The organism is Flavobacterium magnum (assembly GCF_003055625.1).
GTDB lineage: Bacteria > Bacteroidota > Bacteroidia > Flavobacteriales > Flavobacteriaceae > Flavobacterium > Flavobacterium magnum.
In genome coordinates this window covers 3285080-3342750 of record NZ_CP028811.1, presented here as the reverse complement: position 1 = coordinate 3342750, position 57671 = coordinate 3285080, and the positions used below count along the sequence as shown (strand labels likewise).

Genomic DNA, 57671 nt, shown 5'->3' with positions numbered 1-57671 from the left:
CATCAGGAACCAATCCGGCAACGACGAAACCTTCATCGGGATCATCCTGATGGACTACAATTATTATACACAGAAAATGTAAATGGACCTTACCTTGTTTTACCTGCTGGACATCATCGGCACCATGGCGTTCGCAGTGTCAGGGGCATTGACGGCGATGAACAAAAAACTCGACCCGTTCGGCGTCTACATCATAGCATTCGTTACGGCTGTGGGCGGCGGCACTTTGCGCGATATCATGATCGGCCGCACACCGGTGGGCTGGATGCGCGACCCGAATTATGTCTACCTGATCAGCGCGGGATTTTTCCTCGCAATCCTCTTCAGGAAGAAACTGGATCGCCTGCGCGTTTCTTTGTTTTTATTTGACACGATCGGTTTGGGGGTCTTCACCCTGATCGGCCTCGAAAAGGGTATCAACATCGGGCTGCACCCTGTAATCTGCATCGCACTGGGCACCATGACCGCGAGTTTCGGCGGGGTCATCCGCGACATCTTATGCAATGAAATCCCCGTAATTTTCAGGCGCGAGATATACGCTACCATATGCATCGTCGGCGGCGTGGTCTTCTTTGCATTGCAGAAAACAGGTCTGGGAAAAGATGCGATTTACCTGATCACTTCCTGCATCATCATTGCCCTGAGACTCATGGCCGTGAAGTTCAGATGGTACCTGTCGCCTTTAGAGCGCGGTTGAGTATGCCAATTGCGGGGGCGTGCCCCTCGTACCTCGGGTCGGGCTGTGCGCTGTATCTTTTGCCCACCCTGCGGGATGGGCAAAAGGATGCCGCTGCCATCCCTCACGCGGTGCCGTGCGCTTACTTCTTCAGGTACACAAATCCCGCCAGGGGATTGGGGTAATCCGGATCGTTGAGTTCGAGTATGTAATAGTAAGTCCCGCCGGGAAGGTCCTTCCCGGACAGCCGGAATCCTTCCGATGCCGTGCCATCCCAGTCGTCCCTGCTGTTGTCGCCGGTCCAGACCAGCGCACCCCAACGGTTGTAAATCGACAACCGGAAATCCACAAAAATATCCCGAAGTCCGTCAATCAGGAAGGTGTCGTAGAAGTTATTCCCGAACGGCTCGACAAGGTTGTAAACCTTCGGTGGGCAGTTGCGTACCCGTAAGTTAAAAGACGTCACACTGTAGCAGTCCCCGTTGCTGATCCGCACAAAAACCGGCTGTGGGGCAATGGCAGAGAGGGCTTCCGGATTGTTAATCTGATTGACGTCCGCTGCAGCGTCCTCCGCTGAATTAAAAAACGCTACCATATCGCCCGGCCGCAACTTAATCAGGTCGGGGTAGCCTGAAAAGTCAAACGTGCCGCGCATTCCGCCTTCATTGCATGCCACGAGATCCGGTGGCGGGTTAAACTCAGGAGAGGCAATCAGCGAAAAAGCAATCGTGGCCGCATTGTTGCCCTCATTGATTTCCTTGACGCTGCCGGCACCCGCCGCATTGCTGTCGACCACGAGCCGCAGCGTAAAGTCGGCAGGAACGGAGGCCGGGATCTCGAGCGTGACAGTACCTGACTCGCTGCCACCAATCGGGATGATGGCAACGGTGAATCCGCCACCCAAATACTGGCTGTCTGCAAATGCGGCGACTTCGGTATTGGCGGGAAGCGGATCGGTGCTGTTTGGATTTGAGACGGTATAGTCGACGGTAATTGACCTGGAGTTGCATGATTTTTCGGTGCCGTCGATTGCAATCACCGCGTCGGGAAGCTGGCTGTTGAGTTTGGTCACTATCGCGTTGACCATGACGAAATCGCGCGTCGATTCCAGCCTGATGGTCGCCTCGACATCACCGATGCTGATGTTTCCCTGAATGTTGTAGACATCGAGGTCCATATTGTACAGCGTGTCGGAGTTGGTAAAACTGTTGGTGCCATTGAAGGCGTTTGTGGAAGGATTCAGTGCATTGCTGAGCAGGTGCTCGTTGATGAAAAGCTTTTCACCGTCTGAAATGTTCTTGTCGCCTTCCCAGGCCAGGAACCCGATCTTCGCCCCTTCATCGTCAATGACATTGAGGCTGTCCAGCGTGATGGTGATGTTGCCCGGAATCGCCTGCATACCATCGTAAACATTGAGTTGGTTCAATGGCAATGCGGCATTTTCATAGACGATAATAATCGCCCATCCGCCGAAATTGCCTCCGGTGGGGCAATAGGGAGGGATGGTGTCGCTAAGGTCCATTCCTGAGAAATTATAAGTCGTATTGCCATTGGCAACGATAAAGTCGGTGATATCTGCAAAAGCACTGAAGCATTCCAGACCCGCGCTATTGACAATACTGAAGGTACGCTGGGCGGAAATGGCTTCGTCATTCAGCATTACGTTAAAAACACCGGTACCCGAGCCGGCCCAATACAGGTACGCCTTGGTAATCACGTCGTCGGGAGCAAGCAGCAGGTCAGCGGAAGATTCGGTCAGGATGGAACAGGGCGGCGGCGGAATGCCCGGCAGGCTGTTGTTCTCCATTGCGTTAAGCGTATTGCCAATAAACACGAAATCGTAACGGCCGTTAAACTGCTGGTAAAGTGAAATCGCCTGCGAATGGACGCTGCAGCAGATTAATGCCGTAACCAGGCAATAAACAAGGCGTTTGATCAGTTTCACTTTTGCAATTTTAGGTTTAAAGATACAAATATTTTTATTGGACGCCTTTTTGCCGAAAGGCTGCGGCGGAAACTAAAAAATCAGTAATTTTCCAGAGTCAACCAACACGCTTGAAAAACTACACCGTCATACGATACCAAACCACTGATGCTGCCGTCTGGAATGATTTCCTGGATCAGGCAGACCAGGCAAGCTTCCTGTTTCACCGGAATTTCATGGACTATCACGCCGATAGGTTTTTAGATTTTTCGCTGATGATTTATGAAGGCAGCCGTCTTGTGGCTTTACTGCCTGCGAATGCTGCCGGAAATACGCTTTATTCCCATCAGGGGCTGACGTATGGCGGACTCGTTTACGGAAGCCTCAGATTGCACGAAGTGATCGCCGTCTTTAGGGCGGTTTTGTATTTCGCACAACAAAACGGGTTCACAATGTTGTCGTACAAATGTCTTCCGCCAGTATATTGCCTCAAGCCGCGGCAGGAATGCGACTACGCGCTGTTTTTAGCCAAAGCACGGCTCGTACGGCGTGATACATTGTCAGTCATTGAAAGCAACAGCCGTTATAAAATCTCCGCGCTGCGCAGACGCGGCATCAAAAAGGGTGTTGAAAACCAGCTGGCGGTTCGCGAAGAGCATTCATTCGAGGCGTTCTGGAACCAAATCCTGATTCCTAATTTAGGGTCTCGGCATCAGACAAGACCCGTGCATTCGCTCGAAGAAATCCAGCGGCTCGCGTCGCAGTTTCCACAAAGTATCCGTCATTTCAATGTGTATCACCAAGATACACTTGTGGCCGGCACTACGATATTTGAGACGCCGAATGTCGCCCACGCGCAGTATATTGCCGCGAATGAAACCCGCGCTGATTTGGGCAGCCTGGACTTTTTATTTGACACTTTGATACGCGGGACTTTTCGGGAAAAGAAGTTTTTCGATTTCGGGATATCGAATGAAAGTATGGGCCAAAAGCTCAACGCCGGGCTGTCATACTGGAAAGAGAGTTTTGGGGCCACGACCATGGTTCAGGATTTCTATGAGGTCGACACGGCCGGTTACGTACTACTCGACGACGTTTTGATATAAGCTGCCTATGATACCATTTTTGGATTTACATAAAATAAACGCGCCGTATGAAGCCGGCTTCCGCCAAAGACTGGACGATATCCTGCAAAAGGGTTGGTTCATCCTCGGCGACGAGGTAAAGGCATTCGAACAAAAATACGCTGCGTACTGCGGTACCAAACACTGCATCGGCGTGGCAAACGGACTGGACGCCCTGGTGCTGATCCTCAAGGCTTATGTACAGTTGGGCAGGCTACAACCGGGCGATGAAGTCATCGTGCCTGCCAATACGTTTATCGCTACGATGCTTTCGGTGCTCGAAGCAGGTTTGGTGCCTGTGGCTGCCGAACCCGATGTAAAGACTTTCAACCTTGATCCAACAGCGGCGACGGATAAGATCAGCACGAAAACCAAGGCCATTATTGCGGTGCATCTGTATGGGCAGCTTGCAGACATGGCGGCATTGTCGGCGCTTGCCGAAAAGCACGGACTGCTCCTGATTGAAGATGCCGCGCAGGCGCATGGCGCGATGACCGGCGCAGGCGTTCGTGCGGGAAACCTTTCAGATGCCGCCGCCTTCAGTTTCTATCCTGCAAAAAACCTGGGTGCTTTGGGCGATGCGGGTGCGATTACGACAAATGACGACGCGCTGGCTGCAACGGTCTATTCCCTGCACAATTATGGTAGTGAAGTCAAATACCGTCATGACATTGCAGGCACGAATTCACGCCTGGACGAAATCCAGGCGGCCTTCCTGAACGTCAAACTGGACGGACTGGATCCCGACAATGACCACCGCAGGAACATTGCAGCGATATATGGCGCCGGAATCTCCAATCCAAAGATCACATTGCCTTTCAACCCCGGAAACCACAGCCATGTGTTTCACCTGTATGTAATCCGGACGGCGGACAGGGAGGGGCTGCAACGGTTTTTATCCGATCACGGCATCAGCACGCAAATCCATTACCCGATTGCGCCGCACAGGCAAAAAGCGTTGACGGACTGGCATCATTTGTCTTTACCGATTACGGAGAAAATCCACGATGAAGTCCTGAGCCTCCCGATTTCGCCGGTCATGACCGAAACCGAGGCAGGCGTCGTTATTTCAGCCTTAAACTGTTATTAATTGGACAGCATCAGGGGCATATGGAAATCTTCGTTATTTAAAGCGGCATCCTTAAATTCGCTGAGTGTCGCCCTCAAAATCGCCATTGGCCTGGTCACGTCGAAAGTAATTGCGGTCTTTGTCGGACCATCAGGCATGGCCCTTGTCGGGAATCTCCGGAATTTCCTTTCTTCTTTGGAAACGGCCGGTACCCTGGGTTTCCAGAACGGACTTGTTAAATATACTGCTGAAAATAAGGGCAACCCGACCGAGTTGCGTCGCATCCTTTCGACCGTCTTCCTGTCATTGGCCGTCGTAGCGATGCTGCTGAGCCTGTCATTGTTTTTCCTGGCGGGGCTTTGGAGTGACCTGATTTTCGGGGAGGCGTACCCTTACCAATCAATTTTCCGCGTGCTGGCCGCTGCGATGCCCTGGTATGCCTGTTCTTTGCTGCTGATTTCGGTAATCAACGGGTTGGGAAAGTTCCGCGAAGTGGTGTACATCAACATGTGCGGAAATGTCATCGGGCTGGCGCTTTCGGTGATCCTGGTTTCGCAATACCATACTTTCGGTGCCTTGCTGGCCGTGATCGTGGCGCCCGCGCTGGTATTTTTTGCGGTCCTGTTTTTTATCCCAAAGGAAATCTCGTCGTTCGCCTATTTCAGCCGGTCGTATTTTTCGTTTGGAATCATCAAAAAAATGTCGTCTTACTCGCTGATGGCGGTAGTGTCAGCCGTCATCTCACCATTGGTTTTTGTGGCTGTCCGAAACTATATTATCGTTTCGGAAGGTATTGAAAATGCGGGCTATTGGGAAGCAATGAGCAGGATTTCAGGCTACTATATGATGTTTGTCAGTACCGTCGTGTCTGTGTACTTCCTGCCAAAACTAGTCACAGCGAAAACCAATGCTGAGACTCGTACTGTCATTTTCAGTTACTTCCGGAATATACTGCCGGTTTTTGCGCTCGCGCTGCTGGCCTTATATGTGATGCGGGGGTTCGTCGTGCGGCTCTTGTTTACCAAAGCCTTCGTCCCAGTCGATGCCTTGTTTTTCTGGCAGCTGTCAGGCGATCTGCTCAAGGCATTGTCGATGATCCTGGGATACTATCTGGTAGCGAAAAAACACACGGCCGCCTTCATTGTCACAGAATTTGCGTCTATGGGTGTGATGTTTTTCTGCAGCCGCTACCTGGTTGGCAGCTACGGCATTGAAGGCGTTGTTATGGCGCATTTCGTAACCTATTCAATATACAACCTGCTGCTGTTCCTGCATCTGCGCAATGTGATTTTCACGAAAGGACGCTAGAGGGTTTTCCGGATTTCATCGGTTTGGTATACCAGAAAATGCCGTGTTTGCATTATGGGACGGCATTTATGGTAAATAACCCACGCGAATTGACTGAAATCTTTCCGATTTTGGTCTGAAGCGATAAACGGTTCCCCGTCAAGGAATGATTTTTCAAGGAACATATATGCCTTTTTCCGGGAAGCCGCTTCCAGCAATCCGGACACCTTGCCGTTGATTTCAAAATTCGTCAGCCACCCGGCGGGCATTGGATTTTGTGTGCCAAAAAGATAATGGGATAAGGGAAGCGATGGTGCCGTGAAATAACCGGGACCGAAACGCTGCGCGAGTTTTTTCAGCTCCAGGTGCTTTTCGAGCGTCGCTTTGTCGCTTCGGATGAATGCCAGTTTTGGAGAAACAGCTTCCATCCCACAATCTAATGTTGTGATGGGTTGGCTGCGGTACGGATGGATATTCAACAAAAGCATGAATGCGCAAACGGCAAGCCCCGCCGACGTATAATATCGCCTCAGCCCGAGCGCGGCAAAATCCTCATGCATCAGCCACAGGTAACTGACGATCAATCCGCCTGAGAAAAGTACCGGCGTCTTGTAGCCCAGGCTTAGCGAAGCGCACCAGCCGATCATCATTAAAGCGATTACAGGCAGGAACGGTTTCAGCGTTTTTTCCTTCACAATACGATAAAGCAGTCCCGCCGCAACGGCATTGAAAAAAATTACCGGGACATCTTTGAAGCGTATGAACGGTACCGCGAGAAACGCCGAAATAAAAATGACCATAGCAAGCCATTTGAGATAGTCCTGAAGCGTGGGCCGTTTGCGGCACATGAACCATGAGATCAACAAAGGCAGGGCCATTACCATGCCAAAAATAATTTTGTTATGATAAATATGGAGGTAATTCATGAAGCCGGTATCGTACAGATTTCCGGCATTGGCCACCCCTGCGACCTGGCCCAGGAAAAGGCTCCAGGACGTGAAAGACAGCAGCCACGCCACGAAAATTCCCAGAAGCATTGCCGAGAAAAATCCAAAAAAGGCAGCCTTTCGGAAACCTTCCTTCAGAAGAATCCACAAACCGAAACCGATCGGGATCGGATAAAAAGACTGCTTGACGAGTGCCGACAGCACACAGCACAGCGATACTGCGAACAATTGCGCGAGCGAAAGGTTACGGCTGCGGCACACCAAATAGAACGCTACCGAGGCGAATAAGATACCGTCAACGGTAAACCACGGATCTGCAAAGAAATTGTGTACCGATGCCATGAAACAAAGCGTCATGACCGCCCATTTGTCGAGTTGGAGTTGTCGCAGCCGGTATACTTTGTCAAATCCGGAAACGACACACCAGCTGATCAATGCAAACGACAGGTAGCCGGCAATCCGGATGCAATAAATCTGCCCGGTCTCAGGTAAAACCCGGAGCAGTATGGCGTGCAGATAAATCGAGAACGGCGGCCTGATGTAGATGAAATCGCGGTATGGCATCTCGCCCTGCAAGAGCCGCCAGCTGAACCCGTTTATGAATCCCGAATCCCAGTTTTCAAACCCAAAGCGCGCCAGGACAAGGCAGTAAAACGCAACGACCAGGGCGAAAAGGTATGGGTAAAGTCGGGCGTGGCGCATCATCTCGTAAATTTTCCTCCCAAATATAGCAGAATAAAGATTTGTTTTCGACAATTTAATGTAGTTTTGGGCAGCTAACAATTGAGCGGATTGAAATCAAAAAAAGCCATCATTATCGGGGGAGGTCCTGCAGGATTAACCGCAGCGTATGAATTCCTGAAACAGACTGACATCCAGCCGGTGGTCATTGAAATGAGTGATTACTGGGGCGGGATTTCGCGTACGGTCGATTACAAAGGCAATAAGATCGACATTGGCGGACATCGTTTCTTTTCGAAGTCGGATGTCGTGATGAATTGGTGGAATGACATCCTGCCCATCCAATCGGACAGCGAGGAAATCAGGATTTCTTACCAGAATAAGTCGGCCGTCATAAAAAACATTCCCCACGCAGCAGACCATGATAAAGTGATGCTTGTGCGCCGGCGGAAGTCGCGTATTTTCTTCAATAAACAGTTTTTTGACTACCCGATCTCGCTCACGCCCGAAACGGTCCGTAAAATCGGTTTATTCAATACCTTCCTGATCGGGATGAGTTACATTAAGGCGAGCCTGTTTCCGATAAAGGAAGTGCAGACGCTGGACCAGTTCTTCATCAACCGTTTCGGTAAACGGCTTTACAGGCTGTTTTTCAGGGATTATACCGAAAAGGTCTGGGGCATACCGTGTTCTGAGATCAGTGCCGAATGGGGCGCGCAGCGCATCAAGGGATTGTCGGTTACCACGACGCTCATCCATTACTTTAAGCGTCTTTTCGGCAAAAAAAATAATAGCATAGGACAGAAGGACACTGAAACGTCGCTCATCGAATATTTCCTTTACCCCAAGTACGGTCCAGGCCAGATGTGGGAAGAGGTTGCTGATAGGATCTCGGCGGGCGGCGGCATCCTCAAATTAAACACCAAAGTGACAGCGATTCATTTTGCGGAAGGAAAAATATCAGGCGTCACCGTTACCGATGCTTTGGGTGTGTCGGAAGAGGTTCATGGCGATTACTTTTTATCGACGATGCCCGTCAGCGAGTTGATCTCGGCGCTGCAGACGGATATTCCCGCGAACGTCTCAGAAGTGGCTCAAGGCTTGAAATACCGTGACTTCATTACCGTTGGCCTGCTCCTGAAAAAAATGAATCACACCCCTGACGACAATTGGATTTACATACAGGAACCTTACGTCAAGGTAGGCCGCATCCAGGTTTTCAATAACTGGAGCCCGTTTTTGGTGAAAGACGCCGGGACATTCTGGGTTGGACTGGAGTATTTCTGTAATGAAGGCGACAACATATGGGATCAGTCGCCCGAGGCAATGGGTGAGATGGCGATGCGCGAGATGCAGCAACTCGGTTTCATTGACGCTGCCGCAGACGTGCTTGATTTTACCGTAATCAAGATGCCAAAGACATATCCTGCCTATTTCGGAACCTACGCGCGGTTTGATGAGATCAGGGAATTCACCGATGCAATCGAAAACCTATACCTGGTAGGCCGCAACGGGATGCACAAATACAACAACCAGGACCATTCGATGCTTACGGCAATCCAGGCGGTGGAGAATATAAAGAATGGTTCGGTTTCAAAGGAAAACATCTGGTCCATCAACACGGAGCAGGAATACCATGAGGAAAAGTAACGGTCGTTAACGGGCGCCCTGCTTGCGGTACACCTTGATACGCAATTTCGCTTCATCCAGGTTTTTCCTCGCCCAGATATCATAAGCTTCAAACTGATACGGCTTGAAATTCAGGCAGCTTTCGCCGGAAAAGAGCAACCTTTCGTCCGCGTCGGGCAGGTATTGATGGTAGTTTTCGATATCGTTGAAAGGATAAATATCGGTGACATTGACAAATACAAGTCCAGGTGCATTTTCGCGGGGAAACTTCTTCTTCACGATGCTGAAATTCGGCATGTCCGGCCGGGCTCTGCTGTATTCCGAAACCGTTGCAGCACTTTTAAAGCGGTATTTATTGTAGTATTCCCAGGCAACATCCTTAGGGTACGTGTATTGCCGGTAGGCATTCAACTGAAGTGCGAATGCCACCGCCAATGTCGCACTTACCGCGAATACGATGCAGGTCGTTACTATGGGCCTTGCGCGAAAACTTCCTGCTATGGCGGCTATCGCAAAGATGGTGAAAATGACCAGGAATGGCAAAAACTGTTTGAGCAGCCTCGCATACCAGACGACCTTGTGCCCGTAAAAGCCCGCGGCGGAATAGGCTACAAACAACAACAGCAATACAGCAAAAGTAAGGTACATGGGCTCAGATGCCACGCTGCGGATGTTCCTGACGAATAAGACGGAAAACAGGCACAGCCCGATAATCAGGAATACGCCGTTAATACCTTCGGCTTCGCAAAGGTACCTGAACACGAACGAGAAGCATTCCTCAAACGAGCCCTGTACGATAGTCCCTGACAACAAAAGGGAGTTTTTGATGAACGAGGTGCCGCCGATCTGTGCAAGTGCCTCAAACACCACCAGGCAAACACTGCTTCCTGCCGCAAAAGCCAATACGCGACTGAATGCTTTGGCGGACCCTGATGTGCTTATTTTCCTTATCAGGTAAACCAATGGGATGGCCAGGAAAAGCAGAACGTAACCCGGATAGCACAAATACCCGAAAAACGCCAGACCGCCGTAAACAAACATTTTTCGGGTGGTTACGCCGTTCGTCGAAACCAGTTTATAAAATACGTAATAAAGGATCAACAGACTCGCATCGTATGGGTCGGCGTGGCGTAGGGAAATATATGAGACCACCAAAGTCGCAAAAACCAAAACGCTGAACAGCGCCAGGAACCTGTCCTTAAGGAAGTGCCGCGACACACGGTAATGCAACAGCAGCAGCAGGGCATGGATGGCCAGGTTGTATGCAAATACCGGCCACGAATTTGCCGGTTCGTATATTTCAAGCCCGAACAGCGAGGCGTTGCCATATTGCAGTACCGTCGGAACAATTTTAAGGGTGGTGTCGCCGGGCCTTCCTTTGGTGGAAAACAGGAATTCGATTGCTGCATGCCAATCCGCGTTTGCGAGGCTTTTCAATATCTGCCCTGCCGCGCGGTAGCGGCCTTCGTCAGGGAACGCAAGGAAACCCTTGTTGATGAGGACAATTTTGGCCACCGATACCAGCAGGATCAGCAACAGCATCAGGCGTATGTTAAGAGGCTGTTGCGTTTTCATTTTATTTTGTAGATGTTGTAGTACGGGGTTTTAAAAAATACGGTGCGGCGGGCCGTTTTGTCCATGTCCCTGCGAACGAAAGCATAATCATACCCGGACAGCGTATCGGTATTGAGCGGGAAGGGCTCGCAATCCGTAATCTTATATTTTTTATATCCTTCGGTGATGAGGTGGAATTCCAGGTTGGTACACAGGATGACGCCGTCGAAAAAGTAACGCTTCTCGCCAATGATTTCAGGAATGATGCGATCGGCAGTAAGATTGATGGCCAGGTCCTTTTCCTCAAATTGGAGTACCGCACGGCTGAAATTCAGCAAAAGCAATGATTGTATCCCAATCAGTATGGGCAGCAAGACTTTTAATCGCAGCCTGCCAATCTGATTTGTATAAGGCAGCAATATGATCAGCACAAAGATGGCGCTGTAATAATTGAAAACCCGCACAAACGGCACCAGGTGGTGTATCGGCAGGATGACTGCCGGTAAGACGAGCATCGTTGCCGCGAACGTGAGATCATTGCGGTCACGGGTTTTCAGCAACCTGAAGCATGACCATCCGAGGAGTATTAAAAACAATATCCAATGGACTCCCGAAATCTGCCGGAACATATCGAGGTAATGCCCCGGCATCGATTTGGCCGCCTGATAAAACGTCATTCCCATCTTATGGGAAATTTTCGTCAGCGCCCCGATCCCGTCGTACCACACCACAGGCAGGTACAACAGTGCGGTGCCCAGCACGATGCTGTAACCCGATATAATCTGTGCACGCGTTAATTTTCTTAGCGAAACGACAACAAAAACATGAAGGATGACCACAGCATAAACGAAAGTAGGCACCGTACAAAGCCCGAGGATACAACATACACTGAGCAGGATCCAATTGCGCCGCACCCGAAGGTTCTTTATGATATTAAAGGCAGCAAACAGCGCGCTGATGAAAAACAAATTGTACAACGCGTAACCGCGCGACATATAACTGTAATACACATTCATGAAAAGCATTGATGAGACCGCTACTACGGCGAGCGCCAGCCTCGTGTTGTAATGTGCTGATACCAGGCGGTAGAGCACGATCAACGAAACGAAATTGGCCACGATACTCGATACGCGCAGTTTCAGCAGGTCTGTCCAAAGCGGGATGTATTTCGTGATATTCGTTAGCACCGAGTGCAGGATGTGGTTGTTCGGTGCAGGATAATGCGTTACCGAGGTGATAAACCCTTTGTGGGTGAAGTGGATGTATGTCCACGCCTCATCGTAGGAAACCGGCATCACCACGGCATAATACACTGACACGGCCAGCGGGATGAGATACGCCGGCCAGCCCGAACGGCAAAAATGACGTAACGATTCGGTTATTCCCATATCGACACGTATTTTCGGGCGATTCCGGCGTGATCGTGTTGCGTCTTTATAAACGCTTCCGCGCGCTTCCCAATGGCTTTGATTTCTTCGGGATGCTCAATCAGGAATGCGAGTTGTTTCACAATATAATCCGTGTCAGGCAACGCGTTTACGGCTACTTTTTCGGTCAGGCCATAATGGGTTTCAAATAATTTTTCGGCGCCGGTAAATACCACTTTGCCTTTGGCCATGGCTTCGAGCGCATTGTATCCCTGATCCAGTGAATAGGTCTGGTCCAGTATAATGTGGGCGCGGTTGTAAGCGGAAATGTATTGGTTGTACGGAAGGTTCCGTGTTACGATAATCTCTACCTGTTTGGCATACTTGTGCTGAATGACAGCCAAAGCCTTTTCAAAAAAATCGATGCCTTTCCGAAAATAATTCTCCTGGTTGATGCCTAAGAAAATGACAATCTTGTCCGAATGGCCGTCATCCTCGGTACGTAATTTTTCGAGATTGACCGGATTGGGAATCATGCCCAGGTATTTCGGATGGCCAGCCAACGGCACATGATAATCCAGGTCGGACGCGATAACACCTGAAATGTGCTCATACAGGTAATCGTGAAGTTTGCGGTAACCCGCTTTGCGGAATTTCAGCACCGGCAGGAAATCCTTTTTCTTTATTTTGCCCGCCAGGTAGGGTTGCACCACCGATTTAAATCCGGGATTCTGAAAACAGTACCTCACATTCGTATAATCGCTGCCGCACGAAAGCAGGAAGACTTTTTTGTTGTTCCTGAAAATGTATTCGAGGATTTTTCGCTCATAATGGTAACCACAGTAAAAGCTGTTTTCATTGATCAGTTGCACCACGTCATGTCCTGAAAAAAGCGCCCGGTTTTTGTAAAACTGGCGGTAAATCAGGTAAGAACTGACATTAAATCCGGTTATTTTATGGACAAGGACTTTAATCTTCCTGAGAAAACCGCAATCCCAGGGCTTGTTGAATTTTAAATCCACAGGATAATCCTTAAACCCGTCGGCAAAACCAGCGAGCCGCACACGGTGGCCGTTTTCTATCAGGCCTTCCTTCAGCGAATTGTGCAGCCGGCTGTATTCCCCTACGAGTAAGATGTCCATATATTAGTATATTTGGCAAATATATGAAAGTAAATGGATCGGATTAAAGTGCTTATCGTGACCTCCTCGCTTGGCGGTGGCGGTGCAGAGCGTTCTGCCGCCTTGCTGTCCATCCTGTTGGCAGATGCGGGGTATCAGGTGCATATCGCGAGCGTACTTGACGACATCCAATATGATTATAAAGGAGAACTGCTTAACCTCGGTGCTTTAAAAAAGGCCGACGATTCTAAACTCGGTCGCCTGAACCGGTTACTTGTACTGCGGAATTATCTCAGGAAGCATGATTTCGATTGGGTAATTGACAACCGCACGCGCACTGTTACGTGGTCTGAATGGATCATTGCCCGATGGATTTATCCCGCGCGTAAAACCATTTGGGTGGTGCGTAATTTTAAGATCAGCGACTATTTTCCGGCAAATGCTGCCCTCGCTCGTCGAATTTACCGAAAGGCGCCGTATATCGTGGCCGTGTCTGAGGAAGCGGCTGAGAATGTTCGCAAAACGTTTGGATACCGGAACGTCGTTACCATATACAACCCGGCCGCCAATGACGCTATCCTTGCCATGGCCGCCGAAGCGCAGATTCCCGGGAAGTTTATCCTGTCTTACGGTCGCCTCCACGATGAAAGTAAGAACCTTTCACTGCTCATTGACTCTTACGCCAAATCGAGCCTTCCGGAGCGGCAGATCTTACTATATATCATGGGCGATGGTGCCGATCTTGAAATGCTCAGGCAACGTGCCGCCGCCGTCCGTCTTTCCGACAGGATTGTTTTTATTCCGAAACAACAGAACCCGTTTCCGTATGTTAAATCGGCACTCTTCACGGTGCTGAGCAGTCGGTATGAAGGTTTTCCGAGGGTGGTGATCGAATCGCTTGCCATAGGTACGCCCGTCGTTTCCGTTGATTGCAGCTCAGGGCCTAAAGAGATTATCCAGCATGAAAAAAACGGGCTCCTGGTAGAAAATGACAATCCCGATGCACTGGCCCATGCCATGGACCGCCTTGCAGAAGACCATAATTTGTACCATATTTGTAAAGCGAATGCGCAAAAAAGCATCGCACACTTATCGCCTGAAAACATCTTAAAAGAATGGAACAGCATCCTGAAAAAGTAACGACGATCGACGACGCATTGCTGATAGACATCCCGATCATGCACGATGTGCGCGGAAACCTTTCCGTCGTGGAAGGCGATACGATCCCGTTCAGGATGAACCGCATTTACTACCTCTATGATGTCCCGGGCGGGGAGGAGCGGGGAGGGCATGCCCACATTAACAACCAGGCCGTCGTTATTGCGTTAAGCGGAAGTTTTGATGTGGTGCTGAAAGACGGCGTCCAACAAAAATCAATCATGCTCAATAAACCCAGTCAGGGCCTTCTCATCCCGGTCGGGATCTGGCGTGAGATCCACAATTTTTCGTCTGGCTCGGTTTGCCTCGTCATTGCGTCCGACCTTTTTTCAGAGGCCGATTATATCCGGGATTACGACGATTTCCTCTCATTTAAACACCGATGAACCCACGCCGATATCGGCCAGGAAAATCTGCAGGCGAACGAGTTTCCGCAACACAAATCCGGGCAGTAACAGCAATAGTCGCTTTTTTTGCGTGAGGCTCTTTTTGTCGATTTCGGCTGTAAACGACCTGAATTCAATGCGGTCTCCTTTGAGTTTCGCTTTGATGGCGAGCGAATACCGGTTCAGGTCCAGGAATTTTTTTAACCCGGGATGACTTTTTTCTGCCGTAGCGAAATGCTCAAAATTAAGCCGCTCAGTAATGTATGTCGCCTCTTTTGACAGACTTTGCGCGTCGAATACATAGCGGGCAAGTACGCTGGGGCAAAAAACCACAGGATAGATGAGCCCGATCCGGATCCATAGGTCCGTGTCCTGCACGCTTTTAAGTTTGGGGTCAAATGTGCCCGCTTTTTGGAACACTTCCTTATGGAATACCGCGCAGGAGGTCCAGATGACGCATTCCCGCGCACTCGCGTCAAAAAAATCCACGACGATACAGCCTGATGACTTCGGTATGGAATACCGGGCCGGGAAGGTGTTTTTTGCGGTTTCAATCTCGATGGCCGCTGAGAACACAGATTCGTTGGGAAAGCCCGCGATGGTGCGCTGCATCGTTTCCAGGAAATCCGGATACCAGTAATCGTCGGCGTCAAGAAACGTGATATAATCCGCCTCTGCCATGGAAATGCCGAAGTTCCGGGCGACGGACACGCCCTCATTGGGTTTTGAGAAAAACCTGATTTTCGGGTCAGAAAACCCCTTGGCGATTGCGGCACTGTTATCCGTCGACCCGTCATTGATGATAATCAGCTCGAAATCGGTAAAGGTCTGCGCCAAAACACTGCTGATCGTGTTCCCGATAAAATTTTCCTTGTTGTACAGCGGGATGATGACTGAGAAAAATGGCATGGGCTTATTTTGCCCAAATATAATCAAATCGCTTTTGCTCGCCTAAAAATGCTATTTTTGTGCGACGCTATGCACGAACGAGCCCTTCACATCATCAGTATGGACAATCCTTTTCCGCCCGATTTCGGTGGTGTGATTGATGTCTTTTTTAAGATCAGGGCGCTGCACCGGATCGGATACAGGATTTACCTGCACACCTTCGCTGAGGAAATTCCCGCATCCTGCCCGCAACTCGAGGCCATCACCGAAAAGGTATTTTATTACCGGTTTTCCGGCAATCCGCTGTGGCTTTTGTCGACAAAGCCGTTTTCGGTGATGACGAGAAACGACGCGTCATTACACCGAAACCTGGCAGGCATACCGGCTCCGATACTGTTTGAAGGCTTGAAAACCACCTACCTCGTTAACGCCGGAAGGCTCGATGGGTTCACAAAAATATTGCGGCTGCACAACATCGAACAGGATTATTTTAAAGGGATTTCCAGAACCGAAACTTCGCTGTTGAAAAAGTTTGCCTTCTGGATGGAAGCCGTAAAATTCCGTGCCTACGAGCGCGTGATCCGTTCATTCGATCATACGCTCGCCCTGTCGCTTTTTGAAGAAAAGTACATTCAACGGAAATTCGGAAATGCATCCTACGTACCCGTTTTCCACGGTAATGAGGCCGTCGCAGATCTGTCGGGGACAGGAAAATTTGCGCTATACCACGGCGATTTAAACACGGCGGATAACCGGGAGGCGGTCCGTTTCCTCATAAATGCATTTAAGGAAATCCCAGATGTCAGGCTTGTCATCGCATCAGGTTCAGGCGAAGGTTTTGTGCGCAGGATCATTCGCGGCCAAAGCAACGCCGCATTTATTGCGTTGAAGGATTTTTCCCATCTGAAATCGTTGATGGCCGAAGCGCACATCAACGTCTGCTGGTCGTTTCAGCAGTCGGGAACAAAACTCAAAGTCATCAACGCGCTCTTTAACGGCCGGTTTTGCATTATCAATGACAATATTACCGACGACCCGAACGTTAGTGACCTTTGCATTACCGCCAACGACAAGAAGCAGCTTATCGATGCCGTAAATCTGCTGAAAGACAAAACGTATGACGATTTCCAGCGGCGTCAGGCCATGATGAAAAGTTGCCTTGACGATGGCGCCAATGCGTTACTAATCGATAAAATCCTTCGGAATCAATGACAAGGGAAGCCATAGCCGATTTAATCCTTCAGAAACTCCAATCGCACAAAGCTGCCCTTCATTCGCAGTTTGTGGCTGTTGAGCATGCCATCGGTTATTTTTTTATTGACGACCTGCTTCCTGAGCCATTGGCCATACAGGTGAATGCCCTATTCCCGAAACCCAGTGAGATGGTGCTCAAGAAAAGCCTGCGCGAGGACAAATATGTTGCGGCGCAGATGAACCTGTACCATCCGCTTCTTGAAGAGGTGATCTACGCTTTTCAGGATCCACGGGTGGTAACACTCATTGGTGAAATCTGCAATATCAGTGACATCCTGCCCGACGAAAACCTCTATGCAGGCGGCCTTTCGATGATGGGGCACCGGCAGTTCCTCAATCCGCACCTGGACAATTCGCATGATAAGGACCGCGAACGGTGGCGGGTGCTCAACCTGCTTTATTATGTCACGCCCGACTGGCAGGAAAGCTACGGTGGCAATCTCGAACTGTGGCCGGACGGATTAAAGGGTAAGCCGGTGACGATCCACAGTAAATTCAACCGCCTGGCGGTGATGGCAACGCACAACCATTCCATGCATTCGGTGTCGCCGGTGGTTTATGAGGGCTATCGTTGCTGTGTATCAAATTACTATTTTTCCAAATCCCCACTGCTGGCGACAGATACGTTTCATGTGACGTCGTTTCGCGGCAGGCCGGGAAACACGCTTTCCGATGCCGTGCTTCAGGCCGATGCCTGGCTTCGGATGCTCGTCAGGAAAGTGTTTAAGAAGGGTTTGCGCGAAAATCCGCACGTGTATAAAAAACCGGAATAGTTTCAGAATCCATACCGGAAAATGCAGTATATCGCGCGAAATCCGTCTTTCCAGTTAATTTTTTTACCTTCTTCGTACGTCCGGCCGTAATAGGAAATGCCCACTTCATAAATCCGGATCTTAGGAATTTTAGAGATTTTTGCCGTCACTTCGGGTTCGAATCCGAAGCGCTTTTCTTTCAGGCGCAGCGATTGCAGCATCCGGGTATCGAAAAGCTTGTAGCAGCTCTCCATGTCGGTGATGTTGAGGTTCGTCGTCATATTAGACAGGAAGGTCAGGAATTTGTTCCCGATCGTGTGCCAGAAGAACAGCACGCGGTGCGCATTGCCTCCTGCAAACCGCGAACCGTAGACCACATCGGCGAAACCATCGATTACGGGCTGCAATAGCAACGCATATTCGTTGGGATCATATTCGAGGTCCGCATCCTGGATAATAGTATATTCACCGGTGGCGTGCGCGATTCCGGTATGGAGTGCGGCGCCTTTCCCCTTATTTTTCGCGTGCTCGAAATAGCGGATGTCAAGATCGGCGTTTTGCTGCATGTATGCTGCTACGGCAGCGGCCGTATGATCTGCCGAGCCATCGTTTACGATGATGATTTGTTTGGAGATGTGGTTGGGAAGGGTGCTTTTCTTGACTTTATCCAAAATCAGGTGTACGGTGTTCCCCTCGTTGTAAACCGGGATGACGATGGATAGGGTATTCATCGGATTCAGACCGTTTTCTGTACCACTTCAAACATGGTTCCGCCTTCGCATTTTAGGGTCTTGGAAGGGAATTTAAGCAGCAGCGCGTAATCGTGGGTGGCCATAATAACCGTTTTTCCGTTGCCGTTGATTTTCCGCAATACTTCCAAAACCTCCACGCTGGTCTGTGGATCCAGGTTTCCGGTGGGCTCATCGGCCAGGATGAGTTCCGGATCGTTGAGCAGGGCGCGCGCGATGGCTACACGCTGCTGTTCGCCGCCGGATAATTGGTGTGGCATTTTGTTGCCGAGTTTCTTCATATCGACCTTTTCAAGGACTTCGCTGATTTTCTCCTGCATTGCGGCGGGATCCTTCCAGCCAGTGGCTTTGAGTACAAAAAGCATGTTGTCATTGATGCTTCGGTCAGGAAGCAACTTGAAATCCTGGAATACGATGCCGATTTTACGCCTCAGGAACGGGATTTGCGATTCCTTCATTCTCATCAGGTCGTATTCCACCACCTGCGCTTCGCCTTCTTCCAGCGGCAGGTCTGCATACAGCGTCTTCACGAGGCTGCTTTTCCCCGTCCCGGATTTCCCGATGATGTAAATGAACTCCCCTTCCTGTACTTCGAGATTGACATCAGAAAGGATCAGGTTGTTGTCCTGGAAAATGTTGACATTTTTGAGCGATACGACAGGCTGTGGCATGTTGGCATTTGTTTGTCGGTAAAAGTAATAAAGTTAACGGTGGGTTTCAAAATAAATTTTAGTGAAGTGGTGGCGGTATCGTCATCTTAAACTTTTGTTAATACTGTCCGACGTTGACAAGTCTGTTAATACTAAATCCCGATTTTAGCCCGTTATCCGGACGAGGAATAATATATTTGAATTTTAAACCATAAAAAATGCACAGATTCCGAAAGCTCTCCTTATTGCCTGTCCTGGCGTTCTCCGCCACCATTTCCGCACAAAAATCCGCTGTCTATACCAATGAGCTCAGGGAATTCAACCGTGCTGTCGAATTGTACAATGACAAGCAATACCAATCCGCGCAGATTATCTTCGAAAAAGTGAGCGACGAGGCCGCCGCGCAGCCGACAGCCATGGAGGTCAAGGCCGATTGCGCTTACTACATCGCCAACTGTGCCATCCGGCTCAATCAGGCAGGTGCTGACGCGTTGATGGAGGATTTCGTCAATGATTATCCGACCAGCAGCAAGCAGAACCAGGCTTACATTGAAGTGGCATCTTATTATTTTGAGCAAGGGCAGTATCCCGATGCATTGGAATGGTTTGATAAGGTCGACGAAAGCCAACTGAGTGCCGGTGAGACCGAAAAGTTCAATTTCCAGAAGGGTTACAGTTATTTCACCGCGAAAAATAAGAAAGAAGCGACCAAATATTTCAATACGGTAGCCAACTCCAAGGAATATGGCTCGCAGGCCAAATACTATCTTGGGTTTATGGCTTACGAATCTGACGATTACAAGGAGGCGGACAAGCTGTTCAACCAGGTCGAGGACCAGCCGAAATACAAAGAGAAAATGTCTTATTTCCAGGCGGATATGAATTTCAAGCTCGGGAATTTTCAAAAAGCGATCGATGACGGAAATACGGCAATGGCAAAGTCTAACGCACAGGAAAAATCGGAACTCAATAAAATCATCGGGGAAAGTTATTTTAATCTGAAGCAATATGACAAAGCCATCCCGTACCTTAAGGAATACAAAGGCAAGAAGGGAAAATGGAACAACACCGACTACTACCTCTTGGGTTATTCCTACTACCAGCAGGGCGATTTTGAAAATGCCATCTCACAATTCAACAAGATTATCGATGGGAACGACTTTGTGGCCCAGAACGCTTATTACCATCTGGGTGAGAGTTACCTCAAGACCGACCGCAAACAGCAGGCACTCAATGCCTTCAAGAACGCTTCTGAAATGGATTTCGATGCCAAGATACAGGAAGACGCCTTCCTGAACTATGCCAAACTGAGCTATGATATCGGAAATTCATACCAACCCGTACCGGATGTGCTGTCGGGTTTTCTAGAAAAATATCCCTCGAACCCTAACAAGCCGGAAATTGAAACCCTGCTGATCAACTCATTCATCACATCTAAAAATTATAAAGGGGCGTTGGCGCTGCTCGAAAAGAACAAAAGTTTTGCGAACAAGCAGGCTTACCAGAAGGTGACCTTTTATCGCGGACTGGAGCTCTACACCGATGGCAGCTACCAGGAGGCGCTGGGGATGTTCAGGAAATCGATTGGAGAACCACGGGATCCGCGTTTCACGGCGCGTGCTACATTCTGGAAAGGGGAAACGGAATACGTTTTGGACAACTTTTCAGAGTCATTACTGAGCTTTAAGCAGTTTATCGGTTTCGCCGAGGCCAAATCGACTCCCGAAAACAAGAACATTAATTACAACCTCGGATACGCCTATTTCAAATTGAAAGAATACGAACAGGCCGCCACCTATTTCGACGCATTCGTAAAAGCCGCAAAAGACGACAGGACCAGGCTAAACGACGCATACCTGCGTTTGGGCGACAGCTACTTCGTTACGGCGAAATACTGGCCCGCCATGGACGCGTACAACAAGGCCATTGAAATGAAGGGCGTTGATGCGGATTATGCCGCGTTCCAGAAAGCCATCAGTTACGGTTTCGTGGGCAGGAATGAGAAAAAGATTGAGGACCTGAATAAATTCCTCCCGGCATTCCCGAAATCGCAGTACCGCGACGATGCTTTGTACGAACTCGGAAACACGTATGTTACCGAAAAGAAAACCGACGACGCGATCAGGACCTATGACAAACTGGTGGGCGAAGCCAAAACTGGCATCTACGCCTCGAAGGCGGTCCTTAAACAGGGTCTTGTATATTATAACGCCGACAAAGATCAGCTGGCCCTTACCAAATTCAAGAAGGTGGCGGCAGACTATCCGAACACGCCCGAGGCACTTGAAGCCGTGGCCACTGCACGATTGATCTATGTGGATAACGGACAGGTTGACGAGTATGCGTCATGGGTAAAAACACTGTCGTTTGTAGAAGTCTCTGATGCCGAACTGGATAACGATACCTATGAAGCGGCGGAAAAGCAATATTTACAAAACAACTCAAAACAGGCCGTTTCAGGGTTTGTTGGCTATATTGCCAAATTCCCCAACGGTATCCATGCGCTCAAGGCGAACTTCTACCTTGCGCAGTTGTATTATGCCGACGGACTCGAAGACAATGCCGCGCCTAAATACGAATTTGTCGCCGATGCACCGAAAAATGAATACACCGAGCAGGCTTTGGTAAGGCTGTCGCAGATATACCTCAAAGTGAAGAATTACGATAAGGCCATTCCGAAACTGCAGCGTCTTGAATCGGAAGCCGATTACCCGCAAAACGTCACTTTTGCGCAGGCCAACCTGATGAAATCTTTCTACGAAAAAGAAGACTATCCGTCAGCGGTGACTTCGGCCGAGAAAGTGTTGTCCAATCCGAAAACGGACGATAAGGTGCGCAGCGATGCCCAGATTATTGTCGCGCGTTCGGCGGTGAAGTCAAATGATGAAGCCAAAGCCAGGACCGCTTACGCGAAACTCCTGACGATGGCAAAAGGGGAAATTGCCGCCGAAGCGCTGTATTACGACGCCTACTTTAAGAATAAGGACGGCAAGTTTGAAGCATCGAATACGGTAGTGCAGAAACTGACGAAAGATTATTCCGGCTATAAATATTTTGGTGCGAAAGGACTGGTGGTCATGGCCAAAAATTTCTACGGATTGAAGGACTCGTTTCAGGCAACGTACATCCTGGACAGTGTCATAAGGAACTTCACCGATTTCCCCGATGTAATCGATGAGGCCAAAAAAGAACGGGACATCATCCAGGCGGAAGAATCCAAAACCAATTCATCGATACAGAAGTAATTTCAGAACTAAGTCGCACAAACAAACCATTCCATGAAAATCAAATTCCAATATACTGCCCTTCTGTCATTCCTGGCCATGGCACAATTTTCATATTCCCAAAAGCAGGATGAAGACCTTGGGAATGAAGTCGTAAATGTAGTAAAGCCTTACACGCCCACGATTTCAGATGCCTTTAAAGTAAAAGAAACGCCTGCGCTGGAGGATGAGGACAATTCTAAAAAAGAGGACATCAAATACAACATATTCTCGTTTCCCGTCGCCTCTACCTTTACACCATCAAAAGGTCGCGCCGCTGCGGTCGACAAGACGGAGCAGGAGCGTTTGTTTAAAAATTATGTGACACTCGCCGGCGGAAATTATGGGAACGCCAATGCCGAGTTGTTTGTGACCGAAAATGTAGGGGAAAGCGGCTACGTAGGAGGAATGCTGCGGCACTTTTCATCGCAGGGCGGCATCAACGATGTGATGCTTGAGGATAAATTTTCCAATACCTCAGTGGATCTGTCTTACGGTCAGAGGCAGGCTGCCGGGTCTTGGACGGCTGATCTGGGGTACCAGAACCAGATATACAACTGGTATGGGGTACGCGAAGATTTTTTTGGATCGGACCCCGCTTTGTATGACGGTGTTGACGCAAAACATACATACCATAATTTTTACGTAGCATCGAAACTGACCTACAATGACAGTTTTTTTAAGGGCGCCAGTGTAAAGTTCAACCGGTTTTGGGACTCATTTGATTCAGCCGAGAATCGTTTTTATGTAAAGCCTTCATTCGATTTCAATATTTCCGATACCAACATCAAAACCGATTTCATTGTGGATTATGTAGGAGGCGAGTTCAAAAACAATTATTTTGATACGGGCGCAATCCGCTACGGCTACACCAATTTCGGTGTGCATCCGAGCTTCGTGATCAATCGTGCCGACTGGACCGTCAATCTGGGTGCAGCGGCGTTTTACAGCCTCGACACCGAAAACAGCGACAATAAACTCTTCATTTACCCACAGGTCAATGCCTCACTCAAAGTCGTGGGCGACCTGATGGTATTCTATGCCGGCGCAGAAGGCGGCCTTGAACAAAACTCCTATCGTGATGTCACCAACCAGAATCCATTCGTATCACCTACGTTAACCATAGCGCCCACAGACAGGCAATACGATATTTTCGCAGGACTGAAGGGCAAACTGTCCAGTGCCGTAAGCTACAATCTAAGGGGGTCTTACACCAGTGAAAAAAACAAACCGCTTTTTAAGAATAACAGCTTCCCCGAAGTGTCAGGGAGCAGCCTGAACGACTTCGAGCCATACCAGCTGGGCAATTCGTTTCAACTGGCGTATGACGATGTGAAAACCATCAGCTTTTACGGCGAACTGAAAGCGGATTTCTCAAAGAATGTGGCTTTCGGTATCAATGCGACTTTCAACAGCTATAACACGAGTGTGGAAAGCGAAGCCTGGAACCTGCCGGCTTTGCGGTTGGCTACGACGCTCGATGTGACCATCACACCAAAGTGGTATGCGGGTGCGTCACTTTTCTTTGTGGGCGAGCGTAAGGACCTGCTGCAATACAGCAGCTTCTCTGAAGAGGTCGCGACCTTAGGCAGTTACTTTGATGCCAATGCGCATGTCGGCTTCAAATACAATGAACGCTGGACGGCGTTCCTCAAAGCAAATAACATTGCGAACCAACGATATGAAAAATGGCTGGGCTATCCCGTGCAGCAGTTGCAGGTCATGCTCGGAGCAAACTACAAGTTTGATTTTTAGCGTCGGGAAAATTGCGTTGGCATTATGATTCCGAAAGCGAAAATCCATTTGTACTACAGCCAGCTCGTCCAGGATAAGATTGATGCATTCCGGGACATGATTGCAGCTTTAACCGAAGATTCGAAGAATGATGCCAAAGGATCGGCGGGCGATAAGCACGAAACCGCATTATCCATGATGCATATAGAGCAGGAAAAGCTGAGCGCGAAACTTTCCGAATTCCTGGCGCAGAAAGCCGTCTTAGATAAAATTGATCCGTTGTCAGTGAACACCAGGGCGGTCGTGGGAAGCCTTGTGCAAACGAACCGGATGCTGGTATATATCGCTGCCGCTTTGCCCAAAATCAATATAGAGGGAAACGACGTCTTCGCCATCTCGCCGCAGTCGCCCTTAGGAAGTCAGCTGATGGGACACGAAGCAGGATATTCATTTGACATTAACGGGACAGCTTACCGTATCGAACATATCCGTTAGCGGGATTACAGATTCCAATCGCCCAACCGGATTGCCCGGGTTTGTATTTACGTATTTTGCTAAATCACATTATTTTTGTTTCGATTTGAAACGAACCGATTCGGATTGGTTTTAAAATCATAACCTAAAATCCATCTTTGCGTTATCAAAATAAATAACCGATAAACAAAGAAGATTATGTGTGGGATTTTGGCCATTATAGGAAAAGGGAAGGATAAAGAATTGGTGCAGGCGCTTTCAAAACGCATGTCGCACCGCGGCCCGGACGAAAGTGATATGCATGTTACGGAGCAGGGTCACATCCTGTCGCATGAACGCTTATCGATTATCGACCTGCATTCCGGGAAGCAACCCATAAGGGGCACTAAAAATGCCTATATGGTACACAATGGCGAAATCTACAACCATCAGGAATTGCGTGAAGGCATTTTAAAGCACCATACTTTCCGCACGAGGTCAGACTCAGAAGTGATTGTCCATCTGTACGAGGAATTCGGATATGATTTCCTAAACCGGATTGATGGCGACTTCGCCTTTGTCATTATTGATGGAGACGATTTCATTGCAGGCCGCGATCCGATGGGAGTGAAGCCATTGTATTACGGACTTGACGAACGGGGCCGGGTGTATTTTTCCTCAGAAATGAAATCGATTGCCGACCAGTGCAGGACGTTTTCGACATTTCCGCCAGGGCATTTCTATACACCCAAAACCGGATTTGTCAAGTATTACAAGCCCGAATACGAGGAATATAAGACAGCCGTCCGGCCGCTCGATCTATCACTGATCAGGGAGACGCTTACCGAGGCAACCAGGAAAAGGCTGATGAGCGATGTGCCGATCGGCGTACTGCTGTCGGGTGGGCTCGATTCCTCGCTCACGTCTGCCATCGCAGCGCGGTTGCTGAAAGATAAGGGAAAAAAACTGCACTCGTTCTCAATCGGATTGGATCAGGACGCGCCCGATGCAAAAGCGGCGAGGACAGTCGCGGAATTCTTAGGGACCGAACACCATGAAGTCCATTTCACCGTGCAGCAGGGAATCGATATTTTAGACCAATTGATCTGGCACCTCGAAACCTACGATGTCACTTCAGTAAGGGCCAGTACGCCGATGTATTTTCTTTCCAAAGCGATTTCAGAATCCGGGGTGAAAGTAGTACTCTCCGGTGAAGGTGCCGACGAGATTTTTGGCGGTTACCTGTATTTCAGGAATGCGCCAACCACCGAGGATTTCCAGAAGGAGACAATTGAGCGTGTCCAGAAGTTGTTCACGGCTGATTTACTCCGCGCCGACAAATCGACCATGGCGCACGGACTTGAAGCCAGGGTGCCTTTCCTCGACAAGGCGTTCCTCGATGTGGCAATGACAATTGAATCGGAACAAAAGCAGCCAAAGACATATGATGGGGTTGAAAAATACATATTGCGGAAGGCATTTGACACACCCGGAGAGCCGTATCTTCCAAACGAGGTACTATGGCGGCAGAAGGAACAATTTTCTGACGGCGTCGGGTACAACTGGATTGACCAGCTGATTGATTACGCCTCGTCAAAAGTGACCGATGAAGATATGGAGCAGGCCGCACAATTGTTTCCATACAATACCCCGACCACCAAGGAAGCCTTTTACTACCGGACGATTTTTCATAAGCATTACCCACAGCTGAGTGCGGCTCAGACGGTCAGGAAGTGGATTCCGAAATGGCAGGAAAACCAGGATCCGAGCGGGCGTGCGAATGCCGCGCACGTTCAGGCGGATGTCGAAATTTCAAAATCAGGAGTTGTAGTTTAGTTAGGTTGTTAGATAGTTTGTTTGTACTAAGCACCGGAAAACCGCCGGTGCTTTTTTATGTTTGAAACCGAACGGACCGATTGCTTAAAAAACAACGATTTTCGACAACTGAATGTTGATAACTTCCGGCTTTAAACCAGCGTTTTTAAGGCTAAATTTCACTCATTTCCATATATTTGTCCGTTAAACAAAAAATCTCAGGATACAATTAGGATATGAGCGACGAAAACAAGAAAAATAATTACTCGGCAGACAGTATTCAGGCATTAGAAGGAATGGAGCACGTTAGGATGCGTCCTTCCATGTATATAGGTGATGTGGGCGTTCGTGGCCTCCACCATTTGGTGTATGAAGTGGTTGATAACTCCATCGATGAAGCTATGGGAGGCCATTGCGATACGATCGGGGTTGCAATTAATGAGGATGGTTCCGTAACCGTAGAAGACAACGGAAGGGGAATTCCGGTTGATATGCATAAGAAGGAAGGCGTTTCGGCGCTGGAGGTTGTTATGACCAAAATCGGTGCCGGAGGTAAATTCGATAAAGATTCCTACAAAGTATCCGGAGGTTTGCACGGCGTCGGGGTGTCCGTCGTCAATGCACTTTCCGTGAAGATGAAATCCACTGTTTTCCGTGATGGCAAAATCTATGAGCAGGAGTACGAACGCGGAAAGGCTATGTATCCGGTGAAACAGGTCGGAGAAACCGAGAAAAGGGGAACCAGGCAGACTTTCTATCCTGATGACCTGATTTTTACCCAGACTACCGAATTTTCATACGACACGCTGTCGGCACGTATGCGCGAACTGTCGTTCCTGAATAAAGGCATCACCATTACATTCACTGACAAACGGGAACTTGATGAGAAAGGCGAACCGCGTCAGGAAGTATTTCATTCTGACGAAGGATTGAAGGAATACATCCGATACCTTGACGGAAACCGCGAGCCGATTATTTCCCACGTCATCAGCATGGACCATGAGAAAGGCGAAGTTCCGGTGGAAGTTGCATTGATATACAATACCAGTTATACCGAAAATATTTTCTCGTACGTAAATAACATCAACACCCACGAAGGGGGTACTCACCTGCAGGGTTTCCGTAGCGGATTGACGCGTACGCTTAAGAAGTATGCCGACGCTTCGGGGCTGCTGGACAAGCTCAAATTCGAGATTTCCGGAGACGACTTCCGCGAAGGACTGACCGCAATCATTTCCGTAAAAGTTGCCGAACCACAGTTTGAAGGGCAGACCAAAACCAAACTGGGTAACCGGGAAGTAGTGTCGCCGGTGAGCCAGGCGGTAGGTGAAATGCTCGAGAATTACCTTGAGGAGAATCCGAACGATGCCCGGATTATCATCCAGAAAGTGATCCTTGCGGCACAGGCGCGCCACGCAGCGAAGAAAGCCCGTGAGATGGTACAGCGTAAAACGGTGATGGGCGGTGGCGGACTTCCGGGAAAATTGTCGGATTGCTCCGAACAGGATCCTGCAAAATGTGAAGTGTACCTGGTAGAGGGAGACTCGGCGGGTGGAACTGCTAAACAAGGCCGCGACCGTAACTTCCAGGCGATTTTGCCTTTAAGGGGAAAAATCCTGAACGTCGAAAAGGCCATGCATCACAAGGTTTTTGAAAATGAGGAGATACGGAATATATTTACCGCCTTGGGCGTCACCATTGGTACGGCTGAAGACAGTAAAGCCCTGAACCTCGAAAAACTGCGCTACCACAAGATCATCATCATGTGTGATGCCGATGTCGATGGCAGCCACATATCAACGTTGATTCTGACTTTCTTCTTCCGTTTCATGCGCGAGTTGATTGAAGAAGGACACGTCTACATTGCTGCGCCGCCGTTATACCAGGTGAAAAAAGGAAACAAAAAGGAATATGCATGGAATGACCTGCAACGCGATCAGGCGAACGAACGCATGGGCGGTAGCGCGGGAATCCAGCGCTATAAAGGTCTTGGAGAGATGAATGCGGAGCAATTGTGGGAAACCACGATGGATCCGAATTTCAGGACCCTGCGCCAGGTGACGATTGACAGCCTCGCTGAGGCCGACCAGGTATTTTCGATGCTGATGGGCGATGAGGTGCCACCAAGGCGCGAATTCATAGAGAAAAACGCTGTTTACGCGAATATCGATGCGTAAATCGGCCTGGGGAAAAAGCGGGATTGTCGCGCTGTTCTTTCTCGGATTTGCTGCAAACGCGCAGTCCGATGCGACCACTCAGGAATTGAACAGCCTGATTGATGATGCCATTTTTTTTACCGACAGGTACATCACGCCGGCCACGGATGCTGCGGTATATCAGGCCGCATCGGGCTGGATATCCACTCCGCAAAAAAGTAATCTCTGGGATTTTACGGTGGGTGTTTATGTGAATGCGTTTTTGGTGCCGCAGTCCGACCGTCAGTTCAGGCTGTCGAACAGCGACTTTTCTTTTTTTACAATTGACGGGGCAGATACGGCCTTAACGCCAACCGCTTTGGGTAGTGACGAATTTGTCACGCTAAACGGGACGCTGAACGGCGAGCCGGTCGTGGTAAAATCTCCCGAAGGAGTAAACCGGGAGACCATTGTGTACCCTTATGTACAGGCGGCTTTAGGATTGTGGAAGGGCACGGAAATCGTTGTGAAGTATTCTCCGGAAATTACGCTGAAGCACGTCAATTATCAGGTATATGGCGCGGGATTGAAACACAATCTAAGCCAGTATTTTAAGCGCATGGCGGCGAAAAAAATCAGTCTCACGGCCTTGCTGGCATATTCTAAAGAAGACATAACCGTCGAGTTCCTGGATGTACAGACCGCTTACGGAAACCTGGGTTTCACGGCGTTAAACAGCCTTATCGACACTTGGCAGTTGCAGTTAAGCGCGGCAAAAGCATTTAAAAAACTTGAGCTTTCCGCAGGTTTTATCATGAATACCAGCGATTTTGAGTATGAGATCCAGGGAAAGAAAGGAGCGATTGAAGATATTGTCCCACTGCACGACATCTTAAACGAAAGGCTGAGGGCGATTTACAAGACAAAGTCTAATTATATCGGTGAACTTTCGGCGCGCTATCAATTCAGCCGGATTTATGTTCAAACCTCGATTGCATTCGGTAAATTTGTGAACTCAAACATTTCATTACAATATAAATTTAAATAACAAACACAATTAATATGAAAGTGACAATAGTTGGCGCCGGAAACGTAGGCGCGTCGTGCGCAGATGCCATTTCTTACCGCGGCATCGCCTCTGAAGTGGTTTTGCTCGACATCAAGGAAGGTTTCGCAGAAGGTAAGGCGATGGACATCATGCAATGCGCGACCAACACCGGGTTCAATACCCAGCTCAGCGGCGTGACCAATGATTATTCGAAAACAGCGAACAGCGATGTGGTTGTCATCACATCCGGAATTCCGAGAAAGCCGGGAATGACCCGTGAGGAATTGATCGGCATCAATGCCGGTATCGTTAAATCGGTTGCTGAGAACGTGTTGGCACATTCCCCGAACGCCATCATTGTAGTGGTATCAAACCCAATGGACACGATGACTTACCTCACCTTGAAAGCGACAGGTTTGCCAAAGAACCGCATCATCGGTATGGGCGGCGCTTTAGACAGCTCGCGTTTCAGGTATTACATTTCAAAAGCTTTAAACACGCCGGCCAATGACATCTCAGCCATGGTGATAGGCGGGCATGGCGATACGACCATGATCCCTTTGACAAGGCTCGCTTCGTACAATGGGATACCGGTATCGGAATTCCTTTCGGAAGAGGCACTTCAAAAAGTTGCTGCAGACACCATGGTGGGAGGCGCCACACTAACAGGTCTTCTCGGGACTTCAGCATGGTATGCTCCGGGTGCTTCGGTAGCGTATTTAGTGGACAGCATCCTGAATAACCAACGAAAGATGATTGCGTGCTCAGTGTTGCTTGAAGGCGAGTATGGCCAAAGCGATATTTGTATGGGCGTGCCCTGTATCATTGGCAAAAACGGGGTGGAGGAAATTCTCTCCATCAACCTCAATGATGCGGAAAAAGCCTTGTTTGCAAAAAGCTCAGATGCGGTGCGTAACATGAATGCCGACCTCAAATCTGTGTTGGCATAAACGTTTTAATAGTTTAAGGAAGAAGGCTGCAATCTTGCAGTCTTTTTTTTGAGATTTATTGATAAAATTAATTGGTTAATCATAAGGTTAATTATATATTTGCCCGGTTGTAAAAATTGGGTAAAATCAACAATTTTATCTTTTTCTTAACACAGCATTTAAAATAGGATTATTTTAACAGTTTAAACCAAAATAAGAGAACAAAAATTAATTAATTTCAGTAATAATGCAGAATAGAGGACTCGTTAAATTTTTTGCAATCATATTTGCATTGGTAAGTATTTACCAACTTTCTTTCACATTTGTGGCAGACAGTGTTGAATCCAAGGCAAAAGAGTATGCTAAAGGTGATTCACAGAAAGAACTTAGATACCTGGATTCCATCGGGAAAGAAAAAGTTTTTTTATTTTATACCTATAATGATGTAAAAGGCAAAAAAATCAACAAAGGCCTTGATTTGGAAGGCGGAATGAATATCCAGCTCCAGATTTCTGTAAAGGACATCCTGAAAGGACTGTCAAACTACTCAAAAAATCCGGTTTTCAACAAGTCGCTTGACGATGCTACGAAAAACCAGGCCGGTAATCAGACATATATTGATGCCTTCTTCGAGGCCTTTGCTGCAAATGCCAATGGGACTATCAGACTGGCATCGCCTGATATTTTTGCGAACAGGAATCTTGAAGGTAAGGATGGTATCAACTTTGAGATGACCGACAAGGAAGCCGAGAAGGTAATCCGCAAGAAAGTAGACGAATCTGTAGACAGTGCGTTCGACGTATTGAGGAAGCGTATCGATCAATTCGGCGTTACACAGCCTAACATCCAGAAACTGGGCGAGTCAGGAAGGATCCTGATTGAGCTTCCGGGCGCCAAAGACCAGGATCGTATCAAGAAACTCGTTGCCGGTACGGCACAATTGGAATTTTGGGAAACCTACAAGGCTGAGGAAGTGGGCGGATATCTTAATGCCATCAACGAAGCCCTGAAAAAGACAGAAACCAAAACCGCTGCTACAACAGCCGTTGATACTACAAAAGCGAAAGACGACGTATCTAAATTGCTGGCAGAGAATAAGGATTCGGCTAAAGCGGATCAGTCAAGGGGTCCATTGTTCGATAAAATGACGCCTACGCCTTCGCCAATGCTGGGCAGTTACCAGAAAAAAGATACTGCTGCGATCAACAGTTACCTGAAAAGGCCTGATATGAAAGCGTTGCTGCCTGCAAACCTGCGTTACGTGAAATTTGTATGGGGCAAACCGGTGACTGAATTGGATAAGGACAAAAAGGAGATTGAAACTTTCGCTCTATATGCGCTGAAAGGAAACCGTGATGATACCGCACCAATGAGCGGTGGCGTGATTACCGATGCTCAGGATACGTTCGACCAATACGGGCGTCCGTCAGTAAACATGCAGATGAACCTGACCGGAGCCAGGATCTGGGAAGTAATGACCGGAACGGCGTCTACCCAAAAAAGTAATATTGCCATAGTGCTTGATGACATTGTATATTCTGCGCCGGGCGTGAGCAACGGCCCGATTGCCGGAGGAAGGTCAGAAATCACAGGAAGTTTTGATGTTACTGAAACCAAAGATTTAGCGAATGTATTAAGGGCTGGTAAATTACCTGCTTCCGCTGAAATTATCCAGTCTGAGATCGTAGGGCCATCCTTAGGACAGGAAGCGATTGATCATGGTATCAATTCCTCTATCGTAGGATTGTTGCTGGTATCCTTGTGGATGATTGTATATTATGGTAAAGCCGGTTGGTATGCCAACATCGCATTGGCTGTAAACCTGTTATTCCTTTTCGGTGTGATGGTAAGCTTTGGATTTGTATTGACGCTTCCAGGTATTGCCGGTATCGTTTTGACCATGGGTACTGCCGTGGATGCAAACATCATTATCTATGAAAGGGCAAAAGAAGAATTGCGTGCCGGAAAGCCACTCGACGAAGCCATCAGGGCCTCTTTCGGATGGAAAGGTGCGATGCGTTCGATTATCGATGCCAACGTCACCCACATCCTTACCGGTATTGTGCTTGTCGTTTTCGGAACCGGACCGATTAAAGGTTTTGCGATTACGTTGTTGATTGGTATCATTACCTCTTTGTTCACTTCGATTTTCATTACGCGGATTTTGCTTGACTGGAGTACAGGGAGGAAAAATAACCTCACGTTTGTTACCGGCATGTCAAAGAAATGGTTTACGAACTTCCATTTTGATTTCCTTGGGATTAAGAAATGGACGTATATCTTCTCTGCTACGGTAGTCATCGTAAGTGTGGCTTCGTTGGCGACAAATGGCGTGAACTACGGTACAGACTTCCTTGGTGGAAGGACTTTCCAGGTTCGTTTTGAAAAAGCAGTGCCTGCTGAAGAAATCGCTGACGAGCTCAAAGGCATTTTCGGAAGCGCTGAAGCAAAAGTATTCGGAAACCCGTCACAATTGAAGATTACGACCAAATACAAGATTGAGCAACACGGTACTGAGGTAGACCAGGAGGTGAACCAGAAGTTATTCGAAGGTTTGAAGAAGCATTACGGTGCCGACATGACTTACGATAAATTCACCAACCCATACGACGGTAAAACACTTGGCGTTGTACAATCCTCTAAAGTGGGCCCAACGGTAGCTGCCGATATCAAGACCAATGCGTACTGGGCGGTACTTGGTGCGATGGCCATCGTGTTCCTTTACCTGATGATCTCGTTCAGGAAATGGCAGTACAGCTTAGGTGCGATCGCTGCGGTTGCGCATGACGTGATCTTCGTATTGGGTATCTACTCTTTACTCTGGAAATACCTGCCATGGGGCATGGAAATCGACCAACACTTCATCGCTGCGATCCTGACGGTTATCGGATACTCGATGAATGACACCGTAATCGTATTTGACAGGGTGAGGGAATTCCTTGGTGGTAAAACCAAAGGTACTTTCAATGAAATCGTAAACAAATCGATCAATACGACCATGTCGAGGACCATTAATACCTCGTTGACCATGATTATGGTACTGGCGATCATGTTTATCTTCGGTGGTGATTCCATCCGTGGGTTCGTCTTCGCGATGCTTGTGGGTATCGTTGTAGGTACATACTCGTCGCTGTTCATCGCAACACCTGTATTGTGTGATACCATTTCAAAGGCAGAGCACGACAGGATTGAAGCGGAGCACAACGCTTAAATTTTAAACTTTTTGATATTGAAATGCCCTGGTGAAAGCCCGGGCATTTTTTTTGATTGTATTTTTATTCCGCTTCCGCAGAAGAAACTCCTGCAACCCTTCGCAGTTCGTCCTTAACCCGTGATTTGTAACCGAAGAAGTAAAAACTGCTAACGCTTCACGGCAACATACAAGAAGGACGGAAATAGCTTGTAAATGCTATCTGGAACAAAATCGACTTCAAACATCTCTTGGCAGATTCTTCCGGGGCCTGCCGAAATCTTCGGACCTGTAATGATGTCTGCGGACAGCTGTGGAATCTTCCAATCTGAATGTACAGCCAAACTGATCCATGCTTTGTGCGTCTGATTCATCTCATTAAACCTTTTCCGCCACGTTTCAATCCATTCTCATCGCTGCTCAAATGGGTTTCTCAGGTCAAGGCATAAAAAAAGCCCGAAGCAGAGGCTCCGGGCGTTATTGTGGTTTTGATTTCCGTGATTATAATATGCCTTCCGGGTATTTCTTCGCGCGGATTACGAAGAACAACCCGACAAGCACAAACGGTATACTCAGCCATTGCCCCGTAGAAAGCAATCCGAGGTCGCTTTCAAATCCGCCCTGACTTTCTTTTACAAATTCCACTATGAATCGCACGGTGAATAACATAATCAGGAACAGGCCAAACAGCAATCCCGGACGTTGGCGGGCGTCTGTGCGCCAATACGCATAAAAAAGGATCAGGAATACAAAAATATATCCGAATGCCTCGTACAACTGCGACGGATGGCGGTATGGGATGGCCTCGACAATTTTGGCGAAAGCCGGATCGGTAGTCAGTTTACTGAATGCCTCGTGTTCTTCGGTACTGTTGGTCAATTTCAACAGGTCGTGCCTGTTCCAGAATTCGCTTTCGCGTATAAATTTCACCGAATAGAATTTATTGCCGGTGGTTTGGTGCCCGTATATCTCAGAGTTGAAAAAATTCCCGATCCGCACAAAAATGGCGCCACTTGCAACCGGGATGACCACGCGGTCCAGTACCCATAGTAAAGGGCGCTTCATCACTTTTTTACTGAAAAAATACATGCAGATAATGATCATCAGGGCCGCCCCGTGGCTTGCCAGTCCGCTAAAACCAGTAAAACGGAACGGGTTAAACCTGAACGGCAGGAATATCTCGGCAGGATGCTCGCTGAAATAATCCCAGTCGTAAAAAAACACCTGTCCCAGCCTTGCCCCCACGAGCGTCGCCAATGCTGTCCAGATAAAGATGCTGTCGAGTTTTTCAATGGGTTCATTTTCGCGGATGAATATTTTTTCATAATGTACCAGCCGAGTCCGAAAGCGATCACGAACATCAGGCTGTAATAACGTACTGTGAAAAAACCGAGGTCAATGCCTTCAGATTGGTTCCATACGATGGATAAAAATGGTGTCATAGTTTGGTTTTCAAATTTGCAGCGTAAAATTAAGGTTTACGGTGTATGGATTGCTAAAAATATGGTTAATGTTTTCCGTCACATCGCTTCTGTGGTACCGGGTCATACCCTGAACCACCCCACGGATGGCAACTCAGGATCCTTTTGATGCCCAGATACAGCCCTTTCAAAAGGCCATGTACTTTTAGCGATTCGATCATATACGAGGAGCAGGTGGGCTGGAAGCGGCATACTGAGGGAAGGAGCGGGGATAGAATGGTCTGGTACGCGCGCACCAAAAACACAAACGGCCATATCGCGACCTTACCGGCATTCATCGGTTAAATGGTGAAAGTAGTACCGTCCTTACCGTCCTTAAGCTGGATGCCCAATGCAATCAACTGGTCACGGATCCGGTCGGAAAGTGCAAAATCCTTATTTACCCTAGCCTGGTTGCGCATGTCGATAAGCAGGTTGATGGCACCTTCCAGTTTGTCGTTGTGCCCTCCAATGCGTTTTTCATTTTCGAGCCCGAGGACATCGAACACAAATGCATGCATGAGCTTGCTGAACTGCTTCAAATCATGAGCTGATAACGTGGCGCTGCCGTCTTTCAAAATATTGATGAAACGTACGCCTTCGAACAGGTTAGCGATCAGGATCGGCGTGTTGAAATCGTCGTTCATTGCTTCGTAGCAGCTGTCTTCCCAGGATTTTATATCGATCGTCGAGCTGCCGGCGGATGACAGGGTAAGCAGGTTGTCCATCGCTTCCATGAGTCGGTTAAATCCTTTTTCGGCAGCGATGATCGCTTCGTCTGAAAAATCCAGGATGCTGCGGTAATGGGCCTGCATCATAAAAAAGCGTGCTACGGAAGCTGAGAAAGCCTTGCTCAGGAACGGGTTGTCGCCGCTGAGTATTTCGCCCGGCAGGATGTTGTTTCCAGTCGATTTGGCCATTTTCTTTCCGTTTAGCGTCAACATATTGGCGTGCATCCAGTAATTGACCGGTGTGTTGCCGGTCGCCGCCTCGTTCTGTGCGATTTCGCACTCGTGATGAGGGAATTTGAGGTCCATGCCGCCGCCGTGTATGTCGAAATGGTTGCCGAGGTATTTGGTGCTCATCGCCGTACATTCAAGATGCCATCCGGGGAAACCGTCACTCCAGGGCGATGGCCAGCGCATGATGTGCTCAGGCTCCGCTTTTTTCCAGAGGGCGAAATCCTGCGGGTTCTTTTTATCGGATTGTCCGTCAAGCTCGCGCGAATTGGCCATCATATCTTCAATATTGCGGCCGCTGAGCTTTCCGTAGTGGTTGTGCTCGTTGAACTTCACCACATCAAAATACACCGAACCGTTCGATTCATAAGCGAGACCTTTTTCAAGAATGACCTTTACGATTTCAATCTGCTCAATGATGTGGCCTGTTGCGGTCGGCTCAATGCTTGGCGGCAAAAAGTTGAATTTGTCAAGGATGTCATGAAAGTCAACCGTGTACCGCTGCACGATTTCCATTGGTTCAAGCTGTTCGAGGCGGGCCTTTTTCGCGATCTTATCCTCGCCGTCATCGACATCGTCGACCATATGGCCCACATCGGTAATATTGCGCACATACCGCACCTTATAATCGAGGTGCCTGAAGTACCTGAAAATCATATCGAAAGACATGAACGTGCGCACGTTGCCCAGGTGTACATTGCTGTAAACCGTCGGGCCGCAAACATACATCCCCACATTGCCTTCATGAATTGGCGTGAAAACTTCTTTTTCCCCGCTCAGGGAATTGTAAATCTTTAAGGGATGTTGCTTGTACAGTGGCATTCGGTATAAATTTAATGATTGGATGTCTAAATATAGGCAGATTGCCGCGGCCAATCAAACGTTATGATTAAAATTCAGGTTCTGTGTCAGAATTTGGTATCGAGCTTGATGTAATCCAAAAATTCCCTCCTCACGTGGGCTTCCTTGAATTTGCCGCAGAATTCTGAAGTGATGGTGCTGCTTTCGATATCGCGGATACCGCGGGAGTTTACACAAAGGTGTTTCGCATCGATTACGCAGGCGACATCTTCGGTGTTGAGTACCTTCTGCAGCTCCTGTACAATCTGCATCGTCAGGCGTTCCTGTACCTGCGGCCTTTTGGCATAATAATCTACGATGCGGTTCATTTTGGATAAACCGACAACCGTGCCGTTTGAAATGTAGGCGATATGCGCCCGACCGATGATCGGCAAAAGGTGATGTTCGCAGGTCGAGTACAGCGTGATGTTTTTCTCTACGAGCATCTCCCCATATTTATAATGGTTTTTGAAGGTGGAAGCGCCCGGTTTCTTAACAGGGTTCAGCCCGCCAAAAATTTCCTTTACAAACATCTTTGCCACGCGGTTCGGCGTGCCTTTAAGACTGTCATCGGTGAGATCCATCCCGAGGGTGGTAAGGATACGCTCCACGTCTTTTTTGATGGATTCGATCTTCTGGTCGTCACTCAGGTCGAAAGCATCCGTCCTGATGGGGTTCACCGCGCTGGTGGCGATGTGGTTGTTCCCAATCTCGTCATGGGAGTCGTCTGTTTTGCTCATAGGGTTTAGGAGGTAAAAAGCATTTTTTTTTACACCAGCAAAGATAAAATAATATTAAATAACAAGTAGGGTAAAATTAAACTGGGCTGTTGTATTTAGAAAATAAATCTTTCCTTTGGGAAATTTTTGTTATTTAATCTTTAAATTTACGCGTCAAAAAATCTTGCAATGATGAAAAACAGGTTACTTACTGCGTTGTTGGCTAGTTGTTTATATGGTACAACGTATGCCCAATTGGCCTCCCCGGACGTTGATGCGGTCAATGGCGGACAGGCTGCATGGTGCTTCGGAAGCGGTGTGGCTACGGCCTCTATCAATTTTACTCCGGGAAATACGACAACCGCTTACAGCGTAAAGGAAATTCCGTACAACCCGCCTTATTCGTTCGATCCTGTGCCGGGTTCTACGTTGATTCCGATCCCTACCAATGGGAACCAGGATGACTTCTGGGCGGACGACCTGTTTAATCTGCCTTTTGCATTCAATTTCTGGGGAAATAGTTATAATGTGATGTCAGTTGGGTCGAACGGGGTGCTCTGCTTTAACACGACGGGCCCTTATGCTCCCGGGCAAACCTGTCCATGGCCTATAAGCGGCGGTTTACCCGGAGGGACCACGATTCGGAATGCTATCTTCGGTATCCTGCAGGACATCAACTTTACAGACCTTCCTTACCCGGAAACGACCATCAACTATTATGTGTATGACCAGGGACAGAATACGGCTCCGGGAAGGGTATTCATCTTCAATGTAAACAAAGTGCTGCAGTTTGCGGACGGCATTAACCCAAATACGAACGTAGCCGGTGTGCAGACTTACCAAATGGTGCTTTATGAAACCACCAACATTATCGATGTATTCGTGAAAAGGCGTGTTCCGTATAATCCATGGAACCAAGGCAAGGGCATCATCGGGTTGATCAATAACAGCGGAAGCCAGTGGATTGCAGCCCCGGGATGCAACGGTACAAATTTTACGGCCATCGGGAAAGCTTTCCGTTTTACGCCGGCCGGACCTCAGAATGCTACAATACAGTGGACATTGAACGGTAACCCTATCGCGAACAGCAATGTGGATAATATCGCGGTACCCAATACGGTGCCCGGAGATGTGCTCGAAGCTTTTGTAACTTACAATAACCCGGGTGCGGCGCCTGCAACATTTACCAGTGGTCCCATCACAGTACAATCGAGCTTTTCATTGCCTACGCCGGACGGGGTTGAAAAAGTTACGTGTCCTGGCGATAACGGGCCTTATATCGTCGATGCCAATAAGGACAGTTTCTTTTTAGACGGGGTGCCGAACCCGCTGGATTACGTAATCACTTATTACGAGGACTACCAAGCCGCGGATGATGGTTCAAACAACTATATTAACAACATCAGCTCCTATCCTGTTAACGCCTCAGATCTTCCAAAAACACTTTATGTCAGGGTCGATGAAATCGGGTCCGGATCGGGGTGTTACACTGTAGAGTCATTTACTATTGACAAGATCGAGCCGGTAGGAACTATCGATTACGATCCGATCATATGCAAGGGGGGAGCCTTATCTTCGCCCGTTCACAAGTCTACTCCTTTTAGCGAAGGTGGGGAATTCGTCGGCTCTTCGCCGGATTTGCACGTAGACAGCGTGACGGGTGATATCGATCTGGAGCAAAGTCTTCCCGGGACTTACACCGTAGATTATTATTATACTCCGGAATGCCCCAATTACAAATCCTCATTTACGTTCGAAATTGTCGACACCCCAACGGCGCAGTTTGATTCAGCAAGCGGTTCGGTATGTCCTGCTATCAGTTCCCCATTGGCGTTTTCCGGAACTGTGGGCGCCACGATCACTTACACCAAAACGGATTCCAACGGCACTACTGTAGAAACGACGACGATCCAGCCGAACGGAACTTCCGTGGTGAATTATGTGATCAACGAAGAAACTACTTTCGAGTTACAGAAAGTAAATACAGCAACCACACCGTCCTGTGAATATACTTTTGCTCCGGGGACTGTTGTGGTTTTTTCCATTGATCCGCCTTCCGCGAGTATCATTGATGCAGACGATCCTGCTTTTTGTCCGGGTGGATCGACCAACATTAATATCCAGGGTACAGCAGGTGGTACTGTAAATTACACGGGACCAACAGGCACGGGCACTGTGCAGCTTGATCCAAGTACCGGAATCGGGACGATCAATACCCAGACACTGGCCAGTCAGGGCAGTTATGTATTTACGCTTGACAATATAACCGTGCCGGGTTGCGCTACAACCCAACCCATCACCGGACAATCGATTACGATTATCGTTAACCCGCTTCCGGATGTCTTTACATTTACCCCGGCAACGCCTACGGTATGCCCTGGCGACAATGTACTGCTGGACATTACGGGAACCGCCAATGCCACTGTGAATTTTCATGACAGCAGTAATGCGCCTTTCAGTTACGTAATCCCGTCATCGGGTACGGGACAGATACAGGTTCCCGCATCAAATTATACTCTGGATAGTATCACCAGTACTGATTCGTGCACAAGAACACTGAGTCAGGGTGTGACCATCAGCTACTTCGCACCGGTTGCAATTACAACACAGCCACAAACGCCGACGCCAATTTGTGAAGGCGAGTCATTCACGCTCAATGTCACAGCAAGCGGAGACAACCTTACTTATGAGTGGAAACGTCAGGGCGTTACAGTACAAAACGGACCTTCGAATACTTTTGTAAAAAATAACGCCTTGTTGGCAGATTTGGGTGATTATAATGTGATTGTGCACGGTACCTGTGATGATGTCACATCAAGTACTGTGACCGTAAGTATCGCGCCCGGACCACACTTTTTGACTCAGCCAACGGTAGATCCGAATTACTGCACGGGAAGTGATATCAGGCTTGAGGTAACTACTGACAATACCGATGCGTCGACAACCTATGACTGGAGGAGGAATGGCGTTTCACTCGGGGCGCCAAGCAGCAATACCTATGACATATTGGGTATCACCGCGGCGGAAAACAACGCAAATTATACTGTTGTGGTGACCAATCCGGGTTGCGGCTCAATCACTTCGATTCCGGTAACAATTAACGTGTTGAAAGACACGCAAATCCTTACGCAACCGGTTTCAGGGGATGTTTGCCAGACAGGCCAAATTAATCTGACTGTGGCAGCCGAAGGAGATAACCTGCAGTATACGTGGCGACGCGACAATCAGGTAGTTCAGTCAGGACCGTCGAACGCATACATTGTCAATAATCCCGATCCATTGACAGACAGTGGAAGCTACGATGTGATAGTAACGGGTACCTGCGGTAGTCCGTCTTCGGTCACTTCCGCAGCAGCCATGGTGAAAGTGTATCAAACACCGGTCATTTTGACGCAACCGCAGGCGCCGCCGACAGACCTTTGTGCAGGGATGACTTTGTCCCTTTCGGTAGTGGCTTCGGGCGACATCACGCAGTATCAATGGAAGCGTAACGGCGTTAATGTGGGGACCAATTCGCCCACATATACAGATTCCGCAACGGTAGCCTCTGAAGTAGCAGACGTGTATGTTTGTATCCTGAGCAATCCTTTATGTGGCGAAGTGTCTACAGATCCGGTATCGGTGAAGGTAAACCAACCGCCAATTATAACGCAGCAACCGGTTTCAAAAACGGTTTGCGTGGGAGAGCCGATCGATCTGATCATCGAGGTAACTGGTAATGTTACTTACGTTTGGCAACATGATGGTGTTGACGTGAGCAATGATCAGGTGTATCACGTGGATGCCGCACAATTATCCGATTCAGGTGTTTACCGATGCATTGTTAAAAGCACTTCATGCCCTGACGTGTATAGTAATCCTGTGACCGTTGTCGTGCGTCCGCTTCCTGATGCGACAATTGCCAATGGTTCAGAATCTACAATATGTGACAATACGGGAACCGATGTTATTTTTACCGGTACGCCTAATGCCATAGTGACTTATACCGTAAATGGCGGAGAGGAACAAACCATTACATTGAATCCGTCCGGTACTGCAAGGTTATTGACGGGCATGCTGGGTGAGACCACCACCTACAGTCTGGTGAGCGTATCAGCGAACGACAATCCGCCCTGCCCGAAAGCATTGACAGGCGATGCGGTAGTAACTGTTCAGCAGATTCCGGACCCGGAACTCGACCAGGATGGTTATGTTTGCCTCGATCCTACAACAGGACAAACCATGATGGGGTCTTTCTATGAGCTGAACACCGGCCTGACTACGGCGGATGGATATGAGTTTGTCTGGTATCTCGATAATGTAGAAATTGCAGGTGCCACTGAAGGTACCTACAACGCAGTGGCTGCCGGAAGCTATAAGGTCGTCATTACGGATACAGCTACAGGTTGTACTGATTCAGCGATGGCCCCGATCACGACTTCGACGCCACCTTTGACAATTACCGCACAGGTTGATACATTGTTTTTTGCTGATAATGCGAGCATCATTGTGACCGCTATGCCGGCGAGCACTGACTACGAATACCGTCTTGACGATGGCCCATGGCAATCCGATAACATTTTTAACGGTGTCAGGACCTCCACTACGATCGATAAATCCGGTAATCATACGGTGTACGTTCGGGATACTAAAGCCTGTGACGAACTATCGTATGATGTGAAAGTGATTGATTATCCAAAGTACTTCACGCCGAATGGGGATGGCATACATGATACATGGAACATCTCTACCTTAAGCAACCAGCCGGATGCGAAGATTTACATCTTCGACCGTTTCGGCAAATTGCTGAAACAGATCAGCTCAACCAATCCTACGGGTTGGGATGGTACTTACAACGGCCAGCCTATGGCAGCTGACGATTACTGGTTTGTAATCAAATATACTGAACAAGGCGTCAATAAAGAGTTTAAGGCGCACTTCTCAATCAAGAGATAAGCTGACGATATTTTCGGAAAAAGGGCTTCAATAATTTTTGAAGCTCTTTTTTTTTGAGTAATTTTCCGAAATCATAATCAGCTTGCATGGAGCAGTACATTTATCTTTTTCTGGGTTTGTTTTTATCTGTCCTTTGGATAGTCATCTACACCGTAAAAAAAGATTTAAGGAGGAAAATGCTCAAATCGAGCCTCATCGGTGGGTTCTCAGGATTTATAGCCGAATACTGGTACTTGCGTGATTACTGGCGGCCACCGACTGTTTTGGGAAATGCGGTCATCTCAATTGAAGACTTTCTCGTGGGATTCGTGATTATCGGGGTATCGATGTCGCTTTATAATTTCGTTTTCAGGATGGACGAAATCGAGTTCACGCCGCCGCGCAAAAAAACATTCTATATGATGTTTGCCGTCGGTTTTATCGCCATGGTATCATTGCCTCCCATGGGCCTCAACACGATGCTCGTCAGCCCCGCGAGTTTCTTATGCTGCAGTATTTTTATCATTTGGCAACGACCGGACTTGCTCAAAAAAGCCATATTCTCAGGATTACTTTTCCTGGCCGTCGTATTCCCAATTTACATCATTTTATTCGAATTGATTGCGCCTGATTACTGGAACAAATACTGGCTACTGCCTGATACTAAACTGGGCGTGCGCTGTTATGGTTCGATACCCTGGATCGAAATCATCTGGTATTTCACCTGGGGCAGTTTTGGCGGGATATGCTACGACTTTTATTCCGGTACCAAAGCAGTGCCGGTTAAGGCTTAGAGTTGTATGCTTTTATCGCCTCACTAAGGATGTTTACGCTTTTGACCAGATCGTCTTTCTTTAAAACGTATGCAATCCTGACTTCATTGAGACCCACACCCGGCGTAGAATAGAAACCGGCTGCGGGAGCCACCATTACAGTTTCGCCGTTTACATCGAAGGATTCAAGCAGCCATTGTGCAAACGCATCGGCATTGTCGATCGGCAATTGGGCAATACAATAAAATGCACCTTTCGGCGTGGCTACTTTTACGCCGTCAATTTTACGGAGCTCTGCAATGAGGACGTCACGGCGCTCGCGGTATTCGGTAATGACTTCGTCGAAATAACTTTTCGGTGTTTGCAGGGCCGCTTCACTTGCAATTTGCGCGAAGGTCGGCGGACTCAATCTCGCCTGGGCAAATTTCATCGCTGTCGCCATAACCTCCTTGTTTTTTGACACGATACACCCAATCCTCGCGCCGCACATACTGTACCTTTTGGAAACCGAGTCAATCATGATCGCGTTTTCCTCGATGCCCGGGATATTCATAACCGAATAATGCGGATCCCCGTCATAAGTGAATTCGCGATACACTTCGTCTGCAATCAGGAAAAGATCGTGTTTTTTTACGAGACTGGCCAGTTGCTGCATTTCTTCCTTGGAATAAAGATACCCTGTCGGATTTCCGGGGTTGCAGATCAGTATGGCCTTGGTTTTAGGGGTTATCAGTTTCTCAAAATCGGCAATCGGCGGCAGGGCGAATCCGGTATCGATTGTCGAAATGACCGGCACCACTTTCACGCCGGATGCTGTTGAGAAACCATTGTAATTGGCGTAAAAAGGTTCCGGGATAATGATTTCATCATCCACATCCATAGTGCTTCCCATGGCAAACATTAACGCTTCTGAACCGCCCGTCGTGATAATAATATCCGCTACGTCGATCGGAAGGCCATGATCCTTATAGTATTGCGACAGTTTGATCCTATAGCTTTCAAACCCGGCTGAATGGCTGTATTCAAGCACTTTAATATCCAGGTTCTTAATCGAATTCATCGCCACCTCAGGCGTGCGGATGTCAGGTTGGCCAATATTAAGATGATACACTTTATGTCCTTTCTTCTTGGCGATTTCCGAATATGGAACCAATTTCCTGATGGGTGATTCGGGCATCCTGCTTCCTTTGTCTGATACTTTTGGCATATGAAAATGATTTGGTGCAAAAGTGCAATTTTTTTCGAATCCTTACAACGGCGCGAGCGTTTTTGCCATCATCAATTCGATATATTCGGTATTTATTTTTTAATTTTAATAAAAAATTACAATGAAAGCGTTGTTTGCCATAACAGGTTTCTTTTGCTGTATTCTTTTTGCGGCGGCACAGGACGGATTCGCCGCGTTGCCAAACAAAAATAAGATCACCATTCCTTTCCAGTTAATTAACAATCTAATCATCGTCCCGGTTTCAGTGAACGGCGTTGAGCTTAGCTTTTTACTCGATACCGGGGTGGAAGAAACCGTGTTGTTCAGCCTCGACGACCGGGAGGTGCCATTGCACGATGTGGAAAGCCTTACATTGCGCGGGCTGGGCAGCCAGGAAGGGGTCGACGGACTCAAATCCAAACGGAATAAGCTCTCCATCGGGCCATTACAATACAGCAACCAGGAGATCTTCGTGGTCATCGATGAACAAATGAACCTCTCAGCCAGTCTTGGCGTTCCGGTCAACGGGATCATCGGCTACCAGTTTTTTAAGCACAATCTTGTAAAGATCAATTATGCCCATAAAAAGCTTGTGATCTATAATTACAATAAGGCCAACGTCAAAAAAATCACTAAAAACTACACACCGCTCGATATCTCGCTTGAGCGCAACAAGCCCTACGTGGTGTCTGCAGTGACTTCAGGGGGAGAGGTCGTCAGCGCGAAGCTGCTGCTTGACACCGGAAACAGTGATGCCATCTGGCTTTTCGACGACAGGTCAGACCGCATCTCGATACCTGAGCGCCATTTTGAAGATTTCCTCGGACGCGGTTTCAGCGGCCCCATTTTCGGGAAAAAGGCCCGGATCAGCGATTTTGCGCTTAACAGGTTCCGTTTCAGGAATCCCATAGCCTCGTTCCCCGACACGGTCTCGCTGCGTAATGTCAGGATGGTCGAAAACAGGCTCGGATCCGTAGGAGGGGAGGTTATCAAGCGGTTCCAGGTGATTTTTGATTATACCAACAGCAAATTCTACCTGAAAAAGAACGCAAATTTTGAATTGCCGTTTCATTGCAATACCAGCGGTATCGAATTGCACCATGCCGGAACCAAGCTGGTGCAGGAGGTAAACCGCGAACACGGCACCTCAAGTGCTGTAAAAATAGAACTCGGTGGCGGGGGCGAAATGGACGTTAAATACAAATTTGAACTCAAGCCGGTCTATGAAATCGCATCGGTGCGCAAGGGATCCCCGGCAGACGCTATCGGGCTGCAGCAGGGCGACGTGCTCATCTCAATCAATGAGGCCCAAAGCTACAAGTTTACGCTGCAGGAAATCAACGACTTGCTCAAATCCGACGATGGCCGCAAACTGCTGCTCGAGGTCCAGCGCAAAGACCGCATCATGAAATTCAGGCTGGAAATGAAAAGCATTCTGTAACGGCACTACAAACCCGGGATTTTTTTTGATTACCTTTGCGGCACAACAACAACTGCAATTTTTATGAGTTCCGATACCAGCAAGCGCTATGCGCAACGCGGCGTTTCCGCTTCTAAGGAAGACGTTCACCAGGCCATCAAGAATATAGACAAGGGCCTCTTTCCGAAAGCCTTCTGTAAAATTATTCCCGATCACCTCACAAACGACGAAGACTACTGCCTGATTATGCACGCCGACGGTGCCGGTACCAAGTCCTCGCTGGCGTACCTATACTGGAAAGAAACCGGCGATGTTTCGGTCTGGAAAGGGATCGCCCAGGATGCGCTGATCATGAACATCGATGATTTGCTTTGCGTGGGCGCTACCGATAATATCTTACTGTCATCAACCATCGGCAGAAACAAGAATCTCATACCGGGCGACGTGATTTCCGCAATTATAAACGGGACGGAAGAACTGATTTCAGAGCTTCGTAACTTCGGGGTGACGATCCATTCCACCGGAGGCGAAACTGCCGATGTCGGCGACCTGGTACGCACCATCATCGTTGACTCCACCGTTACCGCGCGCATCAAACGCAGTGCGGTGATTGACAATGCCAATATCAAAGCGGGCGATGTCATCGTAGGCCTGGCGTCTTTCGGACAGGCGTCGTACGAAAAAGAATACAACGGCGGTATGGGAAGCAACGGCCTGACGTCGGCACGCCACGATGTCTTTGCAAAATACCTCGCGGAGAAATATCCTGAAAGTTTCGACGCACAGGTTCCGTCAGACCTCGTGTATTCTGGAAACACAAAACTCACAGACCCCGTGCCGGACGCGCCCCTCGATGCCGGAAAACTCGTGCTTTCGCCAACGCGGACGTATGCGCCCGTCATTAAAAAAATTCTTGAAAAGTACAATCCGTCCCAGATTCACGGCATGGTGCATTGCAGCGGCGGGGCGCAGACGAAAATCCTGCATTTCATAGACAACCTGCACATCATCAAGGACAATCTTTTTCCGGTGCCTCCTTTGTTTAGGCTGATCCAGCAGCAGTCCGGGACCGATTGGAAGGAAATGTTCCAGGTGTTCAATTGCGGCCATCGTATGGAATTGTACGTGCCTGCCGCAATCGCCGACGATATCATCGCCATTTCAAAATCATTTGATGTCGATGCGCAGATTGTCGGGCGGGTGGAAGCTGCCGATGCGAGAAAACTTACAATCGAGAGTGCTTTTGGCGTTTTCGGGTATTAGAAGCTATTCCGGCTGTGCGCTGTATCTTTTCCCGGCTAAAGAAGCCGGAAAAAGGATGCCGCTGCCATCCGGGCTAATGAACCATCCATGAATGACGATTTCGAGTTTAATCGGAATTGATCCTCGAAGACGAGCGCGTGCTGCTCCGTCCGCTGCAGTTTTCCGATGTGGAAAACCTGCTTTACTTTTCCGAACACGAACCCGATATCTGGTACTTTTCCCTGGTACGCGCCAATGGAAAGGCAAACCTTGAAAATTATATCCGTATCGCGTTACGGGCCCGCGACAATAAAATGGAATTTCCATTTATCGTATTCGACAAGAAAGCCGGGAAATATGCGGGAAGTACCCGTTTTTACGACATGCAGTTTTCGCTGTCGACGCTGCAGCTCGGGTACACCTGGTACGGAAAGGATTTTCAGGGTACCGGCCTGAACCGGCATTGCAAATTCCTGCTGCTCCAGTATGCGTTTGAGCAACTCGCAATGGAACGCGTGGAGTTTCGCGCAGATCATAATAATGCCCGCAGTATCGCCGCCATGAAAAGCATCGGTTGCAAGGTCGATGGCGTCCTGCGGTCGAATATGCCCAAAGCCGAAGGGGGCAGGAGAGACAGTATCGTGTTGAGCATTTTGAAAGATGAATGGATTTCCGAAGTGAAGCAGAACCTTAAAAAAATGCTATAAAAAAAGCCCCCGAACAGTTTGTCCGGAGGCTTCATTGAGATCAGCAGGTCGATTGTTACCTTCCGATAATCAACTTATGTGTTTCAGTAAAATCGTCGGAAACCAATTGTACGATATAAACGCCTGAAGCAAAATTGCCCAGGCTTACCTGATTCGACATATTGCTAAGTTGCAGTTGTTTTACCATTTTCCCCGAACCCACTTCGATAATCGACGCCGAAACTTCACCGTCAGTGGCAAATGCGATGTTAACCATGCCATTATTTGAAGGGTTTGGATAAATCATACTCTTTCTTGAATTATTCAGCGTAATGTCAGCAACCCCTAAAACGGTTTGGGCCTCATAGGCGCCAATGTCCCTTCTGTCGGCGAAAACGCCATTGCCCGCCTGATCATTGAACAGGTCCGCAGGATCACCCATATTGTAAGCAGGACTGCCTGCGAGCAACGCGTGGGTGAAAGTGTCTCCACCGTTGTCACCCAAAGCACCAAGCAACGGATTGATCAGCAGGCTCGCTGTTCCCTCCATATCGGTACCCTGATTTGGGAACACATCACTATCATCCTGCCCGATCAGGTTGTATCCGCTAGAAACAAAAGTTCCGGTATTGTTTGACACGTCAAATCCTGTTGTGGCTGCATTGGTGGCAACAATGGTGTTTTTCAATGTAACCGACAGAGCGCTGTTATTGGCAATACCACCACCACTCATCGCAGCGTCGTTATTGGCAATGGTTGAAGCATTGACAGACAACGTGGCATTGTTATACAAACCGCCGCCATTGTTTAGCGAAGTGTTTCCGGAGATGGTGCTTAAAAGTACAGTCGCTGTCCCTGTTTTAACGTGGAGTCCACCACCGTTTCCAAGGGCGCCGTCAGCCGTGTTGTTTGAAAGGGTCGAATTATTTACGAAAAGATCACCGCCATTATTAAAGATACCACCACCACCATGCGCCACATCAGGTCCGCTGGCCGTATTGGCGTCAATCGTCACATTGTTGACTGTCATGATGCTGCCTGCCTGGTTCCACAATCCGCCGCCTTCGCGGCGTGCGTCATTGCCATTGACGGTTCCGCCCGTGATGGTTGTTGTCGCGGCTCCGGTAATGTGCAATGCACCTCCGTTTCCTGGGTTCGGGCTACCTGCCGTGCCATCCACATCATTGTTAACCAGGTCAGAATCGGTGATCATAAGTGTGCCATTCACAACCTCAATGCCGCCGCCCGCACGGTTAGCCGAATTGGTGTCGAGCATACTGTCTTCGACCGTCACAGTCCCGGCCATGCTGAATATACCGCCACCGCTGCCGCTGGTTCCGGTCGCCCTGTTTCCTGCAATTACCGCGTCACTTACATTTAATGTCCCTGCGGTATTGAAGATGGCACCACCGCCGTCGTCGGCAGCTGCACCCATTGCGATATTCCCATTAATTTCTGTCCCTTGCACAGTCATCGTACCTGAACCGTTCCAAAGTCCGCCCCCTTCGAGGGCTGCCGTATTACCGTTTACGGTACCACCTGTAATTGTTGCACTTCCTGCTCCGGTGATGTGCAGTCCGCCACCATTGCCCGGAGGTCCCGAGACAGTATTTCCATTTAAGGTTACATCGGTTAAGATGATGGTACTTGTACCCGAATTGTCTTCGATACCACCGCCTGCGCGGACCGCGGTATTTCCGCTAATCTCAGAATTGGTGACAGACAACTGTGATCCGACATCGTTCAGGATTCCACCACCGCTTCCCAGCGTCCCATTGGCATTATTGCCGCTGATTGTGGCATTCATGATGACCAATGTACCGGCGTTTAAGTTATAGATTCCGCCGCCGCCCTGATCTGCGCCGCCGCCGCTGGCCGTGTTGCCCCCGATTACTGTTCCGTTTATGGTCATGGTACCGGTACCATTCCACAATCCGCCTCCTTCCGCGGCAGCGGTGTTGTTGTTGACCGTTCCGCCTGTGATGGTTGCGTTTCCTCCGCCGGTAATGTGCAATCCGCCTCCATTGCCTGGAGGTCCTGAAACGCTGTTTCCGTTAAGATTGACGTTTGACAGCAAAATGGTGCTTGTTCCTGAATTGTCTTCAATACCGCCGCCGGCCCGAACCGCCGTATTTCCCGTAATTGACGAGTCGGTGACAGATAGTTGCGAACCCACGTCGTTGAGGATTCCGCCACCGCTTCCGAGCGTGCCGTTGGCCACATTATTGCTGATGGAAGCCCCTTCGATAACCAGGGTACCGCCGTTCAGGTTGTAAATGCCGCCGCCACCCTGATCGGCCGCTGCGCCGCTGGCTGTATTACCGGAAATCGTGGTACCAGTTACGGTCATGGTTCCCGTGCCATTCCACAGTCCGCCTCCTTCTGCACCTGCGGTATTGGTGTTTACCGTTCCGCCGTTAATGGTCACTGTTCCGGCTGCAGTGACGTGAAGTCCGCCTCCATTCCCGGGCGTTGTGAATGTCGTATTTCCGTTAAGGTTTACGTTTGTGAGCGTTACCGTTCCGGCGTTGTTTTCAATCCCACCACCGGCACGGTTTGATGTGTTTCCGGTGATGAAAGAATCAGAAACCGTGAGCGTCGCACCTACATCGTTAAGGATACCGCCACCGCTTCCTGCAGCACCATCCGCGTCATTGTCGGCAATGTTGGCATTCTGGATATTCAGTATCCCGCCGTTCAGGTTGTAGATACCGCCACCGCCATTATCTGCCAGCGCTCCCGATGCAGTGTTACCAATGATGGCCGTTGCGTTTACGGTCATCATCCCGGAGCCGTTCCACAATCCGCCACCTTCTGCGGCAGCGATATTGTTGTTAACAGTACCGCCGGTAATCATGACGGTCGCATTGCCGGTTACATGCAGGCCACCGCCATTTCCAGGAGCGGCTGTGGCAGGGGAGACACCGGCATTGTTGTTGTTCAGGCTTACGTTGGTCAGCGTCAGTGACGTCCCGGCGACAATTTCGATTCCGCCGCCTGCGCGGTTGGCGCGATTGCCGGCTATCGTACTTCCGGAAACATTTAAGGTTCCGCCGGTGCCAACGTAAATTCCGCCACCGCTGCCACTTGCGCCGTTGGCTATGTTATTCAGGATGGTCACGTTATTGATGGTAGCCGATGCATCGGATACATGCAGTGCACCGCCATTGTCAGCGACTCCGTTCGTCAGGATGATGTCGTTGATCAGTACGGTGCCTGCGGTAATTTCGAAAATCCTGCCATTGGCGCCGCCATCAATCGTGGTGTTTGAGATGCCGTTGCCGGTAATGGTAAGCGACTTGTCGATCGTAATCTGGCCTGCCGTGAGCGTAACATTCGTCACATTGAGGGCGAATGTAATGATGCCGCCAGCGGGTGCATCGGCAATTTCGGTACGGAGTGTACCGTCAGAGCCGTCATCTGCAGGGCTGGTAACGAGTTGCGCCTGCATCAGGAAGCCGTTTAGTAAAAGCACGGTTCCAAGCCACAATTTTTTAGCTAAGAAATTTTGTTGCATAATTTTCCGATTATTAAAGGTTAATAGTGATATGTTACTTAAAGCTACGTCATAACACGGAAATTGGTTTTTAAAAGTGGAAATCCTGTAACATATTCGGGAATTGTATAAATCGGACTTATCTTTGCGAAAACTAAAAGGCATGAATATTTACCCCAAAAACGGTATAGATAAGTTGTTATTCGGAATGAAAAGTCCGGATGTAGCGGCCATTTATGGTAAGCCTGACAAGGAGTTTCGGGACGAAGACGGGAATGTCATCCAGCTGTATTACGAGCTGAAATGCCGTTTGACGTTTTATGAGGACGAGGAGTTCAGGCTGGGATACGTTATTGCAGCGCATCCAGGTTTACAGCTGTTCGGAGAAAAGATAGTGGGCAGGAACATTAGCGAAGTCAGGCAGGTGTTGCTGGCGCACGGCATCACCAAATGGGAAACGGAGGAGTTTGATCTGGCTGAAAATCATTTTGATGAAACCAATTGGCTCATTCTTCAGGCAGAGTTTGCGGAAGTGACAAAAGTTGAAATAGGTGCCATCATCAATGACAGGGACGAGTTTGACTGGAAGTTCCCGGTAAGGAAGAAATAGCATAAAACAAAAGGGCTTACAAATCGTAAACCCTTTTTTTTGTTTATTGTTTATACAATAATTCGATTTCAAAAATCAGGTTTGCATTCGGTGGGATCGCGCCGCCGTAACCGCGACCTCCGTAACCCAGATTTGACGGGATGAACACGGTAACCTTATCGCCAATCGACATCAGGTTCAAAACTTCAAGGAAACCGGGAATCAATCCTTGTTTTGCACCGTATGAGAAAGGGAATGGTTGATAGTTAGCTGCTTGCGACTCTTCATATTTACCGAAGGTCTTGCTTACATCTGCGTGGCTGCTCTGGAACAATGTGCCGTCTTCGAAGAAACCCGAATAGTGCACAAATACATTGGTGCCCTCGGCTGGTTTTGCCCCATTTCCTTTCACAAGCACGTATTGCAATCCGCTGTCCGTTTTTGTCGAGGCGGCCCTGAGCCTGGCAAATTCCGCTAATTTGGCATTGATCGCCGGGCCATACTGGGCCATGTAAGCTTTCTTAGCGGCTGCGGCTTCCTCGTCTTTCTTCTTTTTGGCTTCCGCGGCTATAGCGGCTTGCTTTTTATCTTCTTCCGCCTGGTTGGCATAGTAATCTGAAAATACCTTCAGGGCATTAAATGCTTTGGCAGCCGCCCCTTTCCTTACGATAGTGACGCTTTTAATCAGGTCGTCCTGTTTGATCGCATTCACCACGTCCTGTCCGGTAACTACATGCCCGAAGATGGTGTGCTTGTGGTTAAGCCACGGCGTGTCCTTGTGCGTGATGAAAAACTGGCTTCCGTTTGTAGCGGGTCCGGAGTTGGCCATGGCGAGTACGCCGGCCTTGTCAAAAACATCCGTTGTTTCCTCATCCTTGAATTTGTAACCGGGACTGCCAGATCCGTTGCCATTCGGATCCCCACCCTGGATCATAAAATCGGCGATTACGCGATGGAATTTCAGGCCGTCGAAAAAAGGGACTCCTTTGCGGTCCGGCGTGGTGACGAAAGTATTGGTGCCTTCTGCAAGCGAAATGAAATTGGCTACGGTAATCGGCACTTTCTGGTATTCGAGATTCAAAACAATTTTACCCCTTGAGGTTTCCATTTCAGCAAAGATGCCGTCACCGGCGGCCGTTGCCATACTTTTTACAGGTACGGTTTTTTTAACCGGTACCACTGCTTTTTTTGTCGTTGTCGTTTTTGTTGTCGTCTTCGTTGCAACGGGTTTCTTAACCTGCGCGGATAGGCCGGCTGTCATCGCTAAGAACAGCAGTGCCATCAGTCTGATTTTCATTTTTGAATGTTTTGTACCCTTACTCTGTTTGCACTATGCGGGATTTTCAGGAGTTGTCCCTTTGTTACATGCTTATTTCTGAACTTTATCAAGCAATTCCAATTCGAAGATCAGGTCGGCATTGGGTGGAATAAATCCGTCCTCTGAGCCCGCTTCGCCGTAGCCTAATGCGGCAGGGACAAAGAATACCGCCTTTTCGCCAATCGACATCAATTCAATGCCTTCAATAAAGCCCGGGATCAGCCCTGTTTTCCGGCCGTACTGGAAAGGCATCGGGTTGTAGCCGCCTTCCATCTTACGGGTTTCGTTGAATTTCCCGAATTGGTTGGCCGTCGCCTCGATGTTGGTATCAAGGATTACGGCATTTGAGAAATATCCGGCGTAATTGATGTACACCGTCGAGTTCATATTTGGCTTTTTCCCATTGCCTGCGGCAACGGTCTTGTACTGCAATCCTGAAGCGGTAGTTCTTACAGCCCCTTTCAGGCTTTCAAAATAGGCTTTCTTTTTAGCGATCACCGCACTGTATTTTTTCTCATATTCCTGTTGCTCAAGTGCTTTCATCTGAGCCTCCTTCTTTTTGTTTTCGGCTTCCCTGACAAAATAATCGGTGAAGACTTTTACGGCGTCGAATTTCTTTGCTGCCGCCCCTTTCCGGATGATCTTCACAGAAATAATCCCATCATCTTTTACGATTTTATTGACCGTTTCCATGCCATTTCCCACGACATAACCGAATACGGTATGCCTGCCGTCGAGATGCGGCGTTTCCTGATGGGTGATGAAAAACTGGCTGCCATTTGTTCCGGGGCCTGAATTGGCCATCGAAAGCGTTCCGGCGCGGTCATGCTTTAAGTCGGTAATCTCATCAATGAATTTGTAACCCGGACCACCAGAACCGTTCCCGTCGGGGTCTCCGCCCTGAATGACAAAATTAGGCTCGACACGGTGGAACTTCAATCCGTCGTAAAATGGTTTTCCTTTCAGGTTCGCCGATACATAGGGGTTTTTCCCTTCGGCCAGCGTAACAAAATTGGCTACCGTGACCGGCGCCCTTACGAATTCAAGATCGATCACGATGTGGCCTTTTACGGTTTCAATATCAGCATAAAGGCCGTCCTGCAATTTACTGTGCTCATCCTGGCACGAAAACAAGCTGATGCAGGCAAATAATAAGATCAGTTTCCTCATGGTTTATCTAATAGGGGTTTTACTTGTGTTTGGGTTCCGGTTTTCTGGGCAGCGTTGCCCGGATCCGGTTTAAAGTCGTTGAGCGCGATGGTACATATCAGCGGCGTGTTGGGTCCGATGCGCTTGTTGTCGCCGTGGTAACCGTAGCCCATATGCGAAGGGAAAAGGAAGGTGACCTTTTCATTTTTCTTCATTAGTTTGATGCCGTCCCGCATGCCCATCATGATGTTCTGCTTGTCGACGTGATACACCTGCGGACGCAATTCCACCTCAGAGTAAATGACGTTACCCTTAATGTCATTGAGCTCGTAGTCAAAATAAGCGACATCCCCTTTTTTAGGATGCAGCGTGTCTTTGGTATTTTGGTTCACGTAGTAATACCAATAGCCTTTTTTTGATGCGATGTATTTGTTTACGGTGTCGCTCTTGATGATCGAATCGATAACGGCCTCCTCGCCGGCGATGAGTTTCTTGTTGCGCACCACCGATTCCTTCATGAAAGTTCCGCCGGTGTGCGAAACAGGTTTTCTGGCCTGTTGCTGGGAACATCCTGCCGCGAGTATGCCCAATGTCATTGTCATTATTTGTTTCCAATTCATATTACAGGCTTTTGATGATGTTTTCAAATTTCTTGATGGTGTCGCGCATGTTTTGGTATGATTTCCCACCTGCCGCGTTGATGTGTCCGCCGCCGTTGAAATGGTCCCGGGCAAACTGGTTCACGTCGAAATTACCCTGAGAACGAAACGAAATCTTGATGATGTTTTCTTCCCTGTGTTCTATAAAGATTGCAGCAAAAATAATGCCTTTAATCGATAATCCGTAGTTCACGAGGCCCTCCGTGTCGCCTTTCACGTAATGATGCTGGTCGAGTTCCTTCTGCGACAGCGTAATGTACGCGGTTTTATGTTCAGGAAAAACCTTCATGTTCTGTAACGCCTGTCCCATGAGCTGCAGTCGATCAAACGAATTGTTGTCAAACAACAGCGTGTGGACTTCACTGTTATCAATCCCGAGTTCAATCAGGTTGGCTACAATGCGGTGCGTGGCGCTTGTGGTGGACGGGTAGCGGAATGATCCCGAATCGGTCACAATGCCTGTGTAGATACACGTGGCGATGGTACGGTCAATCAAGTGTTCCCCGTCCATCTCTCGTATGAAATTATACAGCATCTCGCATGTCGAACCAAAAGTGGTGTCGGAGTACATGAACGTGGCGTAGCTGTCAGGTTTCTGGTGGTGGTCGATCATCACGAACGGCACTTTCAACGTCACGAGCGTGTGTTCCATTTCGCCGGTACGGTGCAACGCATTGAAATCGAGCGTAAAGACGATATCCGCTTCCTGCAGCATTCGTATGCCCGTTTCCTTATCTTTCTCGAATACCGATACTTTTTCGGAGCCCGGCAGCCACGCCAGGAAATCCGGGAATTCGTTCGGGGCAATGACAAACGGATTGTGTCCGAGTTTAAGCAGGAAATGGTACAGGCCCAGGGTCGATCCCATCGCGTCTCCATCGGGGCTTCGGTGCGGAATAATCGCAATCCTTTTTGGGGAGGTAAGCAACTGACGGATGCCCTTAATATCGTCTTTATTCATTGGCAATTAATTACACATGCGCCGGATTTGGTACGCGTTTGCTAAATCCCTGCGAATTTACATTAATTTATGAATTGCGATTGCTTTTTAGGGAAGAATTAAGAAAAGCCGCCCGGGGTTGAAATAGCTTTTCCCCGACTTTTTTCGTAAAGTATTTATTGTTTAATTTGTAAGCAGGGCAGGGATGTTCGATAAGTAAATCAGACAGCCAACGCTTCGCCGCCCAATACACTAAGTTATTTAAGTTGTACCATGAGAAATTTCTTCGAGACCACGCCCGACTGTGAGATTGTCACCACAAGGATTTTTGAATTCGCGGACTCGCTGGTTTTTAAAGCGTGGCGTGAGCCGGACCACCTGAAAAAATGGTGGGGCCCTGAGGGTTTTACCAACACCTTCCATGCTTTTGATTTCAGCGAAGGCGGCATGTGGGACTTCACGATGCATGGCCCTGAAAAAGGGAATTACCACAATGTCGTCGAGTTTCTCCGGATTGAGGAGCCCAGACTCATTGCCTGGAAACGGCATTCGCAGCCGCTGTTTAACGTGCAGGCGACGTTCGAGGCACTTCAGGATGACAGGACCAGGCTCACTTTTAAGATGGTTTTTGACGCTGCGGCTGAGTGTGACAAGCTGAAAAAATTCGTGGTCGACAAGAATGAAGAGAATTTTGACAGGCTGCAGAAGGAACTGGAAATAATGGCCCACCAATAATCAGATCATGCAAACAAAAGTATATTCGCTGCGCCCTTTTATCGGCGCCAAAGATTTTAATCTCTCCCGTTCATTTTACCGTGATCTCGGTTTTGAAGAGACAGCACTGGGTCCCCAAATGTCGGTATTCCGCCTGCAGGATTTCAGTTTCTACCTTCAGAACGCCTATGTAAAAGACTGGATCGACAACACGATGCTGTTCATGGAAGTGGAAGATACGGCAAAGGTCTTCAACGAATTGCTGGCACTAAACCTCCCGGCAAAATACGAGGGCGTAAAGTTGATCCCGGTGCGTGAGGAACCCTGGGGAAGGGAATGTTTTTTGCATGACCCTTCGGGGGTACTATGGCATTTCGGAGAGTTTTTTGATAAATGAAATAGTTGTGATATGATGGACACCAGGATAGAAGCGACCAAAAACATCAGAACCAGGCAGGATTTCATCGTCTTTCTGAATGAATTGTTGCTAGAGTACAGGGCAAACGGCCCAGAATGGGAAAATAATAATCTCGAAAATTTCCTCAGCGCTTTGGCAGACTGTGCGGAAGGCATTGACGGGTTTTACGCCAACACGCAACCCCAAATGAATGCCGAGGAGGCTTCCTGGAAAATCTTCGCCGATATTTTGATGAGTGCAAGGATTTACGAATAGTTTCGCACGGACATCCGTCTACTTTACGTATTTCCAATTCCTGATTTTACCTTCACTGATCCATTCCACAGCAGTAGCCATCCGCTCATTGCGGGTTTTTTCAGTTTTGGCCTCGGTAATCCAGACAATA

45 protein-coding genes and 1 pseudogene (2 of these 46 running past the window's edge) are annotated in these 57671 nt (G+C 48.6%); 27 read left to right on the top strand and 19 right to left on the bottom strand.

Annotation, left to right across the window (positions count from 1 at the left end):
- Positions 1–82, top strand: partial view of an RDD family protein gene (locus tag HYN48_RS14645; protein ID WP_108373044.1) — the end only. The gene continues 662 nt to the left of window position 1, outside the view; 82 of the gene's 744 nt are visible here — the last part of the coding sequence; its start codon lies off the left edge, out of view; the stop codon is at positions 80–82.
- Positions 83–94: 12 nt separating this feature from the next.
- A complete protein-coding gene (locus HYN48_RS14640) occupies positions 95–697 on the top strand; it encodes a trimeric intracellular cation channel family protein (RefSeq protein WP_108373677.1) in 603 nt (200 codons plus the stop codon).
- Positions 698–818: 121 nt separating this feature from the next.
- Here HYN48_RS14640 and HYN48_RS14635 read toward each other — a convergent pair whose 3' ends face one another.
- Entirely contained in the window at positions 819–2621 is a 1803-nt protein-coding gene (locus HYN48_RS14635; protein WP_108373042.1) for a T9SS type B sorting domain-containing protein, read from the bottom strand.
- Between the two features lie 110 nt (positions 2622–2731).
- Between HYN48_RS14635 and HYN48_RS14630 the strand changes: the two genes are divergently transcribed.
- The 3 genes from HYN48_RS14630 to HYN48_RS14620 are packed head-to-tail and all read left to right on the top strand — an operon-like array spanning position 2732 to position 6101.
- Positions 2732–3706 carry a GNAT family N-acetyltransferase gene (locus tag HYN48_RS14630; RefSeq protein WP_108373040.1) on the top strand — a complete coding sequence of 325 codons (975 nt, stop codon included), beginning with the start codon at positions 2732–2734 and terminating at the stop codon, positions 3704–3706.
- A gap of 7 nt (positions 3707–3713) precedes the next feature.
- Positions 3714–4814 (top strand): DegT/DnrJ/EryC1/StrS family aminotransferase, encoded by a 1101-nt coding sequence (locus HYN48_RS14625; protein ID WP_108373038.1) that lies wholly within the window; start codon positions 3714–3716, stop codon positions 4812–4814.
- Positions 4815–6101, top strand: coding sequence for an O-antigen translocase (locus HYN48_RS14620; protein WP_108373036.1), 1287 nt, complete (start codon positions 4815–4817; stop codon positions 6099–6101). It abuts the gene before it with no gap.
- Here HYN48_RS14620 and HYN48_RS14615 read toward each other — a convergent pair.
- A complete protein-coding gene (locus tag HYN48_RS14615; RefSeq protein ID WP_146171830.1) occupies positions 6098–7732 on the bottom strand; it encodes a hypothetical protein in 1635 nt (544 codons plus the stop codon). The two genes, HYN48_RS14620 and HYN48_RS14615, sit on opposite strands and share 4 nt — an antisense overlap.
- Positions 7733–7819: 87 nt before the next feature.
- Between HYN48_RS14615 and HYN48_RS14610 the strand changes: the two genes are divergently transcribed.
- Entirely contained in the window at positions 7820–9358 is a 1539-nt protein-coding gene (locus HYN48_RS14610; RefSeq protein ID WP_108373675.1) for an NAD(P)/FAD-dependent oxidoreductase, read from the top strand.
- Positions 9359–9364: 6 nt separating this feature from the next.
- Here HYN48_RS14610 and HYN48_RS14605 read toward each other — a convergent pair whose 3' ends face one another.
- The 3 genes from HYN48_RS14605 to HYN48_RS14595 are packed head-to-tail and all read right to left on the bottom strand — an operon-like array spanning position 9365 to position 13400.
- Complete coding sequence (locus tag HYN48_RS14605) at positions 9365–10912, bottom strand: hypothetical protein (protein WP_108373032.1); 1548 nt, start codon at positions 10910–10912, stop codon at positions 9365–9367.
- Positions 10909–12279, bottom strand: a complete 1371-nt coding sequence (locus HYN48_RS14600; RefSeq protein WP_108373029.1) for a hypothetical protein — start codon at positions 12277–12279, stop codon at positions 10909–10911. Before HYN48_RS14600 ends, HYN48_RS14605 begins: the two co-directional genes overlap by 4 nt.
- Positions 12270–13400 (bottom strand): glycosyltransferase, encoded by a 1131-nt coding sequence (locus HYN48_RS14595; protein WP_108373026.1) that lies wholly within the window; start codon positions 13398–13400, stop codon positions 12270–12272. Before HYN48_RS14595 ends, HYN48_RS14600 begins: the two co-directional genes overlap by 10 nt.
- Positions 13401–13433: 33 nt before the next feature.
- Between HYN48_RS14595 and HYN48_RS14590 the strand changes: the two genes are divergently transcribed.
- Together HYN48_RS14590 and HYN48_RS14585 are read left to right on the top strand one after the other, a co-directional pair.
- Positions 13434–14519 carry a glycosyltransferase gene (locus HYN48_RS14590; RefSeq protein WP_108373024.1) on the top strand — a complete coding sequence of 362 codons (1086 nt, stop codon included), beginning with the start codon at positions 13434–13436 and terminating at the stop codon, positions 14517–14519.
- Positions 14495–14923, top strand: a complete 429-nt coding sequence (locus HYN48_RS14585) for a sugar 3,4-ketoisomerase (protein ID WP_108373022.1) — start codon at positions 14495–14497, stop codon at positions 14921–14923. The genes HYN48_RS14590 and HYN48_RS14585 overlap by 25 nt, the downstream gene beginning before the upstream one ends.
- On the opposite strand, the gene HYN48_RS14580 is transcribed toward HYN48_RS14585, so the two are convergent.
- Entirely contained in the window at positions 14906–15832 is a 927-nt protein-coding gene (locus HYN48_RS14580; RefSeq protein WP_108373020.1) for a glycosyltransferase family 2 protein, read from the bottom strand. The genes HYN48_RS14585 and HYN48_RS14580 overlap by 18 nt on opposite strands.
- 69 nt (positions 15833–15901) lie before the next feature.
- On the opposite strand from HYN48_RS14580, the gene HYN48_RS14575 reads away from it, so the two are divergent.
- A complete protein-coding gene (locus tag HYN48_RS14575) occupies positions 15902–17023 on the top strand; it encodes a glycosyltransferase (protein WP_181248484.1) in 1122 nt (373 codons plus the stop codon).
- Positions 17020–17838, top strand: coding sequence for a 2OG-Fe(II) oxygenase (locus HYN48_RS14570; protein ID WP_108373010.1), 819 nt, complete (start codon positions 17020–17022; stop codon positions 17836–17838). Before HYN48_RS14575 ends, HYN48_RS14570 begins: the two co-directional genes overlap by 4 nt.
- Before the next feature lie 2 nt (positions 17839–17840).
- Here the strand turns inward: HYN48_RS14570 and HYN48_RS14565 are convergent, their stop codons facing one another.
- Together HYN48_RS14565 and HYN48_RS14560 are read right to left on the bottom strand one after the other, a co-directional pair.
- Complete coding sequence (locus tag HYN48_RS14565; protein WP_108373008.1) at positions 17841–18548, bottom strand: glycosyltransferase family 2 protein; 708 nt, start codon at positions 18546–18548, stop codon at positions 17841–17843.
- 5 nt (positions 18549–18553) lie between these two features.
- Positions 18554–19237 (bottom strand): cell division ATP-binding protein FtsE, encoded by a 684-nt coding sequence (locus HYN48_RS14560; RefSeq protein ID WP_108373006.1) that lies wholly within the window; start codon positions 19235–19237, stop codon positions 18554–18556.
- A 197-nt stretch (positions 19238–19434) separates the two neighbouring features.
- Between HYN48_RS14560 and HYN48_RS14555 the strand changes: the two genes are divergently transcribed.
- From HYN48_RS14555 to secDF, 8 genes are all read left to right on the top strand, one after another.
- On the top strand, positions 19435–22461 hold the full coding sequence (locus HYN48_RS14555) for a tetratricopeptide repeat protein (RefSeq protein ID WP_108373004.1): 3027 nt from the start codon (positions 19435–19437) through the stop codon (positions 22459–22461).
- Positions 22462–22494: 33 nt separating this feature from the next.
- The gene (locus HYN48_RS14550; protein ID WP_108373002.1) at positions 22495–24234 is read left to right on the top strand and encodes a TonB-dependent receptor; all 1740 of its coding nucleotides are present in this window, start codon (positions 22495–22497) and stop codon (positions 24232–24234) included.
- Positions 24235–24258: 24 nt separating this feature from the next.
- Positions 24259–24708, top strand: coding sequence for a hypothetical protein (locus HYN48_RS14545; protein WP_108373000.1), 450 nt, complete (start codon positions 24259–24261; stop codon positions 24706–24708).
- Between the two features lie 177 nt (positions 24709–24885).
- The gene (gene asnB / locus HYN48_RS14540) at positions 24886–26502 is read left to right on the top strand and encodes an asparagine synthase B (RefSeq protein WP_108372998.1); all 1617 of its coding nucleotides are present in this window, start codon (positions 24886–24888) and stop codon (positions 26500–26502) included.
- Positions 26503–26717: 215 nt separating this feature from the next.
- A complete protein-coding gene (gene gyrB / locus HYN48_RS14535) occupies positions 26718–28658 on the top strand; it encodes a DNA topoisomerase (ATP-hydrolyzing) subunit B (RefSeq protein WP_108372996.1) in 1941 nt (646 codons plus the stop codon).
- A complete protein-coding gene (locus HYN48_RS14530) occupies positions 28651–29664 on the top strand; it encodes a DUF6588 family protein (RefSeq protein ID WP_108372994.1) in 1014 nt (337 codons plus the stop codon). The genes gyrB and HYN48_RS14530 overlap by 8 nt, the downstream gene beginning before the upstream one ends.
- Positions 29665–29678: 14 nt before the next feature.
- Positions 29679–30614 carry a malate dehydrogenase gene (locus HYN48_RS14525; RefSeq protein ID WP_108372992.1) on the top strand — a complete coding sequence of 312 codons (936 nt, stop codon included), beginning with the start codon at positions 29679–29681 and terminating at the stop codon, positions 30612–30614.
- Positions 30615–30840: 226 nt separating this feature from the next.
- Positions 30841–33804, top strand: coding sequence for a protein translocase subunit SecDF (secDF, locus tag HYN48_RS14520; RefSeq protein ID WP_108372990.1), 2964 nt, complete (start codon positions 30841–30843; stop codon positions 33802–33804).
- Between the two features lie 480 nt (positions 33805–34284).
- On the opposite strand, the pseudogene lgt reads toward secDF, so the two are convergent.
- From lgt to folE, 4 genes and pseudogenes are all read right to left on the bottom strand, one after another.
- Positions 34285–35225 (bottom strand): annotated as a pseudogene (lgt, locus tag HYN48_RS14510) (prolipoprotein diacylglyceryl transferase).
- 65 nt (positions 35226–35290) lie between these two features.
- Positions 35291–35542 (bottom strand): membrane protein insertion efficiency factor YidD, encoded by a 252-nt coding sequence (yidD, locus tag HYN48_RS14505; RefSeq protein WP_108372986.1) that lies wholly within the window; start codon positions 35540–35542, stop codon positions 35291–35293.
- Positions 35543–35545: 3 nt separating this feature from the next.
- Positions 35546–37024 carry a cysteine--tRNA ligase gene (cysS, locus tag HYN48_RS14500; protein ID WP_108372984.1) on the bottom strand — a complete coding sequence of 493 codons (1479 nt, stop codon included), beginning with the start codon at positions 37022–37024 and terminating at the stop codon, positions 35546–35548.
- 86 nt (positions 37025–37110) lie between these two features.
- Positions 37111–37782, bottom strand: a complete 672-nt coding sequence (gene folE, locus HYN48_RS14495; protein WP_108372982.1) for a GTP cyclohydrolase I FolE — start codon at positions 37780–37782, stop codon at positions 37111–37113.
- A 168-nt stretch (positions 37783–37950) separates the two neighbouring features.
- Here folE and HYN48_RS14490 point away from each other — a divergent pair, with 168 nt between their 5' ends.
- Entirely contained in the window at positions 37951–42696 is a 4746-nt protein-coding gene (locus tag HYN48_RS14490) for a T9SS type B sorting domain-containing protein (RefSeq protein WP_108372980.1), read from the top strand.
- Positions 42697–42782: 86 nt separating this feature from the next.
- The gene (locus tag HYN48_RS14485) at positions 42783–43469 is read left to right on the top strand and encodes a lycopene cyclase domain-containing protein (RefSeq protein ID WP_108372978.1); all 687 of its coding nucleotides are present in this window, start codon (positions 42783–42785) and stop codon (positions 43467–43469) included.
- Here the strand turns inward: HYN48_RS14485 and HYN48_RS14480 are convergent.
- On the bottom strand, positions 43459–44655 hold the full coding sequence (locus HYN48_RS14480; protein WP_108372976.1) for a pyridoxal phosphate-dependent aminotransferase: 1197 nt from the start codon (positions 44653–44655) through the stop codon (positions 43459–43461). The two genes, HYN48_RS14485 and HYN48_RS14480, sit on opposite strands and share 11 nt — an antisense overlap.
- A 121-nt stretch (positions 44656–44776) precedes the next feature.
- On the opposite strand from HYN48_RS14480, the gene HYN48_RS14475 reads away from it, so the two are divergent.
- The 3 genes from HYN48_RS14475 (at position 44777) to HYN48_RS14465 (ending at position 48024) form a co-directional block, all read left to right on the top strand.
- Entirely contained in the window at positions 44777–46096 is a 1320-nt protein-coding gene (locus HYN48_RS14475) for an aspartyl protease family protein (protein WP_108372974.1), read from the top strand.
- A 63-nt stretch (positions 46097–46159) separates the two neighbouring features.
- Entirely contained in the window at positions 46160–47338 is a 1179-nt protein-coding gene (locus HYN48_RS14470; RefSeq protein WP_108372972.1) for an AIR synthase related protein, read from the top strand.
- A gap of 116 nt (positions 47339–47454) precedes the next feature.
- Positions 47455–48024: a GNAT family N-acetyltransferase gene (locus tag HYN48_RS14465; RefSeq protein ID WP_108372970.1), complete on the top strand. Its 570-nt coding sequence runs from the start codon at positions 47455–47457 to the stop codon at positions 48022–48024.
- Between the two features lie 55 nt (positions 48025–48079).
- On the opposite strand, the gene HYN48_RS14460 is transcribed toward HYN48_RS14465, so the two are convergent.
- Positions 48080–51520, bottom strand: a complete 3441-nt coding sequence (locus HYN48_RS14460; RefSeq protein ID WP_181248483.1) for a beta strand repeat-containing protein — start codon at positions 51518–51520, stop codon at positions 48080–48082.
- A gap of 142 nt (positions 51521–51662) precedes the next feature.
- On the opposite strand from HYN48_RS14460, the gene HYN48_RS14455 reads away from it, so the two are divergent.
- Positions 51663–52109, top strand: a complete 447-nt coding sequence (locus tag HYN48_RS14455; protein ID WP_108372966.1) for a hypothetical protein — start codon at positions 51663–51665, stop codon at positions 52107–52109.
- A 43-nt stretch (positions 52110–52152) separates the two neighbouring features.
- Here the strand turns inward: HYN48_RS14455 and HYN48_RS14450 are convergent, their stop codons facing one another.
- The 4 genes from HYN48_RS14450 to HYN48_RS14435 all read right to left on the bottom strand — a co-directional run bounded on the left by HYN48_RS14450 (position 52153) and on the right by HYN48_RS14435 (position 56175).
- A complete protein-coding gene (locus HYN48_RS14450) occupies positions 52153–53385 on the bottom strand; it encodes a peptidylprolyl isomerase (protein WP_108372964.1) in 1233 nt (410 codons plus the stop codon).
- Positions 53386–53457: 72 nt separating this feature from the next.
- Complete coding sequence (locus tag HYN48_RS14445) at positions 53458–54576, bottom strand: peptidylprolyl isomerase (protein ID WP_108372962.1); 1119 nt, start codon at positions 54574–54576, stop codon at positions 53458–53460.
- Entirely contained in the window at positions 54573–55175 is a 603-nt protein-coding gene (gene gldI / locus HYN48_RS14440) for a gliding motility-associated peptidyl-prolyl isomerase GldI (protein ID WP_108372959.1), read from the bottom strand. Before gldI ends, HYN48_RS14445 begins: the two co-directional genes overlap by 4 nt.
- Position 55176: 1 nt before the next feature.
- Entirely contained in the window at positions 55177–56175 is a 999-nt protein-coding gene (locus tag HYN48_RS14435) for a DHH family phosphoesterase (protein ID WP_108372957.1), read from the bottom strand.
- Between the two features lie 252 nt (positions 56176–56427).
- On the opposite strand from HYN48_RS14435, the gene HYN48_RS14430 reads away from it, so the two are divergent.
- From HYN48_RS14430 to HYN48_RS14420, 3 genes are read left to right on the top strand one after another with little or no spacing between them, the layout of a single operon-like run.
- Positions 56428–56889: an SRPBCC family protein gene (locus HYN48_RS14430; protein ID WP_108372954.1), complete on the top strand. Its 462-nt coding sequence runs from the start codon at positions 56428–56430 to the stop codon at positions 56887–56889.
- Positions 56890–56896: 7 nt separating this feature from the next.
- Positions 56897–57265: a VOC family protein gene (locus HYN48_RS14425; protein ID WP_108372952.1), complete on the top strand. Its 369-nt coding sequence runs from the start codon at positions 56897–56899 to the stop codon at positions 57263–57265.
- A 12-nt stretch (positions 57266–57277) separates the two neighbouring features.
- Positions 57278–57541 carry a DUF7660 family protein gene (locus HYN48_RS14420; RefSeq protein ID WP_219909595.1) on the top strand — a complete coding sequence of 88 codons (264 nt, stop codon included), beginning with the start codon at positions 57278–57280 and terminating at the stop codon, positions 57539–57541.
- A gap of 18 nt (positions 57542–57559) precedes the next feature.
- Here the strand turns inward: HYN48_RS14420 and HYN48_RS14415 are convergent, their stop codons facing one another.
- Positions 57560–57671 carry the final stretch of a YdeI/OmpD-associated family protein gene (locus HYN48_RS14415; protein WP_219909593.1) on the bottom strand. It continues 503 nt past the right edge of the window, so the window shows 112 of its 615 coding nt (coding positions 504–615); its start codon lies off the right edge, out of view — the gene reads right to left on this strand; its stop codon occupies positions 57560–57562.

Bases quoted from the DNA above. Each gene is read 5' to 3' on its own strand.
- HYN48_RS14625 (WP_108373038.1), top strand. From the start codon at position 3,714: ATGATACCATTTTTGGATTTACATAAAATAAACGCGCCGTATGAAGCC.
- HYN48_RS14615 (WP_146171830.1), bottom strand. From the start codon at position 7,732: ATGATGCGCCACGCCCGACTTTACCCATACCTTTTCGCCCTGGTCGTT.
- HYN48_RS14605 (WP_108373032.1), bottom strand. From the start codon at position 10,912: ATGAAAACGCAACAGCCTCTTAACATACGCCTGATGCTGTTGCTGATC.
- HYN48_RS14600 (WP_108373029.1), bottom strand. From the start codon at position 12,279: ATGGGAATAACCGAATCGTTACGTCATTTTTGCCGTTCGGGCTGGCCG.
- HYN48_RS14595 (WP_108373026.1), bottom strand. From the start codon at position 13,400: ATGGACATCTTACTCGTAGGGGAATACAGCCGGCTGCACAATTCGCTG.
- HYN48_RS14590 (WP_108373024.1), top strand. From the start codon at position 13,434: ATGGATCGGATTAAAGTGCTTATCGTGACCTCCTCGCTTGGCGGTGGC.
- HYN48_RS14585 (WP_108373022.1), top strand. From the start codon at position 14,495: ATGGAACAGCATCCTGAAAAAGTAACGACGATCGACGACGCATTGCTG.
- HYN48_RS14580 (WP_108373020.1), bottom strand. From the start codon at position 15,832: ATGCCATTTTTCTCAGTCATCATCCCGCTGTACAACAAGGAAAATTTT.
- HYN48_RS14575 (WP_181248484.1), top strand. From the start codon at position 15,902: ATGCACGAACGAGCCCTTCACATCATCAGTATGGACAATCCTTTTCCG.
- HYN48_RS14570 (WP_108373010.1), top strand. From the start codon at position 17,020: ATGACAAGGGAAGCCATAGCCGATTTAATCCTTCAGAAACTCCAATCG.
- HYN48_RS14565 (WP_108373008.1), bottom strand. From the start codon at position 18,548: ATGAATACCCTATCCATCGTCATCCCGGTTTACAACGAGGGGAACACC.
- HYN48_RS14560 (WP_108373006.1), bottom strand. From the start codon at position 19,237: ATGCCACAGCCTGTCGTATCGCTCAAAAATGTCAACATTTTCCAGGAC.
- HYN48_RS14555 (WP_108373004.1), top strand. From the start codon at position 19,435: ATGCACAGATTCCGAAAGCTCTCCTTATTGCCTGTCCTGGCGTTCTCC.
- HYN48_RS14550 (WP_108373002.1), top strand. From the start codon at position 22,495: ATGAAAATCAAATTCCAATATACTGCCCTTCTGTCATTCCTGGCCATG.
- HYN48_RS14545 (WP_108373000.1), top strand. From the start codon at position 24,259: ATGATTCCGAAAGCGAAAATCCATTTGTACTACAGCCAGCTCGTCCAG.
- asnB (WP_108372998.1), top strand. From the start codon at position 24,886: ATGTGTGGGATTTTGGCCATTATAGGAAAAGGGAAGGATAAAGAATTG.
- gyrB (WP_108372996.1), top strand. From the start codon at position 26,718: ATGAGCGACGAAAACAAGAAAAATAATTACTCGGCAGACAGTATTCAG.
- HYN48_RS14530 (WP_108372994.1), top strand. From the start codon at position 28,651: ATGCGTAAATCGGCCTGGGGAAAAAGCGGGATTGTCGCGCTGTTCTTT.
- HYN48_RS14525 (WP_108372992.1), top strand. From the start codon at position 29,679: ATGAAAGTGACAATAGTTGGCGCCGGAAACGTAGGCGCGTCGTGCGCA.
- secDF (WP_108372990.1), top strand. From the start codon at position 30,841: ATGCAGAATAGAGGACTCGTTAAATTTTTTGCAATCATATTTGCATTG.
- yidD (WP_108372986.1), bottom strand. From the start codon at position 35,542: ATGAATGCCGGTAAGGTCGCGATATGGCCGTTTGTGTTTTTGGTGCGC.
- cysS (WP_108372984.1), bottom strand. From the start codon at position 37,024: ATGCCACTGTACAAGCAACATCCCTTAAAGATTTACAATTCCCTGAGC.
- folE (WP_108372982.1), bottom strand. From the start codon at position 37,782: ATGAGCAAAACAGACGACTCCCATGACGAGATTGGGAACAACCACATC.
- HYN48_RS14490 (WP_108372980.1), top strand. From the start codon at position 37,951: ATGATGAAAAACAGGTTACTTACTGCGTTGTTGGCTAGTTGTTTATAT.
- HYN48_RS14485 (WP_108372978.1), top strand. From the start codon at position 42,783: ATGGAGCAGTACATTTATCTTTTTCTGGGTTTGTTTTTATCTGTCCTT.
- HYN48_RS14480 (WP_108372976.1), bottom strand. From the start codon at position 44,655: ATGCCAAAAGTATCAGACAAAGGAAGCAGGATGCCCGAATCACCCATC.
- HYN48_RS14475 (WP_108372974.1), top strand. From the start codon at position 44,777: ATGAAAGCGTTGTTTGCCATAACAGGTTTCTTTTGCTGTATTCTTTTT.
- HYN48_RS14470 (WP_108372972.1), top strand. From the start codon at position 46,160: ATGAGTTCCGATACCAGCAAGCGCTATGCGCAACGCGGCGTTTCCGCT.
- HYN48_RS14460 (WP_181248483.1), bottom strand. From the start codon at position 51,520: ATGCAACAAAATTTCTTAGCTAAAAAATTGTGGCTTGGAACCGTGCTT.
- HYN48_RS14455 (WP_108372966.1), top strand. From the start codon at position 51,663: ATGAATATTTACCCCAAAAACGGTATAGATAAGTTGTTATTCGGAATG.
- HYN48_RS14450 (WP_108372964.1), bottom strand. From the start codon at position 53,385: ATGAAAATCAGACTGATGGCACTGCTGTTCTTAGCGATGACAGCCGGC.
- HYN48_RS14445 (WP_108372962.1), bottom strand. From the start codon at position 54,576: ATGAGGAAACTGATCTTATTATTTGCCTGCATCAGCTTGTTTTCGTGC.
- gldI (WP_108372959.1), bottom strand. From the start codon at position 55,175: ATGAATTGGAAACAAATAATGACAATGACATTGGGCATACTCGCGGCA.
- HYN48_RS14435 (WP_108372957.1), bottom strand. From the start codon at position 56,175: ATGAATAAAGACGATATTAAGGGCATCCGTCAGTTGCTTACCTCCCCA.
- HYN48_RS14430 (WP_108372954.1), top strand. From the start codon at position 56,428: ATGAGAAATTTCTTCGAGACCACGCCCGACTGTGAGATTGTCACCACA.
- HYN48_RS14425 (WP_108372952.1), top strand. From the start codon at position 56,897: ATGCAAACAAAAGTATATTCGCTGCGCCCTTTTATCGGCGCCAAAGAT.
- HYN48_RS14420 (WP_219909595.1), top strand. From the start codon at position 57,278: ATGATGGACACCAGGATAGAAGCGACCAAAAACATCAGAACCAGGCAG.